Annotated in this window: 54 protein-coding genes and 5 pseudogenes (2 of these 59 cut by a window edge); 19 read left to right on the plus strand and 40 right to left on the minus strand. The window is 71.0% G+C overall.

The window, feature by feature from the left end:
- The 12 genes in view from nuoL to ACFZDC_RS25970 are tightly spaced (at most 15 nt apart) and all read right to left on the minus strand, a layout consistent with a single transcriptional unit that may run on beyond the window.
- Nucleotides 1–550 carry the beginning of an NADH-quinone oxidoreductase subunit L gene (gene nuoL / locus ACFZDC_RS25915; RefSeq protein WP_391327506.1) on the minus strand. The gene continues 1,397 nt to the left of window position 1, outside the view, so 550 of the gene's 1,947 nt are visible here — the first part of the coding sequence; its start codon is at nt 548–550; the stop codon falls past the left edge of the window.
- 15 nt (nt 551–565) lie between these two features.
- Nucleotides 566–865 (minus strand): NADH-quinone oxidoreductase subunit NuoK, encoded by a 300-nt coding sequence (gene nuoK, locus ACFZDC_RS25920; RefSeq protein WP_391327508.1) that lies wholly within the window; start codon nt 863–865, stop codon nt 566–568.
- Entirely contained in the window at nt 862–1,707 is an 846-nt protein-coding gene (locus ACFZDC_RS25925; RefSeq protein WP_391327510.1) for an NADH-quinone oxidoreductase subunit J, read from the minus strand. Before ACFZDC_RS25925 ends, nuoK begins: the two co-directional genes overlap by 4 nt.
- The gene (gene nuoI / locus ACFZDC_RS25930; RefSeq protein ID WP_391327512.1) at nt 1,704–2,345 is read right to left on the minus strand and encodes an NADH-quinone oxidoreductase subunit NuoI; all 642 of its coding nucleotides are present in this window, start codon (nt 2,343–2,345) and stop codon (nt 1,704–1,706) included. The genes ACFZDC_RS25925 and nuoI overlap by 4 nt, the downstream gene beginning before the upstream one ends.
- Nucleotides 2,338–3,702, minus strand: coding sequence for an NADH-quinone oxidoreductase subunit NuoH (gene nuoH / locus ACFZDC_RS25935; protein WP_391327514.1), 1,365 nt, complete (start codon nt 3,700–3,702; stop codon nt 2,338–2,340). Before nuoH ends, nuoI begins: the two co-directional genes overlap by 8 nt.
- A complete protein-coding gene (locus ACFZDC_RS25940; RefSeq protein WP_391327516.1) occupies nt 3,699–6,203 on the minus strand; it encodes an NADH-quinone oxidoreductase subunit G in 2,505 nt (834 codons plus the stop codon). The genes nuoH and ACFZDC_RS25940 overlap by 4 nt, the downstream gene beginning before the upstream one ends.
- On the minus strand, nt 6,200–7,549 hold the full coding sequence (nuoF, locus tag ACFZDC_RS25945) for an NADH-quinone oxidoreductase subunit NuoF (RefSeq protein ID WP_391327518.1): 1,350 nt from the start codon (nt 7,547–7,549) through the stop codon (nt 6,200–6,202). The genes ACFZDC_RS25940 and nuoF overlap by 4 nt, the downstream gene beginning before the upstream one ends.
- A complete protein-coding gene (gene nuoE / locus ACFZDC_RS25950) occupies nt 7,546–8,415 on the minus strand; it encodes an NADH-quinone oxidoreductase subunit NuoE (RefSeq protein ID WP_391327520.1) in 870 nt (289 codons plus the stop codon). The genes nuoF and nuoE overlap by 4 nt, the downstream gene beginning before the upstream one ends.
- Nucleotides 8,412–9,734 (minus strand): NADH-quinone oxidoreductase subunit D, encoded by a 1,323-nt coding sequence (locus tag ACFZDC_RS25955; RefSeq protein ID WP_391327522.1) that lies wholly within the window; start codon nt 9,732–9,734, stop codon nt 8,412–8,414. The genes nuoE and ACFZDC_RS25955 overlap by 4 nt, the downstream gene beginning before the upstream one ends.
- A complete protein-coding gene (locus tag ACFZDC_RS25960; protein ID WP_391327524.1) occupies nt 9,731–10,495 on the minus strand; it encodes an NADH-quinone oxidoreductase subunit C in 765 nt (254 codons plus the stop codon). Before ACFZDC_RS25960 ends, ACFZDC_RS25955 begins: the two co-directional genes overlap by 4 nt.
- Nucleotides 10,492–11,046 (minus strand): NADH-quinone oxidoreductase subunit B family protein, encoded by a 555-nt coding sequence (locus ACFZDC_RS25965; RefSeq protein WP_009190037.1) that lies wholly within the window; start codon nt 11,044–11,046, stop codon nt 10,492–10,494. Before ACFZDC_RS25965 ends, ACFZDC_RS25960 begins: the two co-directional genes overlap by 4 nt.
- A gap of 15 nt (nt 11,047–11,061) precedes the next feature.
- On the minus strand, nt 11,062–11,421 hold the full coding sequence (locus ACFZDC_RS25970; RefSeq protein ID WP_007383963.1) for an NADH-quinone oxidoreductase subunit A: 360 nt from the start codon (nt 11,419–11,421) through the stop codon (nt 11,062–11,064).
- 745 nt (nt 11,422–12,166) lie between these two features.
- On the opposite strand from ACFZDC_RS25970, the gene ACFZDC_RS25975 reads away from it, so the two are divergent.
- A complete protein-coding gene (locus ACFZDC_RS25975) occupies nt 12,167–12,988 on the plus strand; it encodes an NlpC/P60 family protein (RefSeq protein WP_391327526.1) in 822 nt (273 codons plus the stop codon).
- Between the two features lie 115 nt (nt 12,989–13,103).
- Here the strand turns inward: ACFZDC_RS25975 and ACFZDC_RS25980 are convergent, their stop codons facing one another.
- Nucleotides 13,104–14,948, minus strand: coding sequence for an FAD-dependent oxidoreductase (locus ACFZDC_RS25980; protein ID WP_391327528.1), 1,845 nt, complete (start codon nt 14,946–14,948; stop codon nt 13,104–13,106).
- Between the two features lie 90 nt (nt 14,949–15,038).
- Here ACFZDC_RS25980 and def point away from each other — a divergent pair, with 90 nt between their 5' ends.
- Nucleotides 15,039–15,665, plus strand: a complete 627-nt coding sequence (gene def / locus ACFZDC_RS25985; protein WP_391327530.1) for a peptide deformylase — start codon at nt 15,039–15,041, stop codon at nt 15,663–15,665.
- 13 nt (nt 15,666–15,678) lie between these two features.
- On the opposite strand, the gene ACFZDC_RS25990 is transcribed toward def, so the two are convergent.
- The gene (locus ACFZDC_RS25990; RefSeq protein ID WP_391327532.1) at nt 15,679–17,013 is read right to left on the minus strand and encodes a geranylgeranyl reductase family protein; all 1,335 of its coding nucleotides are present in this window, start codon (nt 17,011–17,013) and stop codon (nt 15,679–15,681) included.
- Between the two features lie 47 nt (nt 17,014–17,060).
- Between ACFZDC_RS25990 and ACFZDC_RS25995 the strand changes: the two genes are divergently transcribed.
- Together ACFZDC_RS25995 and ACFZDC_RS26000 are read left to right on the plus strand one after the other, a co-directional pair.
- Nucleotides 17,061–17,567: a GNAT family N-acetyltransferase gene (locus tag ACFZDC_RS25995; RefSeq protein WP_391327534.1), complete on the plus strand. Its 507-nt coding sequence runs from the start codon at nt 17,061–17,063 to the stop codon at nt 17,565–17,567.
- A gap of 92 nt (nt 17,568–17,659) precedes the next feature.
- On the plus strand, nt 17,660–17,995 hold the full coding sequence (locus ACFZDC_RS26000) for a PASTA domain-containing protein (protein WP_391327536.1): 336 nt from the start codon (nt 17,660–17,662) through the stop codon (nt 17,993–17,995).
- Between the two features lie 15 nt (nt 17,996–18,010).
- On the opposite strand, the gene ACFZDC_RS26005 is transcribed toward ACFZDC_RS26000, so the two are convergent.
- From ACFZDC_RS26005 to ACFZDC_RS26015, 3 genes and pseudogenes are all read right to left on the minus strand, one after another.
- Nucleotides 18,011–18,706 carry a demethylmenaquinone methyltransferase gene (locus ACFZDC_RS26005; RefSeq protein WP_391327538.1) on the minus strand — a complete coding sequence of 232 codons (696 nt, stop codon included), beginning with the start codon at nt 18,704–18,706 and terminating at the stop codon, nt 18,011–18,013.
- A pseudogene (locus ACFZDC_RS26010) lies at nt 18,703–18,885 on the minus strand (acyltransferase); the annotation flags it as partial. The pseudogene ACFZDC_RS26010 and the gene ACFZDC_RS26005, both read right to left, overlap by 4 nt.
- Before the next feature lie 210 nt (nt 18,886–19,095).
- On the minus strand, nt 19,096–19,509 hold the full coding sequence (locus tag ACFZDC_RS26015) for a hypothetical protein (protein WP_391327540.1): 414 nt from the start codon (nt 19,507–19,509) through the stop codon (nt 19,096–19,098).
- A 255-nt stretch (nt 19,510–19,764) separates the two neighbouring features.
- Here ACFZDC_RS26015 and ACFZDC_RS26020 point away from each other — a divergent pair.
- Nucleotides 19,765–19,893 (plus strand): annotated as a pseudogene (locus ACFZDC_RS26020) (hydrolase); the annotation flags it as partial.
- 3 nt (nt 19,894–19,896) lie between these two features.
- On the opposite strand, the gene ACFZDC_RS26025 reads toward ACFZDC_RS26020, so the two are convergent.
- The 6 genes from ACFZDC_RS26025 to ACFZDC_RS26050 all read right to left on the minus strand — a co-directional run bounded on the left by ACFZDC_RS26025 (nt 19,897) and on the right by ACFZDC_RS26050 (nt 28,293).
- On the minus strand, nt 19,897–20,544 hold the full coding sequence (locus ACFZDC_RS26025) for a hypothetical protein (protein WP_391327542.1): 648 nt from the start codon (nt 20,542–20,544) through the stop codon (nt 19,897–19,899).
- 7 nt (nt 20,545–20,551) lie between these two features.
- Entirely contained in the window at nt 20,552–21,766 is a 1,215-nt protein-coding gene (mqnC, locus tag ACFZDC_RS26030) for a cyclic dehypoxanthinyl futalosine synthase (protein ID WP_391327544.1), read from the minus strand.
- A 71-nt stretch (nt 21,767–21,837) separates the two neighbouring features.
- Entirely contained in the window at nt 21,838–22,710 is an 873-nt protein-coding gene (locus tag ACFZDC_RS26035) for a prepilin peptidase (protein ID WP_391327546.1), read from the minus strand.
- Between the two features lie 117 nt (nt 22,711–22,827).
- On the minus strand, nt 22,828–25,245 hold the full coding sequence (locus ACFZDC_RS26040) for a PQQ-binding-like beta-propeller repeat protein (RefSeq protein WP_391327548.1): 2,418 nt from the start codon (nt 25,243–25,245) through the stop codon (nt 22,828–22,830).
- A gap of 179 nt (nt 25,246–25,424) precedes the next feature.
- Nucleotides 25,425–27,389 (minus strand): protein kinase, encoded by a 1,965-nt coding sequence (locus ACFZDC_RS26045; RefSeq protein ID WP_391327550.1) that lies wholly within the window; start codon nt 27,387–27,389, stop codon nt 25,425–25,427.
- A gap of 55 nt (nt 27,390–27,444) precedes the next feature.
- Nucleotides 27,445–28,293 (minus strand): MqnA/MqnD/SBP family protein, encoded by an 849-nt coding sequence (locus ACFZDC_RS26050; RefSeq protein ID WP_391327552.1) that lies wholly within the window; start codon nt 28,291–28,293, stop codon nt 27,445–27,447.
- Nucleotides 28,294–28,579: 286 nt separating this feature from the next.
- Between ACFZDC_RS26050 and ACFZDC_RS26055 the strand changes: the two genes are divergently transcribed.
- Entirely contained in the window at nt 28,580–28,783 is a 204-nt protein-coding gene (locus ACFZDC_RS26055) for a cold-shock protein (RefSeq protein ID WP_003992177.1), read from the plus strand.
- Nucleotides 28,784–28,895: 112 nt separating this feature from the next.
- Here ACFZDC_RS26055 and ACFZDC_RS26060 read toward each other — a convergent pair whose 3' ends face one another.
- The gene (locus ACFZDC_RS26060; RefSeq protein ID WP_391327554.1) at nt 28,896–29,459 is read right to left on the minus strand and encodes a helix-turn-helix domain-containing protein; all 564 of its coding nucleotides are present in this window, start codon (nt 29,457–29,459) and stop codon (nt 28,896–28,898) included.
- A 67-nt stretch (nt 29,460–29,526) separates the two neighbouring features.
- On the opposite strand from ACFZDC_RS26060, the gene ACFZDC_RS26065 reads away from it, so the two are divergent.
- From ACFZDC_RS26065 to ACFZDC_RS26080, 4 genes are all read left to right on the plus strand, one after another.
- Nucleotides 29,527–30,213, plus strand: coding sequence for an AzlC family ABC transporter permease (locus tag ACFZDC_RS26065; protein ID WP_391327556.1), 687 nt, complete (start codon nt 29,527–29,529; stop codon nt 30,211–30,213).
- Complete coding sequence (locus tag ACFZDC_RS26070; protein ID WP_391327558.1) at nt 30,210–30,524, plus strand: AzlD domain-containing protein; 315 nt, start codon at nt 30,210–30,212, stop codon at nt 30,522–30,524. The genes ACFZDC_RS26065 and ACFZDC_RS26070 overlap by 4 nt, the downstream gene beginning before the upstream one ends.
- Nucleotides 30,525–30,627: 103 nt before the next feature.
- Nucleotides 30,628–31,278: a methyltransferase domain-containing protein gene (locus ACFZDC_RS26075; RefSeq protein ID WP_391327560.1), complete on the plus strand. Its 651-nt coding sequence runs from the start codon at nt 30,628–30,630 to the stop codon at nt 31,276–31,278.
- 166 nt (nt 31,279–31,444) lie between these two features.
- On the plus strand, nt 31,445–31,648 hold the full coding sequence (locus ACFZDC_RS26080) for a hypothetical protein (protein ID WP_391327562.1): 204 nt from the start codon (nt 31,445–31,447) through the stop codon (nt 31,646–31,648).
- Between the two features lie 203 nt (nt 31,649–31,851).
- Here ACFZDC_RS26080 and ACFZDC_RS26085 read toward each other — a convergent pair whose 3' ends face one another.
- The 4 genes from ACFZDC_RS26085 to ACFZDC_RS26100 form a co-directional block, all read right to left on the minus strand.
- On the minus strand, nt 31,852–34,899 hold the full coding sequence (locus ACFZDC_RS26085) for a BTAD domain-containing putative transcriptional regulator (RefSeq protein WP_391327563.1): 3,048 nt from the start codon (nt 34,897–34,899) through the stop codon (nt 31,852–31,854).
- A gap of 141 nt (nt 34,900–35,040) precedes the next feature.
- Entirely contained in the window at nt 35,041–35,835 is a 795-nt protein-coding gene (locus tag ACFZDC_RS26090) for a BTAD domain-containing putative transcriptional regulator (protein WP_391327565.1), read from the minus strand.
- 112 nt (nt 35,836–35,947) lie between these two features.
- Nucleotides 35,948–36,766, minus strand: coding sequence for a hypothetical protein (locus ACFZDC_RS26095; protein WP_391327567.1), 819 nt, complete (start codon nt 36,764–36,766; stop codon nt 35,948–35,950).
- A 429-nt stretch (nt 36,767–37,195) separates the two neighbouring features.
- On the minus strand, nt 37,196–39,139 hold the full coding sequence (locus ACFZDC_RS26100) for an AMP-binding protein (protein ID WP_391327568.1): 1,944 nt from the start codon (nt 39,137–39,139) through the stop codon (nt 37,196–37,198).
- A 647-nt stretch (nt 39,140–39,786) separates the two neighbouring features.
- On the opposite strand from ACFZDC_RS26100, the pseudogene ACFZDC_RS26105 reads away from it, so the two are divergent.
- A pseudogene (locus ACFZDC_RS26105) lies at nt 39,787–40,110 on the plus strand (SDR family oxidoreductase); the annotation flags it as partial.
- A complete protein-coding gene (locus ACFZDC_RS26110; protein WP_391327570.1) occupies nt 40,110–40,973 on the plus strand; it encodes a MaoC/PaaZ C-terminal domain-containing protein in 864 nt (287 codons plus the stop codon). The pseudogene ACFZDC_RS26105 and the gene ACFZDC_RS26110, both read left to right, overlap by 1 nt.
- A 24-nt stretch (nt 40,974–40,997) precedes the next feature.
- Here the strand turns inward: ACFZDC_RS26110 and ACFZDC_RS26115 are convergent, their stop codons facing one another.
- The 9 genes from ACFZDC_RS26115 to ACFZDC_RS26155 form a co-directional block, all read right to left on the minus strand.
- Entirely contained in the window at nt 40,998–41,642 is a 645-nt protein-coding gene (locus ACFZDC_RS26115) for a TetR family transcriptional regulator (RefSeq protein ID WP_391327572.1), read from the minus strand.
- A 26-nt stretch (nt 41,643–41,668) separates the two neighbouring features.
- Nucleotides 41,669–41,968 carry a DUF4229 domain-containing protein gene (locus ACFZDC_RS26120; protein ID WP_391327574.1) on the minus strand — a complete coding sequence of 100 codons (300 nt, stop codon included), beginning with the start codon at nt 41,966–41,968 and terminating at the stop codon, nt 41,669–41,671.
- Nucleotides 41,969–42,043: 75 nt separating this feature from the next.
- Nucleotides 42,044–42,568 (minus strand): GNAT family N-acetyltransferase, encoded by a 525-nt coding sequence (locus ACFZDC_RS26125; RefSeq protein ID WP_391327576.1) that lies wholly within the window; start codon nt 42,566–42,568, stop codon nt 42,044–42,046.
- A gap of 16 nt (nt 42,569–42,584) precedes the next feature.
- Nucleotides 42,585–43,244 carry a UdgX family uracil-DNA binding protein gene (locus ACFZDC_RS26130; RefSeq protein ID WP_391327578.1) on the minus strand — a complete coding sequence of 220 codons (660 nt, stop codon included), beginning with the start codon at nt 43,242–43,244 and terminating at the stop codon, nt 42,585–42,587.
- Nucleotides 43,245–43,279: 35 nt separating this feature from the next.
- The gene (mqnE, locus tag ACFZDC_RS26135; protein ID WP_391327580.1) at nt 43,280–44,443 is read right to left on the minus strand and encodes an aminofutalosine synthase MqnE; all 1,164 of its coding nucleotides are present in this window, start codon (nt 44,441–44,443) and stop codon (nt 43,280–43,282) included.
- A gap of 38 nt (nt 44,444–44,481) precedes the next feature.
- Nucleotides 44,482–44,937, minus strand: coding sequence for an Lrp/AsnC family transcriptional regulator (locus tag ACFZDC_RS26140; protein WP_055707813.1), 456 nt, complete (start codon nt 44,935–44,937; stop codon nt 44,482–44,484).
- Between the two features lie 94 nt (nt 44,938–45,031).
- Nucleotides 45,032–45,706 (minus strand): UbiX family flavin prenyltransferase, encoded by a 675-nt coding sequence (locus tag ACFZDC_RS26145; RefSeq protein ID WP_391327583.1) that lies wholly within the window; start codon nt 45,704–45,706, stop codon nt 45,032–45,034.
- Between the two features lie 49 nt (nt 45,707–45,755).
- Nucleotides 45,756–46,658, minus strand: coding sequence for a menaquinone biosynthesis prenyltransferase MqnP (mqnP, locus tag ACFZDC_RS26150; RefSeq protein ID WP_391327585.1), 903 nt, complete (start codon nt 46,656–46,658; stop codon nt 45,756–45,758).
- Nucleotides 46,655–48,106 (minus strand): menaquinone biosynthesis decarboxylase, encoded by a 1,452-nt coding sequence (locus ACFZDC_RS26155; RefSeq protein ID WP_391327587.1) that lies wholly within the window; start codon nt 48,104–48,106, stop codon nt 46,655–46,657. The genes mqnP and ACFZDC_RS26155 overlap by 4 nt, the downstream gene beginning before the upstream one ends.
- A 76-nt stretch (nt 48,107–48,182) precedes the next feature.
- Between ACFZDC_RS26155 and ACFZDC_RS26160 the strand changes: the two genes are divergently transcribed.
- Together ACFZDC_RS26160 and ACFZDC_RS26165 are read left to right on the plus strand one after the other, a co-directional pair.
- Complete coding sequence (locus tag ACFZDC_RS26160; RefSeq protein ID WP_391327589.1) at nt 48,183–48,509, plus strand: PLDc N-terminal domain-containing protein; 327 nt, start codon at nt 48,183–48,185, stop codon at nt 48,507–48,509.
- 3 nt (nt 48,510–48,512) lie between these two features.
- Nucleotides 48,513–49,394: a LysR substrate-binding domain-containing protein gene (locus ACFZDC_RS26165; RefSeq protein ID WP_391327591.1), complete on the plus strand. Its 882-nt coding sequence runs from the start codon at nt 48,513–48,515 to the stop codon at nt 49,392–49,394.
- Here ACFZDC_RS26165 and ACFZDC_RS26170 read toward each other — a convergent pair.
- Entirely contained in the window at nt 49,291–50,238 is a 948-nt protein-coding gene (locus ACFZDC_RS26170; RefSeq protein ID WP_391327593.1) for an EamA family transporter, read from the minus strand. The genes ACFZDC_RS26165 and ACFZDC_RS26170 overlap by 104 nt on opposite strands.
- Nucleotides 50,239–50,359: 121 nt before the next feature.
- A pseudogene (locus ACFZDC_RS26175) lies at nt 50,360–50,578 on the minus strand (transcriptional regulator); the annotation flags it as partial.
- A gap of 2 nt (nt 50,579–50,580) precedes the next feature.
- On the opposite strand from ACFZDC_RS26175, the pseudogene ACFZDC_RS26180 reads away from it, so the two are divergent.
- The 3 genes and pseudogenes from ACFZDC_RS26180 to ACFZDC_RS26190 all read left to right on the plus strand — a co-directional run.
- Nucleotides 50,581–50,774: pseudogene (locus ACFZDC_RS26180) on the plus strand (zinc-binding dehydrogenase); the annotation flags it as partial.
- A 174-nt stretch (nt 50,775–50,948) separates the two neighbouring features.
- Nucleotides 50,949–51,512 (plus strand): DUF6232 family protein, encoded by a 564-nt coding sequence (locus tag ACFZDC_RS26185; protein WP_391327595.1) that lies wholly within the window; start codon nt 50,949–50,951, stop codon nt 51,510–51,512.
- Nucleotides 51,509–51,865, plus strand: a complete 357-nt coding sequence (locus ACFZDC_RS26190; protein WP_391327596.1) for a hypothetical protein — start codon at nt 51,509–51,511, stop codon at nt 51,863–51,865. The genes ACFZDC_RS26185 and ACFZDC_RS26190 overlap by 4 nt, the downstream gene beginning before the upstream one ends.
- Nucleotides 51,866–51,991: 126 nt before the next feature.
- Here ACFZDC_RS26190 and ACFZDC_RS26195 read toward each other — a convergent pair whose 3' ends face one another.
- The gene (locus ACFZDC_RS26195) at nt 51,992–52,759 is read right to left on the minus strand and encodes a CDP-alcohol phosphatidyltransferase family protein (protein WP_391327598.1); all 768 of its coding nucleotides are present in this window, start codon (nt 52,757–52,759) and stop codon (nt 51,992–51,994) included.
- Between the two features lie 218 nt (nt 52,760–52,977).
- Here ACFZDC_RS26195 and ACFZDC_RS26200 point away from each other — a divergent pair, with 218 nt between their 5' ends.
- A complete protein-coding gene (locus ACFZDC_RS26200; protein ID WP_391327599.1) occupies nt 52,978–53,427 on the plus strand; it encodes a deaminase in 450 nt (149 codons plus the stop codon).
- Nucleotides 53,420–54,227 carry the 5' portion of a 2-oxoglutarate and iron-dependent oxygenase domain-containing protein gene (locus ACFZDC_RS26205; RefSeq protein WP_391327601.1) on the plus strand. The gene runs 170 nt beyond the window's last position, so 808 of the gene's 978 nt are visible here — the first part of the coding sequence; its start codon is at nt 53,420–53,422; the stop codon falls past the right edge of the window. The genes ACFZDC_RS26200 and ACFZDC_RS26205 overlap by 8 nt, the downstream gene beginning before the upstream one ends.

The raw sequence follows: 54,227 nt of genomic DNA on the forward strand, positions 1-54,227 counted from the left end.
ACAGGCCCATGTCGCCGACGCGGTTGACCAGGAAGGCCTTCTTCGCCGCCGTGGCCGCGCTGGGCTTGTGCTGCCAGAAGCCGATCAGCAGGTAGGAGGCGAGGCCGACGCCCTCCCAGCCGACGTACAGCAGCAGGTAGTTGTCGGCGAGGACGAGCAGCAGCATCGCCGCGAGGAACAGGTTCAGGTAGCCGAAGAAGCGGCGGCGCCGCTCGTCGTGCTCCATGTACCCGACCGAGTACAGGTGGATGAGCGAACCGACGCCGGTGATCAGCAGTACGAACGTCATCGACAGCTGGTCGAGGCGGAAGGTGACGTCCGCCTGGAAACTGCCGACCGAGATCCACGTCCACAGGTGCTGGGTCAGCGTGCGGTGTTCGGCGTTCTTGCCGAGCAGGTCGGCGAAGAGGATCAGGCCGAACACGAAGGAGGCGGCCGACAGGAGCGTGCCGATCCAGTGGCCGACGGCGTCCAGCCGCCGGCCGCCGACCAGGAGGACGGCCGCTCCGAGCAGGGGCGCCGCGATGAGCAGCGCGATCAGGTTCTCCACGATTCTTCCGACCCCTTACAGCTTCATCAGGCTGGTGTCGTCGACCGAGGCCGAGTGGCGGGTGCGGAACAGCGACACGATGATCGCGAGGCCCACCACGACCTCCGCGGCGGCGACGACCATCGTGAAGAAGGCGATGATCTGGCCGTCGAGGTTGCCGTGCATCCGGGAGAAGACGACGAACGCGAGGTTGCAGGCGTTGAGCATCAGCTCGATGCACATGAACACGACGATCGCGTTGCGCCGGATCAGCACCCCGGTCGCGCCGATGGTGAACAGCAGGGCGGCGAGATAGAGGTAGTTGACGGGGTTCACTTCGACGCCTCCTCGGGCCGCTTGAACGTCGTCGGCTCGATCGCGGTCCGCTCCAGGCGCTCCTCGGCGCGCTGTTCCAGGGCCCGCAGGTCGTTGAGCGCCTCTGCGGACACGTCACGGATCTGACCGCGCTCGCGCAGCGTCTTGTTCACGGTCAGCTCCGACGGTGTGCCGTCGGGCAGCAGGCCCGCGATGTCCACGGCGTTGTGCCGGGCGTAGACGCCCGGGGCGGGCAGCGGGGGAATGTGCTTGCCCTCGCGGATGCGCTGCTCGGACAGTTCCCGCTGTGTCTTGGCACGTTCGGTGCGCTCGCGGTGGGTGAGCACCATGGCGCCGACGGTGGCCGTGATCAGCAGGGCGCCGGTGATTTCGAAGGCGAAGACGTACTTCGTGAAGATGAGGGTAGCGAGGCCCTCCACGTTGCCGTTCGCGTTCGCCTGACCGGTGCCGTTGAACTCCTTCAGGGAGGCGTTCCCGATGCCCGCGAGCAGCAGGACGCCGAAGCCGGCTCCGCACAGGAGGGCCAGCCACCGCTGACCCCTGATGGTCTCCTTCAGCGAGTCCGCGGCCGTGACGCCGACGAGCATCACCACGAACAGGAACAGCATCATGATCGCGCCGGTGTAGACGACGATCTGCACGATCCCGAGGAAGTAGGCACCGTTGGCGAGGTAGAACACGGCCAGAACGATCATGGTTCCGGCGAGACTGAGCGCGCTGTGCACGGCCTTCTTCATGAAGACGGTGCCCAGGGCGCCGAGCACCGCGACGGTGCCGAGGACCCAGAACTGGAAGGCCTCACCGGTGGAGGTGGTGTAGGCGGCGAGTTGCTGCGCGCTCATCGACCGATCACCTCCTCCGACGCCGGTTCCTGCTCGCCGAAGGTGGACGCGGCCTCCTGCGGCACCTCGCCCTTGGTCACGGCGACCTGCCGTACGGTCCCCGGCGCCGCCTCCGTCACCAGGCCGCGGTAGTAGTCCTGTTCGTCGGTCCCGGGGAAGATCGCGTGGGGCGTGTCGACCATGCCCTCTTCTAGGCCGGCGAGCAGCTGCTCCTTGGTGTAGATGAGGTTGGCGCGGCTCGAGTCGGCCAGTTCGAACTCGTTGGTCATCGTCAGCGCGCGCGTGGGGCACGCCTCGATGCACAGCCCGCACAGGATGCAGCGGGCGTAGTTGATCTGGTACACGCGGCCGTACCGCTCGCCCGGGGAGTAGCGCTCTTCGTCGGTGTTGTCGGCGCCCTCCACGTAGATGGCGTCGGCGGGGCAGGCCCAGGCGCACAGCTCGCAGCCGATGCACTTCTCCAGGCCGTCCGGATGGCGGTTGAGCTGGTGCCGTCCGTGGAACCGCGGGGCCGTGGTCTTCTGCTGCTCCGGGTACTGCTCGGTCAGCCGCTTCTTGAACATGGCCTTGAAGGTCACGCCGAAGCCGGCCACCGGGTTCTGGAAACCGGGCTTGGTCTCCTTGGGCTCCTCAGCCATCGGACGCCTCCTTTCCATCCGTAGATCCGTCACTGACAGTGTCCGGCCCACCACTGACAATCAGCTCCCCCGCGCGGCGCGAGCGGCGCCTCGGTACCGGCGGCAGCTCCTGTCCGGGCAGTGGCGGCACGGGGAACCCGCCCGCCATCGGGTCGAATCCGGCCGGCTGGGCGGCCGGCTGCTCGACCGTCTTCGCCTTCTCGCGGAACATGTCGGCGACGAAGGAGATCAGCAGCAGGGCGAGCACGCCGCCGCCGACGTAGAGGGCGATGTCGGCGAAGTCGTAGTGCTCGTTGCGCAGGACCCGCACGGTCGCGACGAGCATCAGCCAGGTCACCGAGACCGGGATGAGGACCTTCCAGCCGAGCTTCATCAGCTGGTCGTAGCGGACGCGCGGGAGCGTGCCGCGCAGCCAGATGAAGAAGAACAGCAGCAGCTGGACCTTGATGACGAACCAGAGCAGCGGCCACCAGCCGTGGTTCGCACCCTCCCAGAAGGTGCTGATCGGCCACGGGGCTCGCCAGCCGCCGAGGAACAGGGTGGCCGACACGGCCGAGACCGTCACCATGTTCACGTACTCGGCGAGCATGAACATCGCGAACTTGATGGACGAGTACTCGGTGTTGAAGCCGCCGACCAGGTCGCCCTCGGACTCCGGCATGTCGAAGGGGGCGCGGTTGGTCTCGCCGACCATCGTGACGATGTAGAGGATGAACGAGACCGGCAGCAGCAGGATGTACCAGCGGTCGTGCTGCTGCTCGACGATGGTCGACGTCGACATCGACCCGGAGTAGAGGAACACGGAGGCGAACGCGGCACCCATGGCGATCTCGTAGGAGATCATCTGGGCGCAGGAGCGCAGGCCGCCGAGCAGCGGGTAGGTGGATCCGGAACTCCAACCCGCGAGGACGATGCCGTAGATGCCGACGGAGGCGACCGCGAGGATGTAGAGCATCGCGATCGGCAGGTCGGTGAGCTGCATCGTGGTCCGTGTGCCGAAGATCGAGATCTCGTCGTCGGCCGGCCCGAAGGGGATCACCGCGATCGCCATGAAGGCCGGGATGGCCGCGACGATCGGCGCGAGGACGTAGACCACCTTGTCCGCGCGCTTGACGATGAGGTCTTCTTTGAGCATCAGCTTCACGCCGTCGGCGAGCGACTGGAGCATGCCCCAGGGGCCGTGCCGGTTGGGGCCGATACGCAGCTGCATCCAGGCGACGACCTTGCGCTCCCAGACGATGGAGAAGAGCACGGTCACCATCAGGAAGGCGAAGCAGAAGACGGCCTTGATGACGACCAGCCACCAGGGGTCGCGGCCGAACATCGAGAGGTCTTCAGCGGCGAGGTACGGGCTCATGCCTCCACCTCCTTGGGGGTCTCTTCGGCAAGTGCCGCCGGGCCGATGCGGACGAGGGAGCCGGGCGTGGCCCCGGTGTCGGAGGCGACGCCGCCGCCGACGGAGTTCAGCGGGAGCCAGACCACACGGTCGGGCATCTCGGTGATCTGGAGGGGGAGTTCGACGGTGCCCCTGGGGCCGGTGACGGTGAGGCCGTCGCCGTCCTCGACGCCCGCCTCGGCGGCCGTCGCCGGCGACAGGCGCGCGCGTGCGGCGTGCCGGGTTCCGGCGAGCGCCTCGTCGCCCTCCTGCAGGACGCCTTGGTCGAGCAGCAGCCGATGGCCGGCGAGTACGGCCTCTCCGGGGGCCGGACGCGGCAGCACTCCGGCGGACTCCAGGGGCTCGGAGGCCCGCGGGCCGTCCCAGGAACCGAGCCGGTCGATCTCGGCGCGCGTGGTGCGCAGATCGGGCAGGCCCAGGTGGACGTCCATGGCGTCGGCCAGCATCTGCAGCACGCGCCCGTCGGTCGGAGCGAGGCGGCGGGTCATCTGGTCGGGCTTGAGCGCGGCTTCGAAGAAGCGCACCCTGCCCTCCCAGTTGAGGAAGGTGCCGGCCTTCTCGGCGACCGCGGCGACCGGGAGGACGACGTCGGCGTGCTCGGTGACCTCGCTGGGCCGCAGCTCCAGCGAGACCAGGAAGCCGACGCTTCCGAACGCCTCGCGCGCGCGTGCCGGGTCGGGCAGGTCGGCGGCCTCCACGCCCGCGACCACGAGGGCCGACAGTTCGCCGGTGGCGGCGGCCTCGATGATGTGGTGGGTGTCGCGTCCGTAGCGCAGGGGCAGTTCGGCGAGGCCCCAGGCCGCGGCGACCTCCTCCCGCGCGCGCGGGTCGGTCGCCGGGCGGCCGCCCGGCAGCAGCGACGGCAGCGCCCCCATCTCTACGGCGCCGCGCTCGCCGGCACGCCGCGGGATCCACACCAGCTGGGCGCCGGTCGCGTTGGCGGCCCGTACGGCGGCGGTGAGTCCCCCGGCGACTGCGGCGAGCCGCTCTCCTACGACGATCACCGCGCCCTCACTGCGCAGCGCCTCGGCGGCCCGCGTGCCGGGGTCCTCCAGGCCGACGCCGCTCGCGAGGGCGTCCAGCCACTCGGTCTCGGTGCCGGGAGCGGCCGGCAGCAGTGTGCCGCCCGCCTTCTCCAGGCCTCGGGTGGGGTGGGTGGCCAGCGCGAACACCTGCTGCTTGCGGCTGCGCCAGGCCTTGCGCAGCCGCAGGAAGACGCCGGGCGCCTCCTCCTCCGACTCGAACCCGACGAGCAGGACGGCGGGTGCCTTCTCCAGGGAGGTGTACGTGACGCCCGTCCCGTCGAGGTCACGGCCGCGACCGGCCACCCACGCCGCCAGGAAGTCGGTCTCCTCGCCGCTGTGCACGCGCGCGCGGAAGTCGATGTCGTTCGTGTCGAGCGCCACGCGGGCGAACTTGCTGTACGCGTAGGCGTCCTCGACGGTCAGGCGGCCGCCGATGAGGACACCGGCCCGGGACCGGGCGCCGGTCAGCCCGCGCGCGGCCGCTTCCAGCGCTTCCGGCCAGGAGGCGGGCTCCAGGACGCCGTCGGCGTTGCGCACGAGCGGGGTGTCGAGGCGATCCCTGAGCTGCGCGTACCGGAACGCGAAGCGTCCCTTGTCGCAGATCCACTCCTCGTTGACCTCGGGGTCGTTGGCGGCGAGCCGTCGCATGACCTTGCCGCGCCGGTGGTCGGTGCGGGTGGCGCAGCCGCCGGAGCAGTGCTCGCACACCGACGGCGAGGAGACCAGGTCGAAGGGGCGGGAGCGGAAGCGATAGGCCGCCGAGGTGAGGGCGCCGACCGGGCAGATCTGGATGGTGTTCCCGGAGAAGTACGACTCGAACGGGTCACCTTCGCCGGTGCCGACCTGCTGGAGTGCGCCCCGCTCGAGCAGTTCGATCATCGGGTCGCCCGCGATCTGGTTGGAGAACCGGGTGCAGCGGGCGCACAGCACGCACCGCTCGCGGTCGAGGAGCACCTGCGTGGAGATGGGGACGGGCTTCTCGTAGGTCCGCTTGCGGCCCTCGAAGCGGGACTCCGCGTTGCCGTGCGACATGGCCTGGTTCTGCAGCGGACACTCGCCGCCCTTGTCGCAGACGGGGCAGTCCAGCGGATGGTTGATGAGCAGCAGCTCCATCACGCCGTGCTGGGCCTTCTCGGCCACGGGGGACGTGAGGTGGGTCTTCACCACCATTCCGTCCGTGCACGTGATCGTGCAGGACGCCATCGGCTTGCGCTGGCCCTCGACCTCGACGATGCACTGGCGGCAGGCGCCGGCCGGGTCCAGGAGGGGGTGGTCACAGAAGCGGGGGATCTCGATGCCGAGCTGCTCGGCGGCCCGGATGACCAGGGTGCCCTTGGGCACGCTGATCTCGATGCCGTCGATCGTCAGCGTGACGAGGTCCTCCGGCGGGACCGCCGCCTCTCCCCCTCCTGTGGGGGCGCTGGTGGTCACGGTCATGCGTTCACCTCCGGGCGGTCCGCCCAGGCCGTCGACTTGGCCGGGTCGAAGGGGCAGCCCCGGCCCGTGATGTGCTGCTCGTACTCCTCGCGGAAGTACTTCAACGAGGAGAAGATCGGGGATGCGGCGCCGTCACCGAGGGCGCAGAAGGACTTGCCGTTGATGTTGTCGGCGATGTCGTTCAGCTTGTCGAGGTCGGACATGACGCCCTTGCCGGCCTCGATGTCCCGCAGCAACTGCACCAGCCAGTACGTCCCCTCGCGGCACGGCGTGCACTTGCCGCAGGACTCGTGGGCGTAGAACTCGGTCCAGCGGGTCACCGCCCGCACCACGCAGGTCGTCTCGTCGAAGCACTGCAGGGCCTTCGTGCCGAGCATGGAACCCGCGGCGCCCACTCCTTCGTAGTCAAGAGGGACGTCGAGGTGCTCGTCGGTGAACATCGGCGTCGAGGAGCCGCCCGGCGTCCAGAACTTGAGGCGGTGCCCGGGGCGCATCCCGCCGCTCATGTCGAGCAGCTGGCGGAGGGTGACGCCGAGCGGCGCCTCGTACTGGCCGGGGCTCGCGACGTGACCGCTGAGCGAGTAGAGCGTGAAGCCGGGCGACTTCTCGCTTCCCATCGACCTGAACCAGTCCTTGCCGTTTTTCAGGATGGCGGGAACTGACGCGATCGATTCGACGTTATTCACCACAGTCGGACAGGCGTAGAGGCCTTCCACCGCAGGGAAGGGGGGACGAAGCCGCGGTTGACCACGGCGGCCTTCGAGCGAGTCCAGCAGTGCGGTCTCCTCACCGCAGATGTACGCGCCGGCGCCGGCGTGCACGGTGAGTTCGAGGTCGAGTCCGCTGCCCATGATGTTCTCGCCGAGATAGCCCGCCGCGTAGGCCTCGCGCACGGCCTCGTGCAACCGCCGCAGAACGGGGACGACTTCACCCCGCAGGTAGATGAATGCATGCGACGACCTGATGGCGTAACACGCGATCACAATGCCCTCGATGAGGCTGTGCGGGTTCGCGAAGAGGAGCGGGATGTCCTTGCACGTCCCGGGCTCCGACTCGTCGGCGTTGACAACTAGATAGTGCGGTTTTCCATCACCCTGGGGAATGAACTGCCACTTCATTCCCGTCGGGAATCCCGCGCCGCCGCGCCCGCGCAGACCGGAGTCCTTGACGTACGCGATCAGGTCGTCCGGCGACATGGCGAGCGCCTTGCGGAGCCCCTCGTACCCTTCGTGCCTCCGGTAGACGTCCAGAGTCCAGGACCGGTCCTCGTCCCAGAAGGCCGACAGCACGGGTGCGAGCAGCTTCTCGGGGCTCGAGTCCTTGAGTTCGGGTGCCACGGTCATCACTCCCCCTCCTCGGCGGTAGGCCCGGCCGGGTGGTCGGGGTCGGAGACCGATGTGTCCTGCGGCGCGTCATGAGAACTGAGGTGCTCGGCCGGCGACGGCTCGTGCACCCGGTCCTGCGGTCCGTCGTGCGGACCGCCGTCGCGCGGATGGACCACGCGTGCGGGTGCGGCCTCTCCCCTTGCCAGGCGAAGGCCCACCAGCGAAGCGGGTCCCGCACTGCCGCTCTCCTCGACGGCCCCTGGCCGCTCGTCGGGGAAGCCGGCCAGGATCCGCGCGGTCTCCTTGAACGTGCACAGCCGCGCCCCGCGGGTGGGCTGCACGGGCCGTCCCGCGCGCAGGTCGTCGACCAGGCCCTTGGCGCTGCCCGGGGTCTGGTTGTCGAAGAACTCCCAGTTGACCATCACGACCGGCGCGAAGTCGCAGGCCGCGTTGCACTCGATGTGCTCCAGGGTGACCTTGCCGTCGTCGGTGGTCTCTCCGTTGCCGACGCCCAGGTGCTCCTGGAGGGTCTCGAAGATCGCGTCGCCGCCCATCACCGCGCACAGCGTGTTGGTGCACACGCCCACCTGGTAGTCACCGGAGGGCTTGCGGCGGTACATGGTGTAGAAGGTGGCGACGGCCGTGACCTCAGCCGTTGTCAGGCCCAGCATGTCCGCGCAGAAGTGCATTCCGGTGCGCGTGACATGGCCCTCCTCCGACTGCACGAGGTGGAGCAGCGGCAGCAGGGCGGACCGGGAGTCGGGGTAGCGCGCGATCACCTCGCGCGCGTCCGCCTCCAGCCGGGCCCGGACGTCGTCCGGGTACGCGGGTGCGGGCAGTTCGGGCATGCCCAGGCTGACGCCCCGCTCCGAAGAACTGGTGGTCACCGGTCGACACCTCCCATCACGGGGTCGATGGACGCGACGGCGACGATGACGTCGGCGACCTGGCCGCCCTCGCACATCGCCGCCATGGCCTGCAGGTTGGTGAAGGACGGGTCGCGGAAGTGGACCCGGTAGGGGCGGGTGCCTCCGTCGGAGACGGCGTGCACCCCGAGTTCGCCCTTGGGTGACTCGACGGCCGCGTACGCCTGTCCCGGCGGTACGCGGAAGCCCTCGGTGACCAGCTTGAAGTGGTGGATCAGGGCCTCCATGGAGGTGCCCATGATCTTCTTGATGTGGTCGAGGGAGTTGCCGAGTCCGTCGGGTCCCAGGGCGAGCTGGGCGGGCCAGGCGATCTTCTTGTCGGCGACCATGACCGGGCCGGGCTGGAGCCGGTCCAGGCACTGCTCGACGATCCCGAGCGACTGGCGCATCTCCTCCAGGCGGATCAGGAAGCGGCCGTAGGCGTCGCAGGAGTCGGCGGTCGGGACGTCGAAGTCGTACGTCTCGTAGTCGCAGTACGGCTGTGTCTTGCGCAGGTCGTGCGGCAGGCCGGTGGAGCGCAGGATCGGGCCCGTCGCGCCGAGGGCCATGCAGCCGGCCAGGTCGAGGTAGCCGATGTCCTGCATGCGCGCCTTGAAGATGGGGTTCCCGGTGGCGAGCTTGTCGTACTCCGGGAGGTTCTTCTTCATCTTCTTCACGAATTCGCGGATCTGGTCCACCGCGCCGGGCGGCAGGTCCTGGGCGAGTCCGCCGGGCCGGATGTACGCGTGGTTCATCCTGAGGCCCGTGATGAGCTCGTAGATGTCGAGAATCATTTCACGATCACGGAATCCGTAGATCATGATCGTGGTGGCGCCGAGCTCCATGCCGCCGGTGGCGATGCACACCAGGTGGGAGGAGAGCCGGTTGAGCTCCATCAGGAGTACCCGGATGATCTTGGCGCGCTCGGTGATCCGGTCCTCGATGCCGAGCAGCTTCTCGACGGCGAGACAGTAGGCGGTCTCGTTGAAGAAGGACGTGAGGTAGTCCATGCGCGTCACGAACGTGGTGCCCTGCGTCCATGTGCGGAACTCGAGGTTCTTCTCGATGCCGGTGTGGAGATAGCCGATGCCGCACCGGGCCTCGGTGACCGTCTCGCCCTCGATCTCCAGGATCAGGCGGAGCACTCCATGGGTGGACGGGTGCTGGGGACCCATGTTGACGACGATGCGCTCGTCGTCGGCGCGGGCCGCGGACTGGACGATCTCGTCCCAGTCGCCACCGGTGACCGTATATACGGTGCCCTCGGTGGTCTCGCGGGCGGATGCTGACTGCGTGCTCACGAGTACGACCTCCGCTGGTCCGGAGCCGGGATCTGGGCGCCCTTGTACTCGACGGGGATGCCGCCGAGGGGGTAGTCCTTGCGCTGCGGGTGGCCCTGCCAGTCGTCCGGCATCATGATCCGCGTCAGGGCCGGGTGACCGTCGAAGACGATTCCGAAGAAGTCGTAGGTCTCGCGCTCGTGCCAGTCGTTGGTCGGATAGACGCCGACCAGGGACGGGATGCGCGGCTCGCTGTCGGGGGCGCTGACCTCGAGCCGGATGAGCCGGTTGTGGGTGATCGAGCGCAGGTGGTAGACGGCGTGCAGCTCGCGGCCCTTGTCGTGCGGGTAGTGCACACCGCTGACGCCCGTACACAGCTCGAAGCGCAGGGCCGGGTCGTCGCGCAGGGTGCGGGCGACGCGGACCAGGTGCTCGCGTTCGATGTGGAAGGTGAGCTCGCCCCGGTCGACGACCGTCTTCTCGATGGCGTTGTCGGGGAGGAGTCCCTGTTCCTCCAGGGCGCCCTCCAGCTCGTCGGCGACCTCGTCGAACCAGCCGCCGTAGGGCCGGGCCGCCGGTCCCGGGAGTCGGACCGAGCGGACCAGGCCGCCGTAGCCGGAGGTGTCGCCGCCGTTGTCGGCGCCGAACATGCCGCGCTGGACGCGGATCTCCTCGCCGCCCTGGCCGCGCTGGCCGGGGAGGTTGGAGGCGGCGAGATCCTTCTCGGGGTTCACCCCGTTCGCGGACCCGTTCGCGCCGTTGGTGCCGTTCGCGTCGCTCACCGCAGCAGCCCCTTCATCTCGATCGTGGGCAGGGCCTTGAGCGCCGCCTCCTCCGCCTCACGGGCCGCTTCCTCGGCGTTCACGCCGAGCTTGGTGGACTGGATCTTCTGGTGGAGCTTGAGGATCGCGTCCATCAGCATCTCGGGCCGGGGCGGGCAGCCGGGGAGATAGATGTCGACCGGGACGATGTGGTCGACGCCCTGGACGATCGCGTAGTTGTTGAACATGCCGCCCGAGGAGGCACAGACGCCCATGGAGATCACCCACTTCGGGTTGGGCATCTGGTCGTAGACCTGCCTGAGCACCGGCGCCATCTTCTGGCTGACCCGGCCGGCGACGATCATCAGGTCCGCCTGGCGCGGCGAGCCGCGGAAGACCTCCATGCCGAAGCGCGCGAGGTCGTAGCGGCCGGCGCCGGTGGTCATCATCTCGATGGCGCAGCAGGCCAGGCCGAAGGTGGCCGGGAAGACGGACGCCTTGCGCACCCAGCCCGCGGCCTGCTCGACGGTGGTCAGCAGGAAGCCGCTCGGCAGCTTTTCTTCGAGTCCCATGTCTCTAAAAGCCCCTCAGTCCCATTCCAGGCCGCCGCGCCGCCATACGTACGCGTACGCGACGAAGACGGTGAGCACGAAGAGCAGCATCTCCACGAGCCCGAATACACCCAGGGCGTCGAAGGTGACGGCCCAGGGGTAGAGGAAGACGATCTCGATGTCGAAGACGATGAAGAGCATCGCCGTCAGGTAGTACTTGATGGGGAAGCGCCCGCCGCCGGCCGGCGTGGGGGTCGGCTCGATACCGCACTCGTAGGCCTCGAGCTTGGCCCGGTTGTACCGCTTCGGACCGATCAGCGTGGCCATGACCACGGAGAAGATCGCAAAGCCTGCCCCGAGGGCTCCCAGTACGAGGATGGGCGCATAGGCGTTCACCGCTCCTCGCTCCTCTCAGTCGGCACTGACTGCTGGCGGTTGCACTGGGCTCACATCCGCCTCACCGGTCCCTCGAGCCCCGCTCGTCCCGGGCGAAGATCGAGAATATGTGAAGCAGGTCACAAGCCCAACTGACTCGCATCTTATGCCTGCCGCTCTGTGATCTGCGACACGGGGTATTGCACAAGCTTTGTGATCTCCACCACCTGACGAAGGATCATGAAGTCGGATGATGAGTGATCTTCGTACGCGAAGCGTTCAGCTGATCACCAGAAGTGACATTTTCGCTCGTCATCGCAGGCCACAGAAGGCGTCTCCATATCAAGAGAGTTCCGTTGCATGCAAATTGGTGCTGGGCGCTGCGCACTGCTAGAGGGACGCGTTCACACATCAGAGGGAGGTCCGGGACGGGATGTGGACGCGGTGCGAATGCGTGCACGCGTTCACGAGCGGCCGACCGCGCGAGACGCCACCCTCCGGGTAGCCATTCCGTGACCTCCGCCACATCCATGAGAGGCGCCTGAGAACGGGGCTTGGCCATCGACCCCAACCGATGGTAGGTGCGGGGCAATTCGGACTTAATGATCAAAGGCCGTGATCAAGGGCTTGATCGCGAGGGTCCGCAATGTCCGTTACGGCGTCAATAAAGAGCGCCACACCCAGGATTTGTGGTCTCGATTGAGCAACTGTGGCGCAGCACACGTTTCTTGAAGATATGAAGGAGCCCCTGATACCGGTTGTTCCCATGCCCCACACCGCTCACATACGTAGCCACCGGAAGCCCCGCCGCAGCGCGTCCACGATCGCGATGCGGGCCGGAGTCGCCGGTGGCGTCCTCAGCACCCTGGCAGTCGCCGGGGCGTCCGGTTCGGCGAACGCTGCCGAGCCGGTGACGCAGACCCTCGAACTGCCCACCCTGACGGCCGACCTGGCCGCTCAGGTCGCCCAGTCCGCGGACGCCACGCAGCAGGCCGCCGCGAACTACCAGCTGCAGGCCGAGCGTGACGCGGCCGCCGCAAACGCCGCCAAGCAGGCCAAGTCGGACCTCGCCGAGGCGAAGCAGAAGGCGGCGGAGGCGAAGAAGAAGGCCCAGGAGGCCGCCCGCAAGGCCGCCGCCGCGCGCGCCTCCCGCAACGCGGAGCGGACGACACTCTCCACCACGGCGGGCACCAGCACCTCCGCCAGCACCTCCACGAGCACGTCCACGGCCACCGGTTCGGCCGCGGCCGTCGTCTCCTTCGTGAAGGCGCAGATCGGCAAGGCGTACGTCTCCGGCGCCACCGGCCCCTCGGCCTACGACTGCTCCGGCCTGGTGCAGACCGCCTTCAAGCAGGTGGGCATCAGCCTGCCGCGCGTCTCCCAGGACCAGTCGACGGCCGGCACCCAGGTGTCGCTGAGCAACCTGCAGCCGGGCGACATCCTGTACTGGGGCAGCGCGGGCAGCGCGTACCACGTCGCGGTGTACGTGGGCGACGGCATGTTCGTCGGCGCGCAGAACCCGTCCAGCGGCGTCGGGGAGCACCCGCTGTCGTACGACCCGCCGACCGGCGCCGTGCGGGTGCTCTGAGCACTCGGCACGCCTCTCACGCGCGTAGGGCCGCAGCCGCTCGGGGGCAGCGGCCCTTCCGCGTATCCCTCGCCTTCATTTTCAGGTCGACACGGGCGGGTTCGCCCCATACGGTTCATCCCAGGTCGAAGGTGTTGGGCAGCCCCAGCCGGTAGCGCAGTTCGTCGACACGTTTGAGGGGCTCCATCTCGGGCGGGCGGTACAGCTCCCAGATCCGGCAGCGCGCCATGCCCGAATTGTCCGCGTCCAGGAGTGCGTTGACGGCCCGTCGCGCGGACTCGTTGGCGCCCTCCATCGTCGCGAGGTCCACATCCGTCCGGACGTAGTCCCCGGCGAGGAAGAAGTTGGGCACCGCCGTCTTCGCCGACGGGCGGTTGTACAGCGTGCCCGTGGGGTGGATGAGGAGCTGTTCGCGGTTCTGCGGGTCGGGGCCGCCCAGGGCGGTCACCGCGGGGTCCATGAACCAGCCGAGCCGGTCCTCGTCCCTGAGCGTCGTCTTGCCGGAGTCGTTCACCCCGTCCTTCAGCTGGGCCCAGAGCTCGGCGACGATCTCGTCCTTGGTGCACGCGCGGGCCGTTTTGCCATACAGGATGCCCGGCTTGTCCCACTCGGAGATGATCACGGAGAGGCAGTCGTGGGCCTGTCCGTCCCCGTAGTCACTCGAAAAGTCCCGTACGTCCCAGAACTGGGCCTGGCCGATGCCCGTCACCGCCCAGGGTGAGTCGAGGCAGTTGACGTGCCCGTGGACCACGGGTGTGGGTGTACGCAGATAGAACTGGACACCGGTCATCCAGTCGGTCTTCAGCGCGTCGCACCGGCCCAGCTGGGGATCGGCGGCGCGCAGGGCGGGCCCCCAGGTCGCACGGGCGTGTTCGACGGGCATCGCGGAGACGTAGTGGTCGGCGGTGATCGTGCGCTCCCGGCCTCCGTCACGGGCCGACACGCGCACGCCGGTCACCCGGCCGCCCTCGTGGATCACCTCCCGCACCTGTGTCCCGAGGACGAACTGGACGCCGAGCGAGCGCAGGTGCGCCTCCCAGGGGTCGATCCAGGCCTCGTTGGTCGGGGCGTTGAGGACGCGGTCGATGTCCGCGTCGCCGTCCATGCCCCGGCCGAGCAGGCCCCACAGGAGCAGGGCCTCGATGATGACGCGGCCGACCGTGCGGGTGGAGGCGATCTCGGCGCGGGTCGCCACCAGGTTGCGGGTCTGACCGATGCCGAGGAGGACCTGGTACTCGCCGCTCATCTCGCCGGCCCTGATGAAGTCCCACCACGCCGTCTTCTCCCACTGGTCCTCACGGCGCGCGTCGCAGCTGGTGAGGTGGACCAGCACACGGTCGGCGAAGTAGGCGGCCTCGTGGGCCGGGAGGCGGGTGCCGAGGTCCAGGACGGACAGGATCTGGTCGCGGAGCCAGGACGGGGTGATGTCGCCGGGCGCGGGCGGGGTGGTGACGCGCCGCAGGGGGAAGTGCAGGTCCGGCCGGCCGGAGCCGCGGGCGAACAGGGCCTCCGTGCCGCTGCGGAGGTTGCCGTGGACGCCGCCGGCGTTGCCGGGCACGGGGATGCGGCGCATGGTGTCCGGCAGGTTCCGGTAGAAGCCGGGGAAGAAGCGGAAACCGTGTTCGCCGGGGAGCGGTGTGCGGCCGCCGGCGCCCGTGCCGGGGACGTCCATCGAGCGGGCCTTGCCGCCGAGGTGGTCGTAGTACTCGTAGACGGTGACGGCGTAGCCGCGTTCGGCGAGTTCCTGGGCGGCGCTGAGCCCGGAGACTCCGCCGCCGAGCACGGCGACCCGCTTGCCGGCGGCCGGGGTCGCCGCGGCCGCCGGTGAGGCCGCCCCTGAGGCGGCGGCACCGGCCGCACCGGCGGCGAACGTTCCCGCGGCCGCCGTCAGGAAGCCTCTCCGGGAGGGCCCGACGTGTCCGACGTGTCCCTGTGGCTGCTCCGCGTGTTCTGTTGTCATGAGAACCGGAGGGTAGGGAGGGGCTCCGGTTGCCGGAAGCCCGCGCCCCTGTCACCCACAGCATCCTCACAAACACAGGGAGACACGGTCATGCCGAGTGTGTTCGTTCAAGGCGCCCCCGCCGACCACTACCCGCGCTACGCCCCCGAGGCCGGGCGCGGTGCGGTGCGCCGGATCACCGAGGTCGGCGAGGAGGTCCTGCACAGGCCCTGCCGGGACGTCACCGAGTTCGGGCCCGACCTCGCCGCGCTCATCGACGACATGTTCCTCACCATGTACGTCGCCGAGGGAGCGGGACTGGCGGCGAATCAGGTGGGGGTCGATCTGCGCCTGTTCGTGTACGACTGCCCCGATGACGACGGAATCCGGCATGTCGGGCACATTGTCAATCCGGTACTGGAATCTCCCCCCGCCGGGCGGCGGCTGATCGACGAGGACGAGGGGTGCCTGTCCGTGCCGGGTGCCGTGATGGCCGTACCGCGGCCCGAGCATGCCGTCGTGCGCGGGCAGGACAAGGACGACGGCCCCCTTCTCATCGAGGGCACGGGGTACTTCGCGCGCTGCCTCGCTCACGAGACCGACCACACCAACGGCCACATCTACCTGGACCGGCTCTCGAAGCGGGAGAAAAAGGACGCGCTGCGGCAGATGGCGGACCGGCGGGACGAGGTGTTCGCCCGCCGGGCCGCCAGGGTCGAGGAGCTGAGCCGGGCCTAGCCCCCGTCGGCGCTCACGCCTTCGGCGCCACCTTGCTCAGGCCGTTGATGATGCGGTCCATCGCGTCGCCGCCCGTCGGGTCGGTGAGGTTCGCGAGCAGCTTCAGGGTGAACTTCATCAGCAGCGGATGGGAGAGGCCGCGCTGGGTGGCGATCTGCATGACCTTCGGGTTGCCGATGAGCTTCACGAAGGCGCGGCCGAGGGTGTAGTAGCCGCCATAGGTGTCCTTGAGGACGCGCGGGTAGCGCTGCAGGGCGATCTCGCGCTGGGCGGGCGTGGCCCGCGCGTGGGCCTGGACGATGACGTCGGCGGCGAGCTGGCCGGACTCCATGGCGTAGGCGATGCCCTCGCCGTTGAAGGGGTTGACCAGGCCGCCGGCGTCGCCGACGAGCAGCAGGCCCTTGGTGTAGTGGGGCTGGCGGTTGAAGGCCATGGGCAGGGCGGCGCCGCGGATCGGGCCGGTCATGTTCTCCGGGGTGTAGCCCCAGTCCTCCGGCATGGACGCGCACCAGGCCTTGAGGATCTCGCGCCAGTCCAGCTCCTTGAAGGCGGCCGAGGTGTTGAGCACGCCGAGGCCCACGTTGGAGGTGCCGTCGCCCATGCCGAAGATCCAGCCGTAGCCGGGCAGCAGGCGGTCCTCGGCGCCGCGGCGGTCCCACAGCTCCAGCCAGGACTCCAGGTAGTCGTCCTCGTGGCGCGGGGAGGTGAAGTAGGTACGCACCGCAACGCCCATCGGGCGGTCCTCGCGGCGGTGCAGGCCCATCGCGAGGGACAGGCGCGTGGAGTTGCCGTCGGCGGCGACGACGAGCGGCGCGTGGAAGGTGACCTCGCGCTTCTCCTCGCCGAGTTTGGCGGTCACGCCGGTGATGCGGCCGGTGCGGTCGTCGACGACGGGTCCGGAGACGTTGCAGCGCTCGTAGAGGCGGGCGCCGGCCTTCTGGGCGTTGCGGGCGAGCTGCTCGTCGAAGTCGTCGCGCTTGCGGACGAGGCCGTAGTTCGGGAAGGACGCGAGATCGGGCCAGTCGAGCTGGAGGCGGACACCGCCACCGATGATCCGCAGGCCCTTGTTGCGCAGCCAGCCGGCTTCCTCGGAGATGTCGATGCCCATCGCCACGAGCTGCTTGACGGCGCGCGGGGTCAGGCCGTCGCCGCAGACCTTCTCCCGCGGAAACTCGGTCTTCTCCAGCAGGAGGACGTCGAGTCCGGCCTTGGCGAGGTGGTAAGCGGTGGTGGAGCCGGCTGGCCCCGCGCCCACGACGATCACATCGGCGGTGTTGTCGGAGAGGGGCTCGGTCACGGCGGGATCTCCCCAAGGTTCAAAATCTGCGTGCCGACCGGCACTGGACATGGGCAGTCTATTCAGCAGAATTGATCACCCGGCTGAAGGGCTGCCCCGTGAACCGAGCTCTCCCCGCAGTACGGCTGCGTGTGCCCATCGACGAGGACGCGTTCACCTGGCATCAGGTCTTCGCCGACCCCGAGGTCATGGAGTTCCACGGCGGCAAGGCCGCCGAACTCTCGGTCTACGAGGAGCTGACCGCGCGCCAGCGCCGGCACGACGCGGAGCGGGGGTTCTGCCTGTGGTCGGTGCTGGGAGACTCCGGGGACGTGGTCGGCTTCACCGGTGCCCAGCCCTGGCCGTACGCGTGGGGGCCGACGGGCGAGATCGAGATCGGCTGGCGGCTCGGGCGGGCGCACTGGGGCCGGGGATATGCCACGGCGGCGGCCGAGGAGACACTCCACCGGCTGCGGGCGGCGGGTGTGCCGCACGTGGTGGCGATGGTCGACGCGCGCAACGCACGTTCCATCGCGGTCACCCGGCGGCTCGGCATGCGCCTCGCGGAGACGTTCGCGACCCCGTCCTCGGAACGGCAGGGGCACTGCTACCGACTTGATCTGTGACGTAGAGTAATCAACTGTTACAGAAAGCCACATGGCGCTTCCGGGTGGCATGCGCCCGAGTTACCCTGCCAGTACCGCTGGGGGTGACATCTGTGCGCATAACACCCAAAACACCCGAACTGCGCGTTCCTCGTCTGGTCGGTCTGATGGCCATGGACGCGCGCGAAACGGCCCGGGCGCGGGGCCTGCTCCTCAACGCGCCGGACCGCCCGGACTTCCACCACACGGTCGTCGACTACGTCGTGCGCCAGTATCCGCCGCCCGGCGCCGAGGTGCCGCCGGACTCGATGGTGTACGTGTGGTTCGACTTCGGTGAGGGCGAGGGCGGCGGGGGCGTGCGCGAACCACGCATCCCACGGCCGCCCGCAGGCGGACTGCAGCGCGAACTGGGGGAGCCCGGGGACGCCTTCGAGATGATCAACCGCTGAACCGCCCGAAGGGGTTCAGCTCTCCTTGAAGCCCCGGTGCAGCACGACCACACCGCCGGTGAGGTTGCGCCAGGCCACCTTCGACCAGCCCGCCTTGCACAGCCGTTCGGCGAGGGCGGGCTGGTCGGGCCAGGCACGGATGGACTCGGCGAGGTAGACGTAGGCGTCCGGGTTCGAGGACACCGCGCGCGCGACCGACGGCAGGGCGCGCATCAGGTACTCGGTGTAGACGGTCCGGAAGGGCGCCCACGTCGGGTGCGAGAACTCGCAGATCACCACTCGTCCGCCGGGCCGGGTCACCCGGTGCATCTCGCGCAGCGCCGCGTCCGTGTCCTGCACGTTGCGCAGCCCGAAGGAGATGGTGACGGCGTCGAAGGTGTCGTCCTTGAACGGCAGCCTCGTCGCGTCACCCGCCGTGAACGGCAGCCAGGTGTGCTTCCTCTTGCCGACCTGGAGCATCCCAAGGGAGAAGTCGCACGGGACCACGTACGCGCCCGTCTGCGCGAAGGGCAGCGAGGAGGTCGCCGTACCGGCCGCGAGGTCGAGGACCTTCTGCGCGGGGCGCGCGTCGACCGCCTTCGCCACCTCTCTGCGCCAGCGCCGGTCCTGGCCGAGCGACAGCACGTCGTTCGTCAGGTCGTACCGTTCCGCCACGTCGTCGAACATCGAGGCGACTTCGTGCGGCTGCTTGTTCAGGGAGGCGCGGGTCACCCGCCCATTCTTGCAGCACCGCATCCCGGGATCAGTCGCGGCTTCTTCCTTGCGGCCACGTCCTCCACCCAGCCGCACGCCAGGACGAAGACGGCGATCAGCATCCAGCCGATGCCGAACATGAACCACTGGCTGTCCGGCGGCAGGCACTTCTCGAAGGCCGGCACCTCCCAGAAGCGGAGGGTCATGCCGGTGGCCCTGCGGTGGGCGGCCTGGAGGCGGGCGGTGGTGGCAGCGGCGCCCGGCTGGTTCGGCGCGGTTCCGGTTCGGGTGCCGGGCTCGGTGCCGGTCACCCCGCCCGTGCCGGCCGCTCCGGCCTCCGCGGCGCCGGCCGTCCCGGTACCCGTACCGGATCCGGCCGTACCGGATCCCGTACCCGCCTGCCCCTGTCAGCCGGCGGCCACGGTCGCGCACACCGACACGGACGGGGTGGCGATGATCGAGGACACGGCCACAGGCGCGGACACGGACGGGGTGACGGTGACCGAGGAAGCGGACACCGATGCGGACGGGGTGGCGGTGACCAAGGGCGGCCCCGACGGGGTGCCGCTCGGGAGGGCCGCCCGGCGGCCGATCCCGCCCTGCGGGCGGATGTCGCCGGGGGCCTGGCCGCCCTGGGCGTTGCCGAAGGGGAACAGCGAGGACGGGGTGAGCGAGGTGCCCCAGCCCATGAAGGCGGCGCCGAGTACACCCGCGTACGGGAGGCAGACGACACCGACGAGCAGGCCGCTACGGCGCAGTACCTTCGATCGGCGTCCGGTGGAGTCAACGACACACGAGCCCCTCGGTGGACCCGTTGCCATGTTTGCGGCGGCGACCACGCCTGGCGGCGCGATTTTCGATGGCGGGTTCGGACTCCATTCCTCGAATATCAGGCAGCTTTTATGTTGCTCTTTCTCGGGAATTCTCGCGAGCCACCGATGAGGATGCCTCCTACCTGTCGCTTTCCTGAGAGACTCGATGAGGAGGTTACCGCAAAAAAGGACGTACAGTGCGAAAAAAGGGCGATTGATACTTATCGGCGCCGACCGTTCCGTCCCCGCATGTGAGAGATTCCCGTGTCGGTGTGGTCCTCCTTCCGCGACCGGCCGTGCGAGGACGGGGAGAGCGCGCAGGACGACGCGGCGACCGACTGCAGCGGTGTGCGCCAGAGTTCGGGGGCGTTCGGGGAGGCGTTCGCGGGCTGATTCCTACCGACGGCGGTACAGCAGCCGCCCGTCGACGACCGTCGCCACACAACTCGCCGCCCCGCGCTCGGCGAGGGCGGCCGCGTCCGGGGCATCGAACACGGCGAAGGTAGCGGCCGTCCCGGCGTACGGCAGCAGAGGCATGAGGGTCGCCTCCGCGAGGCTCCGCCCCGCCAGCGGATCGAGGGTCGCCGGCCCCACAGGAGCCTCGAACCGCTCCTCCAGCGTCAGCCCCGCCCGCCGCACGGCGTCCACCACGGCAGTCCGCCGCAGGCACCCGGCCACCGCGACCGTCCCGTGCGCCAGCATCCGCTGCACCCCGCGCCGCGCGCTCGCGCTCCAGCGGGTGTCGGTCATGGCGAGCGTGGCGAGGGCCTCGCCCGTCAGCGGCTCGGTGCCCAGCGCGTCGGCCTCACGCGGGTCGGGATGGTAGGCCTGCTCAAGGAGTTCGGGCCCGTAGGGATTCAGCAGCCCCGGCGTGAGCAGCCCCGGCCAGCGCCGTACGCGAGCCGTCGGATGCGCGGCCACGAGTTCGTCGTACGAGCCGACCGACGCGATCGCCCGCCCCTCGACGAGGATCGCGCCGCCGGGCATCGGAGCCTGCCGCGGATCGCCGCTGACGAGCAGGTCCGCGGCGTGGATCGTCAGCACGGCATGCTCAGTTGGACGCCAGCAGCTTCAGCTCGGGGTGGGCCGTGCCGCCCTCGATGGCCGTGGAGGAGATGTGGGAGACCACGCGGTCGTCGACGGGGTCGTTCGCCGGGTCGTCGTGCACGACGAGGTGCTCGTAGGTCGTGGAGCGCTGCGCCGGGACGCGGCCCGCCTTGCGGATGAGGTCGATGATCTCGAGCCGGTTGGAGCGGTGCTTGGCGCCGGCCGAGGAGACCACGTTCTCCTCCAGCATGATCGAGCCGAGGTCGTCCGCGCCGTAGTGCAGGGAGAGCTGGCCGACCTCCTTGCCGGTGGTCAGCCAAGAGCCCTGGATGTGCTGGACGTTGTCGAGGAAGAGGCGGGCGATCGCGATCATCCGCAGGTACTCGAAGAGGGTCGCCTGGGTGCGGCCCTTCAGGTGGTTGTTCTCGGGCTGGTATGTGTACGGGATGAACGCGCGGAAGCCGCCCGTGCGGTCCTGCACGTCCCGGATCATCCGCAGGTGCTCGATGCGTTCGGCGTTGGTCTCGCCCGTGCCCATGAGCATGGTGGACGTCGACTCCACGCCCAGCTTGTGCGCGGCCTCCATGATCTCCAGCCAGCGCTCGCCGCTCTCCTTCAGCGGGGCGATGGCCTTGCGCGGCCGCTCGGGCAGGAGTTCGGCGCCGGCGCCGGCGAAGGAGTCGAGACCCGCCTCGTGGATGCGGGTGATGGCCTCCTCCACCGAAACACCGCTGATCCGGGCCATGTGCTCGACCTCGGACGCGCCCAGCGAGTGGATCACCAGCTGCGGGAACGCGTCCTTGATGGCCTTGAAGTGCTTCTCGTAGTACTCGACGCCGAAGTCCGGGTGGTGGCCGCCCTGGAACATGATCTGGGTGCCGCCCAGCTCGACGGTCTCGGCGCAGCGGCGCAGGATGTCGTCGAGGTCGCGGGTCCAGCCCTTGGCGGTGTCCTTGGGGGCGGCGTAGAAGGCGCAGAACTTGCACGCCGTGACGCACACGTTCGTGTAGTTGATGTTGCGCTCGATGATGTACGTCGCGATGTGCTCGATGCCCGCGTACTTGCGGCGGCGTACGGCGTCGGCGGCGGCACCCAGCGCGTGCAGGGGCGCGTCGCGGTAGAGGACGAGCGCCTCATCGGGCGTGATGCGTCCGCCCGCTGCTGCTCGGTCGAGCACGGCTGTGACATCGAAAGAAGCGAGGTCGGCCTTCTCGGTCACCGGGCGTCCCTTTCGTCAAGGGTTGTGGACGGACCGAACCAGCCTACGCCAGCGGTGTCGGCCGCCTGCCGTCAGGCCGCGTACGCGCCGATCAGCAGTCCCGCGAAGGCTCCCGCGATGAGGAAGGGCCCGAAGGGGATCGCCGTCTTGCGTCCCGCTCGCCGGGCGAGGACGAGTGCGCCGCCGTACAGCGCGCCGAGCAGGAAGCCGGCGAAGGTGCCGAGCAGGACGGTCGGCCAGCCGTACCAGCCCAGGACGGCGCCCATGCCCAGCGCCAGCTTCACATCGCCGAAGCCCATGCCGGCCGAATTGATGAGGAACAGCACGAAGTAGCCGCCGCCGAGCGCGAGGGCACCGTACAGCGCGGTGAGCCAGTCACCGGCGTGCTCGGGCAACAGCGCGGCCAGGCCGAGCAGGCCGGGCGCGGCGGCCGCGAGCGGCAGGGTCAGCGGGTCGGGAAGCCGCCGCACGCGCAGGTCCACGGCGGCCAGCAGCACCCACACCGGCGCGAGCAGCAGCCAGACGGCCAGTTCGGGCCGGGTACCGGTGGCGGCGGCGAGGGCGGCACAGGTGAGGGCGGTGGCGGCGGTGAGGAGGAGGGCGGAGGGGGCGTACGGCGCCTCCACCGGCACCTCCCCCACCTCCACCGGCACCTCCCCCACCTCCACCGGCACCTTCTCCGGCCCCTCGACCGGCGCCTTCACCGGATCCTCGCCGGTGTCCGCCGCCGCCATCCGCGTCTCCGCGGCCCGCGCGCACTGCCCGCACCGCACCCGGCCGAGCCACCCGGAGATCGGATGACCGTCCGGACACCGCTCCCGCCACGGCTCCTCCTCCGGGACGGCGAAGCGGTACGCGGCCCGGGGCAGCAGCGCGCCTGCCGCCGAGCCCCACAGCGCGGCGACGAGGACCAGGACCCCCGTGCTCACCCCGCCGGTGCTCATCGCGACGACTCGCCGGGGAGCACGTCTGTCGAACTCGTGGTGCCGCGTCGCGCCATGGCGGGTGCCGTCCGTCCCTGAATCGTGTCGGGGGGGGAATCCAATGGAGTGCCGCCGGTCTCAGACGGCCGGCATCGCGTAGACCTCCTGACCGCCGGTCACCAGCAACCGGTTGCCCGCCAGGGCGATCTGCCAGTAATCGGTGGCGTCCGTGCTGTCGACCCAGGTCCAGCGGACCTTGCCGGTCCTGGCATCCAGCGCGATGATGCCGCCGCCCAGCGCGCCGGCGGCCGCGTACAGCGTCGTCCCGGCCTTCAGGAACGTCTCCCGCACCGCGCGGTTGCCCTCCTCGCAGAGCCAGATCCGCCCGGCGTTCTTGAGGTCGACGGCCCAGATGCCTCGGTCGTAGTCACTGACGTAGACCACGCCGTCGACGACGGTGGGGTTCTTGAAGCCGCGGCGGCCGTTCGGCGACAGCGTCCAACGCGTCCTGCCGGTCTCGAGTTCCACGGCCGTCAGCTTCTCGCCCGGCAGGAACACCACCCCGTCCGCGGCCGTGGGCTGCCAGGTCCAGTCGTCGCCGATCTTCCTGGTCCACAACTGCTCGCCCGTGGCGGTCTCGCGCACGGTGAGGTTGTACTTGGAGTCGGCGTAGACGAGGTACTTGCCGGAGACGGTGCCCTGGACGTCGTAGTCCTTGGTGCCCCAGTCACGTCGCTGCAGCCAGGCGGTCCTGCCGGTGGTGTGGCTGACCGCCGCCACGGCCGTACGGTAGTTGGTGGCGCTCTTGGCCTGGCCGTAGTCGGTCAGGGTGACATAGACGTTCTTGTCGTCGATGGCGATGGTCCGCTCGATGCTCAGCTGCTTGCCGAGCCGGCTGCGCCAGGCCTCGTCCCCGGTCGTGACGTCGTAGGCGACCAGGACGCCGTCGTAGTCGCCGTCGCCGAGGAACACCTTGCCGCCGTGGAAGAGAAGCTGGGCTCCCGAGCGGCAGATCCCCTTCCTGGACCAGCGGGGGCTGCCCGTCTTCACGTCGTACGCCACCAACGGGTCGCCGCTGACCAGCAGCAGCCCGTCGTGGGTGAGGAGCGGTACGTCGGTCGCCGTGCTGTCCTCGTCGGCGGTCCTGTGCCACAGCGGCTGGGGTGACACCCCGGCGGGCGGGGTGGTGAAGGTCTCGTCGGCCGGCCGGGCCGAACCGCCGTGGCCGCCCGCGTCGGTGGAGGCGCCGGTGCTGCCGTCCTTCCGGCCGAGCCACCACGCCGTGCCCCCGCCGGCCACGGCGACGGCGGCGGCACCGCCGAGGGCGTAGGAGAGGGCGCGGCGGCGGGAGGGGACCGGGGAAGAGGCGTCCGCGGCGCCCAGCCGGACGGTGCCGGGTTGCGGGGTGTCATACCCGGGGGCGGCCGTCCCGTGGCCGGCCGACCGCGCCGCCGGATAGCCGTACCCGGCCCCGGGCGTGGCCGCCGGTGGCGTCCCGTATCCCGCCCCGGGCGCACCTGCCGGCGGCGTCCCGTAGCCGGCCGGTGGCGCCGGCGGATATCCGTAGCCCGCCGCGGGGGCGCCCGCCGGTGGCTGTGCGCCGGACGGCATGGCCGGGGCCGGGCCGAAGAACGCGGCGGCCGGTGCGCCCGGCTGCTGGGGCGCCTCCAGGTCCAGGATCCCGGCCGCGTGGGTGGCGATGGTGGAGGCCACCGCCGAGGGCAGCCAGTCGCTGAGTACGCCTTCGACGCCCTGCGGGGCCAGCGCCGCCACGATCTCGGCGGGGCCGGGCCGGGCGGCCGGGTCCTTCAGCAGACAGGCCCGCAGCAGCCCGAGCAGGGTCTGCGGTGTGCCGGTCAGCTCGGGTTCGCCATGGACGACCTGGTAGAGCATCGCCGCGTGCGAGGCGGCACCGTCGCCGAAGACGGTGCGGCCGGTGGCCGCGAAGGCGAGTACGGCGCCCAGGGAGAAGACGTCGCCCGCCGGTCCGACGTCCTGGCCCAGCGCCTGCTCCGGGGGCAGGTAACCGGGCGAGCCGACCACGACTCCCGTCTGGGTCATACGGTTTCCGTCCACCGCCCGCGCGATGCCGAAGTCGATGACGCGGGGGCCGTCGGCGGCCAGGAGGACGTTCGACGGCTTGAGGTCCCGGTGGATGAGTCCCGCCGCGTGGATCTCCTGGAGGGCGGCCGCGAGTCCGGCGCCCAGCGCGCGGACGGTGTGCTCGGGCAGCGCGCCGTGCGCGGCCACGACGTCCGTCAGGTCCGGGCCGAGCACGTACGAGGTCGCCAGCCACGGCAACGGCGCGTCCGGGTCGGCGTCCACCACCGAGGCGGTGTACTGGCCGGAGACCGCCTGGGCGATCTCCACCTCGTGCCGGAAACGGCGGCGGAAGTCGGCGTCGGCTGCGAGATCGGGGTGTACGACCTTCACGGCGACGGTGCGGCCGCCGGGCGAGCGGGCCAGGTAGACCCGGCCCATGCCGCCGGCTCCGAGCCTGCGCAGCATGCGGTAGCTGCCCAACTCCCGCGGATCGTCCGGCCGCAGTGTCTCCATGGCGGGCGTTCCCCGTCCTTCCCCGTTGCGATGCTTTGCGCTGCTTCGCTCTGCGTGCTGATGCCTTGCCGGGCCGACGGCCGGTGCGAAGCGGCGCGGTTGGCGTGCGCCGACGCGGACACAGTAGTGACCGCCAGGAGGGCGGGGTGACGGGGCGTTGCCGAAACCGTGGTCGGGTACTAGCCGACCTTGGACATCCGCGAGACCGGATTGCCCTCGGCCGAACTGTCCGAGGAGTACCGGAGGTCGTCGCCCACCGGCGTCAACTCCACCGGATGAGGTGCGGGATCGCAACCGGCGTGGTTGTCCTCGGCGCCCACCGAGCTCGCCACGATGGCCGTCTTCGTCACCTTCTCCAGGGTGAGGATGTCGGTGCAGACGGCTCCGAGCTGGTCGGTCTGCTTGAGCCGCCCCAACTCCTGGCCGCGGCCCGCCTGATGGACGGTGAGCCGGAAGGTGCCCATGGGCAGGCTGCCGCCGAGTCCGGTGGCCTGGCCCTCCCAGGTGCCGAGGTAGCGGGCGGGGATCGCGCCCGCCTGGCCTTCGCTCCGGCTGGGTGCCGGGGAGTCCGCGCCCGGCGTGGGGCTCGGCCCCTGGGTCTGACCGTCGGCCGGCTGCGAGGCCGACGCCGAGCGGGAGGCGGCCGGTGCGCTGCCCGCCGTGTCGTTGTCACCACCGGCCCATGGCCGCAGCAGAGCCCCGAGACCCACGACCGCCCCGGCCAGCGCTCCCGCCACGGCCAGCACGACCGTGCAGCTCACCCGCCGCCCGCGCCCGCTCTCCCCCGGCACGGAGGTGGCCGCCGCACTGACGCTGACCTTGCCGGGAACAGGCACCGCACCCCGCGGTCCGGGCACTCCGGTCGGCTCCACGCCCGAGGTGCCGGACCCCGCGGCCGGAGTACCCGAAGAAGCGGCCGGTGGACCCGAGGAAGCGGCCGGTGGACCCGACGGCACGGCGGGAGCCCCGGAGGGCACGGCGGGAACCCCGGACGGAGTCATCAGCGGAGCCGGCCCGAACACCCCTGCTGCCGACCCGGAACCGCCCGAACCCCCTCCGAACTGCCCTGCCGGAACGACGAAACCGCCCGAACCCGCTCCGAACTCCCCTGCGGGAACGGCGAACCCGCCCGAACCGTTTCCGTGCCCACTGGAGGCCGCATCCGACTCCCCGCCGCCCGGTGCCACGCCCGAATTCCCGCCCACCGAAGGACCGCTGAACTCCACCAGGCCCGAGGGAGCCGTCTCCGTGGTGTCCAGGTTGAGCAGGTGTACGGCGCTTCGGCTGACCTGCTCCACCAGCGCCCCCGGCAGCCAGCCACCCGCGACCAGCCGGGCGGCGCCCTCGGGGGCGAGCCGGCGGGCCAGCTCGGCGGGGGTCGGGCGGGCTGCCGGGTCCTTGGCCAGGCAGGCGGCCGCCGATTCCCGCAACGCGCCGGTCAGCGCGCCCAGTTCCGGCTCCTCGTGGACGACCTTGTAGAGCAGCGCGGCCGAGGAGTCGCCGGGGAACGGTGGCTCACCGGTCGCCGCGTAGGCCAGCACCGCGCCGAGGGAGAAGATGTCGGCCGCCCCGGTGACACCCTTGCCGAGGATCTGCTCGGGGGACATGTAGCCGGGCGAGCCGACGGAGACGCCGGTCGACGTCAGGGACGCCCTACCGTCCGTGGCCCGGGCGATGCCGAAGTCGATGAGGAGCGGGCCGTCCAGGGTCAGCAGGACGTTGGAGGGCTTCACGTCCCGGTGGACGAGACCCAGTTCGTGCACCGCGGTCAGGGCCTCGGCCAGGCCCGCGCCCAGGGCCCGTACGGTGTGCGCGGGCAGCGGGCCGCCATCGGTGACGGCGGCGGCGAGGGACGGCCCGGCCGCGTAGGCGGTGGCGACCCAGGGCACGGCGGCCTCCGGGTCCGCGTCGAGGACGGGCGCGGTCCAGGCACCGCCGACCCGGCGGGCGGCCTCGACCTCGCGCCGGAAGCGGGCCCTGAACTCCTCGTCGAGCGCGAAGTGCGGGTGCACGATCTTCACGGCGACCGTGCGGCCGCCCGCGCTGCGGCCCAGGTAGACCCGGCCCATGCCGCCGGAGCCGAGCCGGCCGAGCAGCCGGTAGGGCCCGACGGCGGCCGGTTCGTCGGCTCCGAGCGGCTGCATGGCGTCCACCTCTCCCCCGCAACGCCTCACTGCCCGCAGCCTAGTGCCGTGGCGGTTACGGCTGAAGCAGCTCCACCTTCACGTCCGCCGGGAAGCCGGTCGTCGGGCCGACCCGGCGGGCGAACTCGGCGACCGCGTCCAGCTGCGGCCCGCCGAAGCGGAAGTCGAGGGTGGTGAAGTACTGCTCCAGCGTGGCCTCGTCGAAGGACTCCCAGCGGGCGGCCTGCTCGGCGACCTTGCCGACCTCCTCCAGGGAGAGGTTGCGGGAGGCGAGGAAGGCCTCGTGGACCTTGCGGGTGATGAACGGCTCGCGCTCCGCGTAGTCGCGCCGGGCCGCCCAGACCGCGAAGACGAACGGCAGGCCCGTCCACTCCTTCCACAGCGCGCCGAGGTCGTGCACCTCGAGGCCGTAGCGGGGTCCGTCGAGGAGGTTGGCGCGCAGGGCGGCGTCGCCGATGAGGACGGCGGCCTCCGCCTCCTGCATCATCAGGCTGAGGTCGGGAGGGCAGGTGTAGTAGTCGGGCCGCACGCCGTACCGCTCGGCCAGCAGGAGCTGTGCGAGGCGGACGGAGGTGCGCGAGGTGGAGCCGAGGGCGACCCGGGCGCCGTCCAGCCGGTCGAGCGGGACCTGCGAGACGATCACGCAGGACATCACGGGGCCGTCGCAGCCGACGGCGATGTCCGGGAAGGCGACCAGATCGTCCGCGTTGCGCAGGAACTCCACGAGGGTGACGGGCCCGATGTCGAGGTCGCCGCGCACGAGCTGCTCGCTGAGCTTCTCCGGGGTGTCCTTGGTCAGCTCGAAGTCGAGGAGAGTGCCGGTTCTCGCGAGCCCCCAGTAGAGGGGCAGGCAGTTCAGGAACTGGATGTGGCCGACGCGCGGCCGGGTGCGAGAATTGTCCACATCGCGAGACTAGACCCCGTGCTGTACCGTGCCGGGACCGGCCCCACCGTCAACCCACCCGTCCGGCGTTCAAACATTCGGGTGAAGTGATCTTGCCCTCTATTGCTTTCGGCTGCCCGCGTGCTAGGCTCGCCGCAAGTTGCAGTTTGGTTTCCCTTGCAGTACAGAGCCTGCGGAGCATGTAACCGCAGGCTCTCGTCGTTTTCAGACGAATGCAGTTGTGCAGCACCGTTTCGCACGTGCAGGTTCTGGAGCAGGGCAACCCTTTTGGGCCCAAGGAGGGCTTATGGCTACCGGAACCGTTAAGTGGTTCAACGCCGAAAAGGGCTTTGGCTTCATCGCCCAGGAGGGCGGCGGCCCCGACGTCTTCGTTCACTACTCCGCGATCAACGCCTCCGGCTTCCGCTCCCTCGAGGAGAACCAGCAGGTGAGCTTCGACGTGACGCAGGGCCCGAAGGGTCCTCAGGCGGAGAACGTCACCCCCGTCTGATCACTGCCTGATCGCAGAACCTGAGTGCAGTACCCAAGGAGCCCCACGCCGTTCGGCGAAGGGGCTCCTGCCTTTTCCGGCCCGCTCCCTCGGTGCATTCTCGGCGAATTCGCTACGTGTGCTGCATGACCAGGACGAAGATCGTGCCCGGCGTCAGTGCCTCGTACGAGTGAGCCACGTCCCCCCGATGGGTCAGGTAATCGCCGGGTTCGAGTTCGACTTCCTCCCCGGCCGGTCCCGCCTTCACCCGGCCCGTACCGACGATCAGATGCTCGACCGTGCCCGGAATGTGCGGTTTCGCCACACGTGCCGCGCCCGGTTCCATCCGGATGCGATAGATGTCGCGCCGGGCACCGGGAGGACTCGCCGCCAGCAGGGTGCCGACGAAGGTGGCCTGCTCCGAGGCGAGGGCCGGACCCCGGCCGGCGCGGATCACCTGGACGCTCGGCGTCGGCGGCTCGACCAGCACGCTGAACGGGACCCCCAGCGCGACACCCAGCGCCCAGATCGTCTCCACGCTCGGGTTCCCGCTCGCCGCCTCCAGCTGGGACAGCGTGGACTTCGCGATCCCCGCACGCTTGGCCAGCTCGGACAGGGACAGCCCGGTGCGGGCGCGCTCGCGCTTGAGGGACGCGGCGATCCACTCCATCGGGAGCCGGTCGGGTGCCTCGGACATGTCGTTCGCTCCATCGGTACGATCGTTCGCCTTGACGAACAGGCATCTGCTGTCCATTGTAAAAAACATGCGTTCGCTAATCCGAACACCAGAGACCGGCTCGCTGGTCCGGGACAGCTCCCTGGTCTGGCTCGCCAGCGGCATCGTGGGCGTCTCCTTCGGTGCGGTCTCCGTCGCGGGCGGGCTGCCCGTATGGGTGCCGGTGGTGATGTCGCTGGTGGTGTACGCGGGATCGGCCCAGTTCAGCGCGGTCGGGGTGCTGCTTGCGGGAGGCGGGCCGCTGGCCGCGGCGGCCACCGGTCTGCTGCTCAACACCCGCACGGCGGCCTTCAGCCTGGCCGTGGCCGAGATCATCGGTACCGGTCGCACGACCCGTTTTCTCGGTGCGCACCTGGTCACCGACGAGACGGTCGCCTTCGCCCTCGCCCAGCCCGATCCGGTACGGCGGCGCAGGGCCTTCTGGATCTCCGGGCTCGGCCTGTTCGCCGTGTGGAACACGGGCGTGCTGGCGGGCGCGGTCGCCGGAAGCGCCCTGGGCGACACCGCCCGCTACGGCCTCGACGCGGCCTTCCCCGCCGTCCTGGTGGCCCTCGTCCTGCCGGCCCTCCGCGCCGACGCGACGGTACGGCGCTGCGCCCTGCTCGGCGCCGCCCTGGCCCTGGCGGTCACACCCGCGGTACCGGCCGGGGTGCCGGTGCTGCTCGCCCTCGCCGGCCTGTTCCTGCACCGCCGCCCGGTGGGGGCCGCCGTATGAACGCCACGGTGGCCGTGATCCTCGCCCTCGCGGTCGGCACCTACGCCTTGCGCCTCGTGGGCCCCCTGCTGCACGGCCGGGTGACGGTCCCGGCTCGGGTGCAGGAGCTGGCGTCGGCGGGGGCGGTCGTCCTGCTCGTCGCCCTGCTGACCACGGGCGCCCTGACCGAGGGCGGCGGCTTCGCGGGCTGGGCCCGCCCGGCGGGGGTGCTGGCCGGCGGGGTGCTGGCCTGGCGGAGGGCACCGTTCGCGGTGGTGGTCCTGGGCGCGGCGGCGACGACGGCGGCGCTCCGGCTGGCCGGGGTGGCCTAGGACCTGTTGCGAGAGTCCCGCCTGCCCCGCCCTCCGGGCGGACGACGGGACCTTCGCAACAGGCCCTGGGCAGTGTCGGTGCCGGCGGCTACGGTCCCTGCCCATGACCGGCACCCACGACTTCCTCGCCGCCACCCGCACCTTCTACGACGCCATCGCCGACGACTACGCCGACCGCTTCCGGGACGTACTCGCGGGCCGGCCGCTGGACCGGGCCCTGCTCGACGCGTACGCCGAACTCGTCGGCGGCGGTGGGCCGGTGGCCGACCTCGGCTGCGGCCCCGGGCGGGTCACCGCCCACCTCGCCTCCCTCGGCCTGGACGTCTTCGGGCTCGACCTGTCCGAGTCCATGCTCGCGATCGCCCGTCGCGAGAACCCGGAGCTGCGCTTCGAGCACGGCTCGATGCTGGACCTCGCCCTCGCGGACGGCGCGCTGGCCGGTGTCGTCTCCTGGTACTCCAGCATCCACGCCCCTGGGGAGCGACTGCCGGCGCTCTTCGCCGAGTTCCACCGGGTCCTGTCCCCCGGCGGCCATCTCCTGCTCGCCTTCCAGGCCGGGGACCACACCCGCCGCCACGACCGCCCCTGGGGCCACCCGGTGGCGCTGGACTTCCACCGACGCAGTCCCGAGCGCATGGCGGAGCTGCTCACGGACGCCGGTTTCGGCCTCGTCTCCCGGACGGTGCGCGAACCCGCCCAGCACCTCGGCGAACCGACCCCCCAGGCCTTCCTGCTCGCCCGGAAGCCGGTCTGAGGCCGGGGCCGTCCGCGACCGTTGAAAGCGGGAATACCGGGAGCCCGACCCGGGGCGGGAACCAGCGGGGACGGCATGGGGATCGCTCCCCAGGAGCATCGGTCACGGCGTCGGGGAGAGGCCCGGCGACCGGATCACGATCCGTCTCTTCCTGGGGGTTACAGCCATGCGCACCATCGCACTGCGTACGAACACGGTTCTGGCCGCGCTCACCGGCGCAGGTGTCCTGGCGCTCGGCACCGCAGCGGCCGTGCCGGCGACCGGTGTGCAGGATGCCCTGGTGCACGTCGCCTCCGGCCTGTCGGTCCCCCAGGCGCACTCCGGGCCGGCCCTGGCGGACGAGCGCGGCCCCCGCGTCGTCGCCCCCTGAGACGCCGCACCCCGCGGACGGCACACCCCGCGGACGGCACACCACACCATCGACGGCACCGGACAAGGGCCTACGCCCTGTCGGTGCCGTTCGTCGTGAGAACCGTGATCGCCGTGATCACCATGAGCGCCGTGAGCGCCGTGATCACCATGAGCGCCGTGATCACCGGCCCCGGCGGATGCCGCCGCCCGCGGAGCGGGTGCCTACAGGCGCCGCCCGGCCTCCGTGACGCCCATCGCGTCGTACAGCTCCTCCGCCGCCCGACGGTGCCGGCGTGCCGTCGGTTCGTCGCCCAGTGCCTGCGCCGCCTCCGCCATGCCGTGCAGAGCGCGGGCGGTCTCGAAGCGGTAACCGACGCGGGAGGCCAACTGGTGGGCCTGGCGGTGCAGTTCCATCGCCCGGTCGGCCGCGCCGCGGCGCAGATGGACCAGCCCCACCACGTTCACCACGGCCGCCTGCCGCAGGGCCGTGCCCTCGGCGAGGACGAGGTCAAGGGCACGCTCGGCGTGTTCGGCGGCCGAGCGCACTTCGCCGAGACGCTGGCAGACCCGCGCCCAGTGGGCGAGGGCGAAGGCGACGTTCCCGGGTTTGCGGGACTCGTCGCACAGTTCGAGGGCCTGGGCGAGGCAGGCCCGCGCCCGTTCGTCCTCGCCGGTGCCGAGGTGGGCCAGCGCCAGCCAGGTCAGCGAGGAGATCTCGTTGCTGCGTTCGCCCAGGCGCCGGTTGAGCTCGGTGGCCCGGGCCGCGTACCGGGCGGCCTCGGTGTAATGGCCCGCCCAGGTCTCCACGGTGCTGAGGTTGGCCAGCGCCACGGCCTCCGCCCGGGACGTGCCCAACTCCCGGTGCAGCGCAATGCCCTGCTTCAAGTAGCTGCGGGCAGCGTCGAAGTTGCCGAGCGCCCCGTGCAGCAGGCCGAGCACGTCGATGCACATCGCTTCACCCCGGCGATCACGCGCGGACGCCAGCTCCAGGGCCTCCTGGGCGGTGGTGATCCCGTCCTGGAAGTCGCCGAGCCACCAGTGGGCGACGGCCAGGTTGCCCATGCTGACGCCGAGCAGCGTCAGGTCGCCGAGCGGCCGGCAGGCGTCGACGCCGATGCGGCCGACCACCCGGAACTCCTCGTAGTGGCCCCGCAGGTCCAGGTAGAAGAGCAGGTCACGGGCGAGCAGCGCGGCGGAGCGGTGCAGGCCCTGGACGCCCGCCTGAGCGACGACCGCGAGCAGTGCCTCGTGTTCCCTGTCGAACCAGCGCAGCGCCTGCTCGTCGCCGTCCAGCCGGGGCAGTTCGTGCGCCACCGGCTCGGAGGTGTCACCGAAGCTCTCGCGACCGGGGAAGAGCAGCTCGCAGGCCTGGTTGGCGGCCAGGGAGTAGTACGAGACCAGCCGTTCGGCCGCGCCGGCCTCGTCGTCCTCCGCCTCCCGCACGCTCATCGCGTACGTCCGCACCAGATCGTGGAACCCGTACAGGCCCGCCTCGTGCTGTTCCAGCAGATGGGCGTCGAGCAGGTTCTCCAGGGTGTCCTCGGCGTCGTGGACGTCGGTGCCGAGCAGCGCGGCGGCCGAGTGGACGTCGATGGCGCTGCCCGGGTGCAGACCGAGCAACCGGAACGCGACGCGCCGGTCCTCCTCCATGGCCTGGTACGACAGCCTGAGCGTGGCCTCGACGCTGCGTTCACCGGCGCTCAGCTCACGCAGCCGCCGGGTCTCGTCGGCGAGCCGGTCGACCAGGTACTGGACGGTCCAGCGGGGCCGGTTGCGCAGCCGGGCGGTGGTGATGCGCAGCGCGAGGGGCAGGCCGCAGCACAGGCGGGTCAGGCGGGCGACGGCCTGGGGCTCGGCGGCGGTGCGCTCGGCGCCGAGCATGCGGGTGAGCAGGGTGGTGCTGTCGTCGGCCGAGAGCAGGCCGAGGGAGAGCCACTCGGCGCCGTCCAGTTCGAGCATGCGGACCCGGCTGGTGAGGATGGCCAGGCAGTCCTCGGAGGCGGGCAGCAGGGGCAGTACCTGGGCGGCGTCGGCGGCGTTGTCGAGGAGGAGCAGCAGCTTTCGCTGAGCGGAAACGGTTCGCCAGAGGATGGTGCGTCTCTCCAGGTCGTCCGGTATCCGATCGTCCGGAATGCCGACGGTGCGCAGCAGGGAGTGCAGCACCGCCCCCGGCTCCTGCGCCTTCTCACCGGGGCTGAACCCGCGCAGGTCGACGAATAGCTGGCCGTCGGGGTAGTCGGCGGCGAGCAGATGGGCGGCGTGCACGGCGAGGGCCGTCTTGCCGCTGCCGCCCATGCCGTCCACGCCGACGATCCGGGTGCTCTGGCCGGCCGGGTCCCGGCCCACCGCCAGCAGCCGCGCCAGCTCCTCGTCCCGGCCGGTGAAGTCCGGGAGGTCGTACGGCAGGGTGCAGGGCGCGGGCTCGGACCTGTCCGGCTGCGCGAGCGGGGCCGGGACCAGGAGGGCGGCGCGGTCGGACACCGACTGGGGTACACGGGGGGCCACCTCGGGGCTGTCGCGCAGGATGGCCTCGTACAGCCGGGTCAGCTCGGCGCCGGGGTCGATGCCCAATTCCTCCACGAGCAGTTCGCGCACCCGGCCGAACTCCTCCAGCGCCTCCGCCTGCCGGCCCGCCCGGTACAGGGCGAGCATCAGCCGTCCGCGCAGGGTCTCCCGCAACGGATGCGCGGTGACCAACTCGCGTAGAGGTCCGACGAGTTCGGTGGACTGACCGAGTTCCAGCTGCAGCTCGAAGTACTGCTCGGCGACCGCCATGTGCCGTTCCTCGAGCGCGGCGGAGGCCGCGGAGATCACCGCACCGCCGGTGCCGGCCATGACCGGGCCGCGCCACAGGTCCAGACAGGCGCGCAGATGCCCGACGGCCTCGGTGGGCCGCCCGGCGGCCACCGCCTGCCGGGCCTCGGCCGAGCGGCGGCTGAACTCGTGCAGGTCCAGCTGGTCCTCTTCCAGGACGGCCCGGTATCCGGCGCCGTCGGTGACGATCAGCGAGGCACCGGCCGGGATGCGGGTGCGCAGCGCGGCGATGGCCTTGCGGATCTGGTGACCGGCGGTCTGCGGCGGCTCGTCGTCCCAGGCGGCGGCCACCAGCCGGGACACCGGGACCATGCGTCCGCGCTCCAGTAAGAGCGTGACGAGCACGCGTTCCTGGGTGGGGCTGCCGAGCCTCAGCCGGCGCTCGCCGTGCCAGCCTTCCAACGAGCCGAGGATGTTGAAGCGCACGACAGGCCGACCGGATGCCGCAGACTCCACGAACCCGTCCCCCCGCCCCATCGCGTTGCCCGGCCCGACATGTTCGGGACAATCCTAGGTTGTACCCCGAACGAGCCACACTGGAAGGCAACTTCGCGTTACCCGCGGTGCTTCTCGGTCCGAGCCAAAGGCTAACCACCTTCAAGCGAGTTGGAGGAGGGTGGAGCGCACATCACCGGTCAGGGCCGGGTCGTGGCAGAGAATGGCGCTCTCGACCCGGCGCAGCGCGGGAGATGGCTGGATTCCGAGCTCGTCGTCGAGGTGGCGGCGCATCCGGCGGAAGACGTCGAGGGCGTCGGCCTGCCGCCCCGAGCCGTACAGGGCGATCATCAGCTGTTCGCAGAAGCGTTCCCGCAGGGGGTGGTTGGCGTGCGCCTCGGTCAGCTCCGCGAGGACCGCCGCGTGCCGGCCGAGCCGCAGTTCGGCGTCGAAGCGCAGCTCCATGGCCCGCATCCGGTACTCCTCGTAGCGGGCGCCGGCCAGTTGGCACAGCGTCCCGCCGGCGAACCCGCCGAAGACGGGTCCGCGCCAGAGCGCCAGGGCATCGCCGAGCAGCCGCGCGGTGCGCTCCGCGTCCTCCGGAGCGGCCGACTCCGCCTGGCGTACGGTCCTGACGAACTCGGCGGCGTCAAGCTCGCCGTCGGCCACGCTGAGCCGGTAGCCGGAGGGGTGGATGGTCACCCGGGGCCCGGCCCGGCCCGGCTCCAGGCTGCGCAGCTTGCGGCGCAGCCTGCTGACGTGCGCCTGCAGGGCGTTGGCCTGGTTGTCGGGCACGGTGTCGCCCCACATCTCCTCGACCAGGCTCTCCCCGGGCACCGGCTGGCCCTCGGTGACCAGCAGGGTCTGCACCAGGGTGCGCTGCAGGTCGCCGGAGATCTCCGCAGGACCGGACACGGTACGGATCTGCAGTGCCCCGAGGATCGAGAACTTCAGCATCCTGACTCCGCCTCCCGTTGACGTCGCTGGCGTCGTCGTCCTTCTTCCGGCGACGTATCAACAGTGCGGTCACCCCGTACCGGATCGTTCCCGATCCGTTCCCGGTCGCCGGTCAGCGTTCGTCGCCGACCACCAGCGCCCGCAGGGAGGCCACCCGCCGGGCCGCGCACTCGGGCGAGTCGGCGTGCACGACGAGGTGTCCGGGGCGCAGCGCCTCCGGCGGCGAGACATGCCGGACGTGCGGCAGTATCCCCACCTCGGCGGTCTCCAGCCGCCACGGCGGGCTGAGCAGGGCGGCGGCGGCGAACCGGTTCGGCCGCACCGCGTCGACCAGCCGCCCGGCGAGCACCTCGACGGCCGCGGCCGCCAGGTCGAACCCGCCGGCCACCTTGACCAGTTCCGGCACCGGGTCGTCTCCCAGTCCCGCCCGGCAGCCGGTGATCACCGGTCCGCGCGGAGTGACGGCGACGCTCGTGTGGGCCGGGCCGTACTGGTATCCGGTCAGATCCAGCAGCGCGGTCACCACGGCGCGCACCTCGGCGGCCGTGTCGTCCGTGAGCGGGGCCGGGTGGAGCAGGCCGTAGGGGGTCAGAGCGGTGATCCCGGCCGCCTGGTGCATCCCGTGCACGCTCAGCGTCTCCACGGTCAGCCGCAGGTCGCCGGGTGCCACCTGGGTGCCGCCGGGGGAGAGCCGGTTGTCCCGGACCAGACGCTGTACGGCCAAGGGGTCGGACAGCACCCGGAGGGCCCGGGCGGTGTTGACGCACAGTCCGGCCTCGGCGGCTTCCCGAAGCGGTGCGCGCAGCGCCGACTCGTCCGTTGCGTCGACCCGGACCGAGCGCACTTGGACACCAGCGTGCGCGGCCTCGCGGAGGAGGCGGTGGTCCGGGTTGAGCAGGAAGATCCGGCGGACGTCGTTGTCTTCTTTCATACCTCTGCTCGTGATGACGGAGTCGGCGAGGGTGGAAAGGCAGGCTACGAGCGGACGTTACCGATCCGGTCCCGGCCGGTTCCCGAGGTGGTGCGTTCGCCCAAGACGCTCACTTCTTCCGCGTGGGTGACAGGCCGGTGGTCACGAGTGCCATCCCTCCTAAGCTACCCGCTCCCCGGCACTTGCCGCGGGCGGATTCACGGCAAACGCAGAACAGCCGGTTCACCCCGTTGTCCGGCCGTTTCGCAGCACCGCGGGCGGTCCGCAGCGTTCGACGGCCGTGTCCGCGAGGGCCCGGACAGCCCCGGTGCGGCGGCGGGGACGTCGGCCCGTTCCCACGCCCGGCTCGGCCGGCAGCCGCGGTGTCCCGGTCGGCGAGGCCGGTGTCGTGGCCGACCCGGATGGCCGACTCGGCGCGGTCGGCCTCGCTCACCGTTCGTAGAGCCCCTCCACCTCCGGCGCGAAGTCCCGCATGATCTGCTCCCGCCGCAGCTTCATGGAGGGGGTCAGATGGCCCGCTTCCTCGGTGAAGTCCACCGGCAGTACGGCGAACCGGCGGATGGACTCGGGCCGGGACACCAGCTTGTTGGCCTCGTCCAGGGCGCGCTGCAGCACGGCCGTCAACTCGGCGTCTCCCTTGAGGAGTTCCGGCGGCACCGGGTGCTTGCCGTTCATCTGGCGCCAGTGGTTGATGCCGTCCGGGTCGAGGGTGATGAGGGCGGCGACGTAGGGGCGGCCGTCGCCGACGAGCATGCACTGGGAGATCAGCGGGTGCTGGCGCAGCCAGTTCTCCAGCGGCGCGGGCGCCACCGACTTGCCGCCCGCGGTGATCAGCAGCTCCTTCTTGCGGCCGGTGATGGTCAGATAGCCCTCGTCGTCCAGCTCGCCGAGGTCGCCGGTGGGCAGCCAGCCGTCCCGGGTCGCGGGGACGACTCCGCCCGCCTGCGGGTCCCAGTAGCCGCGCAGGACGTGGTCGCCTGCGATGAGGATCTCGCCGTCCGCCGCGATCCGCACCCGGGTGCCGGGCAGCGGCCAGCCGACGGTGCCCAGACGGGGCTTGAGGGGCGGGGTGACCGTCGAGGCACCGGTGGTCTCCGTCAGGCCGTACCCCTCGAAGATCTCGATGCCGGCACCGGCGTAGAAGGCGGCCAGGCGGCGGCCGAGCGGTGAGCCGCCGCAGATGGCGTACTTGACCTTGCCGCCCATGGCGGTGCGGATGCGCCGGTAGACGAGCGGGTCGTAGAAGGAACGGGCCGTCCTCAGCGCCCGGTTGGGGCCGCCACCGGTGCCGGTCTGCCGGGCCTCCAGCGCCTCCCCGTACCGTACGGCCACCGCGGTCGCCCGGTCGAAGACGGACACCCGCCCGCCCGTCTCCGCCTTCGCGCGCGCGGAGTTGTAGACCTTCTCCAGCATGTAGGGGATGGTCAGCAGGCAGGTCGGCCGGAAGGCGGCCAGGTCCGGCAGCAGGTCCTCCGCCTTCAGGCTGGGAACGTGGCCGAGGCGCACCCCCGCCCGTACGCAGGCGATGGCCACCATCCGGCCGAAGACGTGGGACATCGGCAGGAACAGCAGGACCGACGCCTTCTCGCCCGTCTTCGCCTTGAAGATCGGGTGGAGGAGTTCGATGGCGTTGTCGACCTCGGCGAAGAAGTTGCCGTGCGAGAGGGCGCAGCCCTTGGGCCGGCCGGTGGTGCCCGAGGTGTAGATGAGCGTGGCGAGGGTGTCGGGGCCCAGCATGCCCCGGCGTACTCCCACTTCGCCGTCCGGTACCTGGACGCCCAGCTCCGCCAGCCGCTCGACGTGGCCCTTCTCCATCACCCACAGGTGCCTGCGGTCCGGCATGCGCTCGAGTTCGGGGCCGATCGCGGCGGCCTGGCCGTCGGTCTCGGTGACCAGGGCGACCGCGCCGGAGTCGTGCAGGATCCAGCGGGTCTGGAAGACGGAGGAGGTGGGGTAGACGGGGACCGTCACCAGGCCGGCCGCCCAGGCGGCGAAGTCGAGCAGGGTCCACTCGTACGTCGTGCGGGCCATCACGGCGATACGGTCGCCGGGCACCAGCCCCTCCGCGATCAGCCCCTTCGCCACCGCGAGGACCTGCGCGGCGAAGTCCACCGCCGTCACGTCCGCCCAGCGGCCGTCCCCCAGCTTGCGGCTGAGCACCACCGCGCCGGGGTCCCTCTCGGCGTTGTCGAAGGGCAGGTCGGCGAGCGAGCCGTGCTTCACCGCGGGCGCGAACGGCGGTACGTACGCCTCCCGTACGGCGCCGTCCAGCCGGCGGGTCTCGGGCTCCACGAGGACCGGGCGGCCGTCGTAGTCGGTGGCCGAGACGATGGCGCCGGAGGGGACAGGGGCGTTCGGGTACGGGGTGGACACGGGCGGCTCCTCGGGCGTGCAGCGGTGCACTGCTTGCTGCATGACGTACGTGCCTCGGGCCCCGAGGCGTTCACCGACGGCGGGCCGGGGAAAGGGGTTACCGCTGGTTAGGCAGGTGATCGTACGAGGCCGCTGTGGGGGGCTTGTGCGGGTTCGGGAATGGTCCGGAGTCGGGGGTGTGCAGCCTCAGGGGTTATGTGAGGGGTGTTCAGGTTGGTTCCCAGCATCGCCGTCACCCCCTGACCGCCCGCCACGCCGATCGGGATCAGGCCTGGCCGCCGTGAGCATCTCCCGGTGGGAAGCGGTGGCGCACGGGCCGTCGGTGCGGGCGAAGGGGAGGCGCGTGCCGCCGGTCACCGCAACCCGCCGGACCCGGGCGGCCTCGGCGGCCCAAGGCCGCCCAAGAGGAGTTCATCTCGACCTGCTCCTCACCCGTGACATACCCTTACCTCCGGTAACCTTACTCCAGAGTAAGCAGTTCGTACCGAGTCGCGTGGGAGTTGGACATGGCCGACCGCTACCTGAGCTTCACCGGCACGGCACCCGGCCGTTTCCTCACCCGGCGCCCGGGACGGCGCCAGCCCGCCGAGCCGGGGCGCCACTCGGCGAAAGGCCCGGCACCCAAGGGCGAGTTGCTCCCTCTCACTGCGGGACTCGCGGGCAACGCGGACCGGACCCGCTACCGCGCGAGCAAGGCGGGGGGCGTGGGCCTCGTACGATCCCTCGCGCCACGCGCGCTCGCCGAGCACGGGGAGACCGTCAACGCGGTCGCGCCCGGCTTCATCGAGACCGGGATGACCGGCGCGGTGCCGCTCCTCGTCCGGGAGGCCGGCCGCCGGATGAACTCCCTCGCGCAGGGCGGGCTGCCGATCGACGTCGCCGAGACCGTCGCCCGGCTCGCCCACCCCGCCTCCGGCGCGGTGGGCGGCCGGGTCGTCCGCGTCTGCGGCCAGAGCCCGCTGGGGGCGTGATGACCGCCGTCACCCTGACCTCCGCCCCCGCGCTGACCCCACTGCTGGCCCGCGGCGCCCTGCGCTCCCCCTTCAAGCGCCCCACCCCGGACGCGGACTTTCCGCGCACCCGTCTGGTGCTGCCCGGCCTGCGCGTCGACCCGGCCCGGCTGGCCGCCTACGAGCGGGTGTGCGGCTTCGCCACCGGCGCGGCCGACGGCGAGGACACGCTGCCCGTCACCTATCCGCACGTCCTCGGCTTCCCGCTGGCCATGCGGCTGATGAGCGGCCGGGACTTCCCCCTGCCGCTGCTCGGCCTGGTCCACACCTCGATCGAGATCGTCCGCCGCACCACCGCGCCGGCTGCCGGGGAATACCAACTCGCCGTACACGTCGACGGGTTGGCCCCGCACCGGCGCGGGACCGAAGCCACCGTGGTCACGGAGCTGCGCGCCGGCGCGGACGTCGTATGGGAGTCCCGCAGCACCTACCTGGCCCGGCACCGGACCGCCGGCGCCCCCGGGCAAGCCCCGCAGGAGCGGCCACCGGCCCCGCTGCCCGTGGTGGCCGAGTGGCGGATCGCCGAGGACGTCGGCCGCCGGTACGGCGCCGCCTCCGGGGACCGCAACCCCATCCACCTGCACCCCGTCACCGCGCGCCTCTTCGGCTTCCCGCGCGCCATCGCGCACGGCATGTGGACCGTGGCCCGCTGCCTGGCCGCCCACGGCACGCCCGGCGCGGCCGAGGTCCGGGCCCGGTTCCGGTCGCCGGTGCTGCTGCCGGCGACGGTGGCGTACGGCGCGGACGGCACCGGACGCTTCGAACTGCGCGGCGAGGGAGACCGGCTCCACCTCACCGGAGAGGTACGGCCCCTGCCGGAGTGAACGGCGACCGGACAACCCTGCGGGTCACCTGTCGGCGGGCGGCGTCCAGGGGCGGCCCTCCATCAGATTGCCGAGGCCCGCCCAGGCGAAGTTCATCAGGGTCGCCGCCGCCTGCCGGGCCGTGACACCGGGGGTGGCGTTCGCCCAGGCGGCGAGGGACTCGGCGGCGCCCACCAGGGCCTCCGCGAGCCCGGCGACCTCGTGCTCGGGCACGGGGTCCCGGTGCGCCTCGTGCGCGGCGACCGCGATCAGCTGGGTCACGAACGCGACGATCTCCTCACGCATCGCCGTGACCTCGGCGGCGAAGCCCCCGCCGTGGGTGCGGGCCTGGAGGTGCAGCACCGACCAGCCGTCGGGATGCTCGGCGGTGTGCGCGAAGAAGGCCTGGAGCCCGTCCCACAACTGGCGGTCGGCGGGCAGGTCGCGGCGCACACCGGTGCGGACGGCCTCCGTGAGGGCGGTGGCCTCGCGGCGGATACAGGCCGTGAAGAGGTCTTCCTTGGAGTTGAGGTACAGATAGACCAACGGCTTGGAGACGCCCGCGAGTTCCGCTATCTCGTCCATCGAGGCAGCCATGTAGCCGCGTTGGCCGAAGATCTGTACGGCAGCGTCGAGCATCTGCTGCTCACGGACCGCCCTCGGCATCCGTTTGGTCTTCACGGCACCCATGGGGCCAAGCCTAGTTGGGCCCTCGGTCAGGAGGGCTGGCCCTGCGCCCGGACGGACTCGTCGGCCTCGTCCTCCTGGCTGCGGTTGGCGTCCAGGTTGGCCTTCATCCGGTCGACCTTGCCGACGATCCGCTCGGAGGCCCGGTCCCGCTCCTTGCGCAGCACCACCCAGCTGATCGGCGCCGACAGCACCATCGCGAGCAGCAGCACCCACAGGAAGTTGGAGTCGCCGAAGCCGCGCGGGAAGATGCCGGAGTAGACGGCTCCCCAGACGACGACGAGGCAGCCGGCGAAGACGCCGAGGCGCATCAGCGTGTAGCGGAGCATCTCAATCCACTCTTCCGATTCCACAAGGGGGCACCGTCCAGTGAAGCACGGCGCGGCCCCGATCTTGCAGCGGGGTCAGGTCAGTGGTAGCAGCATGAAGACGTCGTCACGGTCGTCACCGGGGGCGACCCGGATGGCGCCGGGCACCCGGCCGACCTCCTTGTAGCCGCAGGAGCCGTAGAACCGCTCCAGGCCGAGGCCGCCCCGACAGGTCAGTCGTATCGCGTCGACGCCCTCGAAGGTGCGGGCCGCGTCCGCCGCGGCCGCCAGCAGCTCGCGGCCGTAGCCCCTGCCCTGGTGCCCGGGGTGCACCATCACCGTGTACAGCCATACCCAGTGGGTCATCAGCCGGTGCGTGTTGAAGGCGAAAAAGGCCGTCGCGGCGACCTGCCCCGACTCGTCGTGGCCGACCAGCAGCCGGTGGCGCCCCTCGGCCATGGCGACGACGTGCCTGATCAGTTCCGGCCGTATCTCGTCCCTGGTCACCGGCGGGACGAAGCCGACTGCTCCGCCCGCGTTCGAGACGTCCGTCCACAGGTCGAGGATGCCGTCGCGCAGCGCGGGGGTGATCGCGGGGTCCAGCGTGAAGGTAAGGGGCATGCCTGGATAGTATCTATTACGAAAGCGCGCGTGCAGCCACTTTCAGATCCGCCACCAGCCCCTGGTAGGCGCCCTCCCGGTCCTCCGCGCGCAGCACGGAGGACGGATGCACCGTGGGCACCAGTCGTTCCGGCCGCCCGTGGATCTCCCGCTCCAGTACCGTGCCGCGCACCTCGCCCACCCGGAACGACGACCCCAGCAGCGCCTTCCCTGCGGTGGCGCCGAGCACCACGATCAGCTCGGGCTCGACGATCGCCAGCTCGGCCGCGAGCCAGGGCCCGCACGCGGTCGTCTCCCGCAGGCTCGGTGCCTTGTGGATCCGGCGTTTGCGCGGCTCGGCCCGCGTGAACTTGAAGTGCTTCACGGCGTTGGTGACGTACGCCTCGCCGGGGTCGATCCCGGCCTCCGCCAGCGCCCGGTCGAGGAGCCGCCCTGCCGGGCCGACGAACGGCCTCCCCTGCCGGTCCTCCTGGTCACCGGGCTGCTCCCCGACGAGCATCACCCGGGCGTCCTGCGAACCCTGACCGAACACGGTCTGGGTGGCGTCCCGGTGCAGGGGGCAGCCACGGCAGCCGGCCGCCGCCCTGCGCAGGGCGGTGAGGCCGCCGCGGTCGGGTACGAAGGGCTCGGCGGTGTAGGCGTCCTCGGGCGCCTTCGGTTCCTTCGTGGTGGGCATGCCGGACGGGTACCCGTCCGGCCACCGGCGTCACGTCACACGCGCATCGGCTGCGGCGACTCCCGGCGCAGCGGGTCCGGGCCGTCGTACTCGCGGATGATCTCGTAGCGGGTGTTGCGCTCCACCGGGCGGAAGCCGGCGTCGCGGATCAGGTCGAGCAGGTCCTCGCGGGTCAGCTTGTTCGGGGTGCCGTAGTTGTCCGCGTCGTGCGTGATCTTGTACTCGACCACCGAGCCGTCCATGTCGTCGGCGCCGTGCTGGAGGGCGAGTTGGGCCGTCTGCACGCCGTGCATCACCCAGAAGACCTTCACATGCGGAACGTTGTCGAACAGCAGCCGGGAGACCGCGAAGGTCTTCAGGGCCTCGGCGCCGGTCGCCATCTGCGTGCGCGCCTGCAGCCGGTTGCGGATCTTGCCGTCCTTCATGTCCACGAAGTCGTGCTGGTAGCGCAGCGGGATGAAGACCTGGAAACCGCCCGTCTCGTCCTGCAGTTCACGCAGCCGCAGCACGTGGTCCACGCGGTGGCGGGGCTCCTCGATGTGGCCGTAGAGCATGGTGCACGGGGTCTTCAGGCCCTTCTCGTGCGCCAGCCGGTGGATCCTGGACCAGTCCTCCCAGTGGGTCCTGTGGTCCACGATGTGCTGCCGGACCTCCCAGTCGAAGATCTCGGCGCCGCCGCCGGTGAGGGACTCCAGCCCGGCGTCGATCAGCTCGTCGAGGATCTCGGAGGCGGACAGCCCCGAGATGGTCTCGAAGTGGTGGATCTCGGTGGCCGTGAAGGCCTTCAGGGAGACGTTCGGCAGGGCGGCCTTCAACTCCCGCAGCGAGCGCGGGTAGTACCGCCACGGCAGGTTGGGGTGCAGGCCGTTGACGATGTGCAGCTCGGTGAGGTTCTCCGACTCCATCGCCTTGGCGAGCTTGACCGCCTCCTCGATGCGCATCGTGTACGCGTCCTTCTCGCCCGGCTTGCGCTGGAAGGAGCAGTAGGCGCAGGAGGCCGTGCACACGTTGGTCATGTTGAGGTGCCGGTTGACGTTGAAGTGCACGACGTCACCGTTCTTGCGGGTGCGCACCTCGTGCGCGAGGCCGCCCAGCCAGGCCAGGTCGTCCGACTCGTACAGCGCGATGCCGTCCTCGCGGGTCAGCCGCTCACCGGAGCGGACCTTCTCCTCCAGCTCGCGCTTGAGTCCGACGTCCATGCCAACACCTTTCCACGACAGCCCGACCAACGTTATCCCTAGACCTCTTCCGGCAGTTCCCCGACCCGGTTCTCCCACTTCGTGGAGAGCACGATCGTGGTACGGGTCCGGGACACGCCCTTGGTCCCGCTCAGCCGCCGGATGATCTTCTCCAGCCCGTCGACGTCCGTCGCCCGCACCTTGAGCATGAAGGAGTCGTCACCGGCGATGAACCAGCAGTCCTCGATCTCCGGCAGGTCCCTCAGCCGCTGGGCCACGTCCTCGTGGTCGGCGGCGTCGGACAGCGAGATGCCGATCAGGGCGGTCACACCGAGGCCGAGGGAGGCCGCGTTCACGGTGGCGCGGTAGCCGGTGATGACACCGGCCGCCTCCAGCCGGTTGATGCGGTCGGTGACGCTGGGCCCCGACAGGCCGACCAGACGCCCCAGCTCGGCGTAGGAGGCCCGCCCGTTCTCCCTCAGGGCCTGGATGAGCTGCCTGTCCACCGCGTCCATGCGATCGAAGCCTTCCCCTGGAAAGTATTGAAAGTTCCTGAAGTGATGCCTGAGGTGATGCCTGAAGTGATGAGAGGTACTGCGACTTGCCCGGCTACCGGCCCGCTGTACCGCCGCCCAGTTCGCCCTTCCAGCGCCGGTACAGGCCGTGCCCGACGCCCGCCGCGTCCAGCACCCGCCCGGCGACGAAGTCCACCAGGTCCTGGATGTGGGTCGCGCCCGCGTAGAAGGCGGGCGAGGCCGGCACCACGCTGGCCCCCGCGTCGTCGAGGGCGACGAGGTGCCGCAGGGTCTGCCCGTTCAGGGGGGTCTCCCGTACGGCCACGACCAGCGGCCGGCGCTCCTTCAGTGTGACGCTCGCCGAGCGCTGGAGCAGGTCCTTGGACAGCCCCAGGGCGACACCGGCGACACACGCCGTGGAGGCCGGCACGATCAGCATCCCCTTCGCCGGGTACGACCCCGAGGACGGCCCCGCGGCGAGGTCCCCCGCGCTCCAGTACCGCACCCCGCTGACGTCCACGTCGAAGGTCCCGGGCTTCCCGTCGGCCCCCCGGCCCAGCCATTCCCGCAGGTCGTCCTGCCAGTGCGCGTCCCGGAACGAGATCCCCGTCTCGTCCACCAACGTCAGCCGCGAGGCGCGGCTCACCACCAGATCGACCGCCTCGCCCGCGTCCAGCAACGCCCGCAGTACGGCAGCGGCGTACGGCGTTCCGGAGGCTCCGGAGACCCCCACGATCCAAGGCGTGCGCTGCGTTTCTCCTGCGTTCACACCTTGAGCGTACCGGTGGGACGGGGAGTGTTCAGGACCGGTCGGCCGCTCAGACGGTCAGACCCCGCACCAGGAGGTCCAGCAGCGCGCACACGAAGAGGGCAATGCCGATGAAGCCGTTGACGCTGAAGAAGGCCCTGTTCAGGCGGGACAGGTCGTGGGGGCGGACGATGCGGTGTTCGTACCCGAAGGCGCCCGCGACGATCACCAGGCCCAGCCAGAAGAAGGCGCCTGCATGGGTGGCCAGGGCGTACCAGACGAACAGGGCCGTCGTGACCGCGTGGCAGACGCGGGCGCCCCGGATCGCCGCCGGGATGCCGAAGCGGGCCGGGACCGACATGACACCGATCTCGCGGTCGGTCTCGACGTCCTGGCAGGCGTAGATCAGGTCGAAGCCGCCGATCCAGATGCCGACGGCGAGGCCGAGGATCACCGCGTCCCAGGACCACGAGCCCGAGATGGCGAGCCAGCCGCCCACCGGACCCATCGCCTGGGCCAGGCCCAGGATGGCCTGCGGGAAGTTCGTGAACCGCTTGCCGTACGGGTAGACCACCATCGGGATCACCGCGATGGGGGCCAGGGCCAGGCACAGGGGGTTCAGCAGGGCCGCCGCGCCCAGGAAGACCACCAGGGCGATCAGGGCGCCGGTCCAGGCGTGGCGGACCGACATCGCACCCGTCACCAGTTCCCGGTGCGCGGTGCGCGGGTTCCTGGCGTCGATCTCCCGGTCGATGATCCGGTTGACCGCCATGGCGAAGGTCCGCAGGCCGACCATGCAGATCGTGACCAGCAGCAGCCGGCCCCAGTGGATGTTCCTGTCCCACTGGTACATCGCGGTCAGCGAGGCGATGTAGGCGAAGGGGAGCGCGAAGACCGAGTGCTCGATCATCACCAGGCGGAGGAACGCCTTGGTGCGTCCCGGCTGCGGAAGTGCCGCGGAGGCGCTGCTCACAGGCCGTACTCCTTCCAACGGCGGTCCACCAGGGCCGCCGTATCGGGGTCGGAGAGGACCATGTCCGGCCAGCCCCCGTCCCGGGTGTAACCCTCCTCGGGCCACTTCTTCGTGGCGTCGATCCCCGCCTTGCCGCCCCAGAACTGCTGGTAGGAGGCGTGGTCGAGGTGGTCGACGGGGCCTTCCACGACCGTGAGGTCACGGGCGTAGTCCGTGTTGCCGAGGGCCCGCCAGGCGACCTCGTGCAGATCGTGGACGTCGCAGTCGGCGTCCACGACCACGATCAGTTTGGTCAGGGACATCATGTGTGCCCCCCAGATCGCGTGCATCACCTTCTGGGCGTGCTTCGGGTACTTCTTGTCGATCGAGACGATCGCGCAGTTGTGGAAGCCGCCGGCCTCGGGCAGGTGGTAGTCCACGATGTCGGGAACGATGATCTTCAGCAGGGGCAGGAAGAAGCGCTCCGTGGCCCGGCCGAGCGGGCCGTCCTCCGTGGGCGGCCTGCCCACGACGATCGACTGCAGCAACGGCCGCTTCCGCATCGTCACGCAGTCGATCTTCAGCGCCGGGAACGGCTCCTGCGGGGTGTAGAAGCCGGTGTGGTCGCCGAACGGGCCCTCCGGGAGCATCTCGCCCGGCTCCAGCCAGCCCTCCAGGACGACCTCGGCGTTCGCGGGGACCTGGAGCGGGACGGTCCTGCAGTCGACCATCTCGATCCGCTTGCCCGCGATGAACCCCGCGAAGAGGTACTCGTCGATGTCTCCGGGCAGCGGGGCGGTGGAGGCGTACGTCACGGCGGGCGGGCAGCCGAAGGCGATCGCCACGGGCAGACGCTCGCCCCGCCGGGCCGCCACCTGGTAGTGGTTCCGGCTGTCCTTGTGGATCTGCCAGTGCATGCCGATGGTGCGCCTGTCGTGCCGCTGCAGGCGGTACAGGCCGAGGTTGCGGATGCCGGTCTCGGGGTCCTTGGTGTGGGTGAGACCGAGGTTGAAGAAGGAGCCGCCGTCCTGGGGCCAGGTGAACAGGGCCGGGAGCCGGTCGAGGTCCACCTCGTCGCCGTGCAGGACGACCTCCTGCACGGGCGCCTCCTTCACCTTCTTCGGCGGCACGTGCGCCATCGCGCCCAGCTTCCCGAAGGCCTCGCGGACCCCCACGAACCCGTGCGGCAGCTCGGGCCGCAGCAGGCCGCCGATCTTCTCGGAGATCTCGCCGTACGACTTCAGGCCCAGCGCCTTCAGCAGCCGCCGGTCGGTCCCGAAGACGTTCATCGCGAGGGGCATCGCCGAGCCCTTCACGTTCTCGAAGAGCAGCGCCGGTCCCCCGGACTTCTGCACCCGGTCGACGATCTCCCCGACCTCCAGATACGGGTCGACCTCGGCCTTGATGCGCTTGAGGTCACCCTCGCGCTCCAGCGCCCGCAGCAGGGAGCGAAGATCGTCGTAAGCCATGTGTCCCAGTATCGACCACCCGATAACCTGGCCCGGTCACCGGGGGCGTCCCACACATCGGGGAGATCGCACGACCATGCTCAGGTATCTGCCGTTCCTGCTGGTCCTGGCGCTGTGGATCTACGCCTTCGTGGACTGCCTGAACACTCCGGAGGAAGAGGTGCGCCACCTGCCGAAGGTGGTGTGGGTGATCATCATCCTGCTGTTCGGGGAGGTACTGGTGGGTCCGGTCGCCTGGCTGGTCACCGGCAAGGTGCGGCACTCCCCCGCTGGGGGTACCCCCTCTGGGGGAGGCTCCACTCCCTCCGCGTGGCACCGCGACACCGCCGCCCGCTGGGTGGCCCCCGACGACAACCCCGAGTTCCTCAGGTCCCTCGACGAGGACGGCCCCAGGGACGGCTGACGCATGGAACTCCGGCTGCTCGTGGCCTTCGCAAAGGTCGCCACGGTCCTGAGCTTCACCCGGGCCGCGGCCGAACTGTCGTACGCGCAGTCCAGCGTGACCAGTCAGATCCGCGCGCTGGAGTCCTCCCTCGGCGTCGAGCTGTTCGACCGGCTCGGCAGCCGTATCCGGCTCACCGAGGCGGGCGAGCGGCTGCTGCCCTACGCCCGGCAGATCATCGAGCTGACCGAGGAGGCCCGGACGGCGGTCACCGGCGCCGAGGAGCCGTCCGGCACCCTGACCGTCGGCACCATGGAGTCCCTGACCTCCTACCGGCTGCCCCCGCTGCTGGAGTACTTCCACCACCGCCACCCCAGGGTGCGGCTCGCCCTGCGCACCACCATCGGCGACGAGACCCGGCAGGCCCTGCGGCAGGGAACCTACGACGTGGGCTTCCTGATGGAGGAGGAGACCGAGCACCCGGGTCTGGAGAGCGCGGTGCTGGCGGTGGAGCCGCTGGCGCTGGTCGCGGCGCCCGGACACGCGCTGGCCGGGAAGCCGGTCGCGACGGCCGACCTGACCGGGCAGCCCCTGCTGGCCACCGAGCCGGGCTGCGCCTACCGGGACCTGTTCGAGCGGGAGCTGACCGCGCTGGAGCCGGTGGAGTTCATGGAGTTCGGCACGATCGAGGCCACCAAGCGGGCGGCGGCGGCCGGACTCGGGATCGCGCTGCTGCCCGAAGTGACGGTCGCCGCCGCACTCGCGGAGGGCTCCCTCGTCCGGCTCTCCTGGGAGCCGCCGTTCACGCTTCGCACGCAGCTGGCGTGGCGGTCCGGGAAGCGGCTTGCGGCGCATGCCCGGCTGTTCGTGGAGCAGGCCCGGCGGCTGGTGTCCGAGCAAGGGTGACCTTGAGGCTCGCGGTGACGATGAGCGGCACGCCCAGCGCCTGGACCAGGCCGATGTGGTGGCCGTAGACCGCCCAGTCCATCACCATCGCCACGGCCGGGTAGACGAAGGCGACGACGGCGATCTTCGAGGTGGGCAGCTGGGCGTAGGCCGCGTACATGAGGACGTACATCACGCCGGTGTGCAGCAGACCGAGCCCGACCAGCCAGCCCCAGTCCGCGCCCGTGCCGCTCATCGCGCCGAAGTCCGCGAAGGGCAGCAGCAGCGGGATGCCGACCAGGACCTGGACGAGGGCGATCAGATGCGGGCGTACGCCGGTGATCCGCTTGGTGACCAGGGTGGACAGGCCGTAGAGGAGCGCGGCGAGCAGGGCCTGGCCGACGCCGGTGAGGTACGCGCCACCCCCGCTGAGGTCGGCGGGCGTCACACCGGAGACCAGGATCAGCCCGGCGAAGGCCACGGCGATCCACCCGACCTTGGCCGCGGTGAGCCGTTCACGGAACAGCAGGGCGCCGAGGAGGACCACGTAGAAGGGCTGCATGTGGTAGACCACGGTGGCCACCGAGATGGAGGTGTTCTCGTACGACTGGAACAGCAGCACCCAGTTGAAGACGATGAACACCCCGCCGAGGACGGCGAGTGCGAACGTGCGGCGGGTGAAGCCGTGGTCGCGCAGCCGGCCTCGGGCGGCGACGTAGCCGCCGAGGGCCAGGGCGCCGAACAGGACGCGGAAGAAGACGACGTCGAAGGGCGGGGCGCCGGACTCGACGACGAAGACGCCGAGGGTGCCGGACAGCATCATCGCGGTGGTCAGCTGGGCCGTGCCCTTGTGCTCTGGGGTCATGACGTCGAAGCTACGAAGCCGCGTCGGCGCTGGTCCACGGGCCGGTGGGGCGTCCTGCCGATGGGCCCATCGGCCCCGCCGATACGCGCAGGTCGCACCTCGCCGGCGCCGTGCGGGTCGGTCAGGGATGGGCGTCGGGGGTGCGCAGCACGAGGTCCAGCAGTCCTGGGAAGCGCGCGTCGAACTCCGTGCGCCGCAGCCGGCTGACCCGCCTGGCCCCCTCGTCGCGCTGCTCGCCGAGACCCGCCCCGCGCAGCACCGCGAAGTGGTGACTGAGGGCCGCCTTCCCGATCGGCACGTCGAAGCTGCCGCGGCTGCGGGTCCGGTCCGCGCAGGCGGCCGGCCGGCTTCTCCGTCCCGACCCTCGCGAAGACCGCCCCGGCCGAGCTGCGCCGCCCGACCGAGCGGGCCTTCGCGAAGGCGGTGGACGGCACGGTGTCCCTCCCGGTGACGACCGAGTTCCCGCTGGAGGAGGCGGCGCGGGCACACCGGCCGATGGGGCACGAACGAGCACGGGGAAGCTGCTGCTGCGCGTGGGAGCGGACGCGCCCTCCCGTATAGCACTTGCGTCGCCGGCCGTCCTTGGTGGTTCATGGTCTTCGTTCGATGTCGAGGGACACCTGATCCTTGGGGGACAGATGCAGACCGGCCAACCGCCCGAACGACCGGCCCACACACCACCGGCGCCGCCGACGCCCCCGCCTCCGCCGGTGCCGCCGCAGGCCTCGGGCGGCGGCGTGGAACTCCGGGTGACCAAGCGGCTGTTGTGGATCGGCGCGGCCGCCTATCCGCTGCACAACATCGCGCGGGTGTACACGACCACCCTGCGGCCCAGGCGCAGGGAAGCGGTCTTACGGTTCCTGAAGTACGCGGCCGTGACGCTGGCGGTGGCCGTCCTGCTCATGCTGCCGGGGCTGCTCGCGAAAGTCTCCTCGCAGGGCACGGGTTCCGGGGCCGACGGCTACCTCACCTTCGTCTGGCTCGCCGCCGGCCTCGCCGGCGTCTACTTCTTCGTGGAGATGCTCTCCGTCCTGACCGCCGCCCCCGTGTACGTCCTGGCGGTGGAGACCAACGGCGCTTCCACCGGGGTGGTCACCAGCCAGAACCAGGGGCAACTGGACCAACTGGTGGGGCAGATCACGTACGCCGTCGAGCATCCCGACATCGAGTTCCGGGTGGTGGTGGAACGCCTCACCGTCTCGCCGAACAACTACTACTTCGGCGACAACGTCAACATGTACGGCGGAAACGGAAACGTGGGGATCGCGGCATGAGCGGCAACAGCTACTACTACGGCGACAACGTGAACATGTACGGCGGCCAGGGCAACCAAGGCATCGTCAGGAACCAGTCCGGCGCCGGCGGGACCGAGCAGCTGAACCCGGCCGTGGTCGCGGCCCTCGCCGAACTGCACCGGATGATCGGCGAGTTGCGCACCCAGGTCCCCGCCCCCAGCGCGCAGCTCCTCGACGAGTCCCTGCCCGCCATCAGCGCCGACGCCGCCGTCCCGGCGCAGGAGCGGCACCGTGCGCTGATGGCCGTCGCCGGCATCGCCGCGACCGTGGGCGCGGTGGGCCAGCCGGTCGCCGAGGCCGTGCGGACGGTCCTCGGGATGATCAGCGGGTAGAGCAACCGCTCCAGCCCGACCCATTTCCGGGTCGGCTTTCCCGACTCGCTGGTGGCGGCGGTCGGCCATTGGCCGGCACCGGGTCACCCCGCTGGTCGGCACGGGTCATGCCGCGCCCGGACCACCTCACCGCAGTCGCGACGACGACAGGATCGACAGCAGGTGGGCCGGGACCATCACCCATGTGATCGCGGCCAGAGCGACCAGCGCCCACCGCGTCACGTCCACGCCGCCCGTGACCGTGTCGCCGATCGCCGCCGCCAGCAGGACCAGGGACGCCTCGATGCCGTTGGTCACGCGGTGGATCTTGAAGGCCGCCGCCATCCGCCGCACGGTGGCGACGCCCTGCGAGCGCGGGCGGGTCGACTCGTCGTCGGCCACCCCGAGCCCGCGCCGGGCCCGGGCCACGTCCACCAGGTCGGTGGAGGTCTTGAGCAGGACGACGCCGAGCGCGGTGGCGAGGCCGAGCGAGAGCCGGCCGCCGAGGCCGTTCTCCGCCGCACGGAACCCGAGGCCCACCATCAGCGCGGCGTCCGCCAGGTATGCCCCGAGCCGGTCGACGTAGATGCCCGACGCACTGTTCTGGCCCTTCCAGCGGGCGACCTCGCCGTCCACGCAGTCGAAGAGCAGGAAGAGCTGCATGAGCACGAGGGCGAGTACGGCGCCGGTGAGCCCGGGGATCAGCAGTGCCGCGCCCGAGGCCACCCCGCACACCACCATCGTCCAGGTCAGCTGGTCCGGGGTGACCGGAGTGCGCACCAGCTGCCGGGTGAACCGCAGCGACACCCTGCGCATGTACAGTCGGCCCGCCCAGTGCTCGCCATTGCGGCCGGCCAGCTTGGCGTGCGGCTGGCAGACCTCCCGCAGCTCCTCCAGAACCGGGGCAGCGGCCATGGGCGTTCCCTCCCGCGTGATGTGATCGGGCCAGGCTACCGAGGCGGTTCGGCCCACCGTCGGCAGCCCCGTCACCGGGCGCGGTCCGGGCTTCCCGTGCGCGCCCGGAGCGCGGGCTGCCCCGGGGGGCGAGCCGGCGCAGGCCGGGCTCCGGGGTGGAAAACACCCTCCGGGCAGCCCGCGTTGCCCTGGTGTGCCCGGTGCAGGAGAGTGAACGCATGGACCAGGAACAGGCCCGCGCCTGGCTCGCCACCGCCGTCGCCGAGGCCCGCGCCGGACTCGCGGAGGGCGGCATCCCGATCGGCGCCGCCCTCTACGGCTCCGACGGCGCCCTGCTGGGCCGCGGTCACAATCGGCGCGTCCAGGACGACGACCCCTCCATGCACGCGGAGACGGCTGCCTTCCGGGCGGCGGGGCGGCAGCGCACGTACCGCGGCACGACCATGGTGACGACCCTCTCCCCCTGCTGGTACTGCAGCGGCCTGGTCCGCCAGTTCGGCATCTCCCGCGTGGTGGTCGGCGAGGCCGACACCTTTCACGGCGGCCACGACTGGCTCGCCGGGCACGGCGTGGAGATCGTGCTCCTGGGCGATGCCGGGTGCGTCGGGCTGATGCGTGACTTCATCAAGGACAACCCGGCGCTGTGGAACGAGGACATCGGTGAGTGAACCGCGGATCCCGACCATCGACCTGCGGCCCTGGCTCGACGGCGGCACCGAGGCCCGTACGGCGCTCGCCCGCAGCGTCGACCAGGCCCTCAGGACCGCCGGTTTCCTGCTGGTCACCGGGCACGGAGTGGACCCCGGGCTGCGCGAGCGGGTCCGCGCGGCCGCGCGGCGGTTCTTCGGGCTGCCCGCCGAGGTCAAGCAGGCCTACGAGGCCCGGGTCGGCGGGCGCGGCTGGCTGGGCCCCGGCGCCGAGGCCAACGGGCACGCGGAGGGCACCGAGACCCCGCCCGACCTGAAGGAGTCGCTGACCTTCGCCACACACGAGCCCTTCGAGGACCCGGCCGTCAACGCCGAGTGGTACGCGCCCAACGTGTGGCCCGCCGAGATCCCCGAACTCCGGCCGCTGTGCGAGGAGTACCTCGCGAGAATGGCCGGCCTGGAGAAGGAGCTGCTGTCGCTGCTCGGGTACGCCCTCGGGCTCGAACCCGACTTCTTCTCCCGGCACATGGACCATCCGACGTACGGATTCAACATCAACTGGTATCCGGGGACGGAGATCATCGGCGAGCCCGAGCCCGGCCAGTTCCGGATCGGCCCGCACACCGACTTCGGCACCGTGACCATCCTCGACCGGCAGGCGGGGAAAGGGGGGCTGCAGGTCTACACGGACCCCGCGGAGGGAGGCGTCGGCTGGGCGGACGCGCCCTTCGACCCCGCTGCCCTCACCATCAACATCGGTGATCTGCTGGCGCGTTGGACCGGCGACCGGTGGCGGTCGGGGCGGCACCGGGTGCTGCCGC

Source organism: Streptomyces sp. NPDC007905 (genome assembly GCF_042959345.1).
Classification (GTDB): domain Bacteria; phylum Actinomycetota; class Actinomycetes; order Streptomycetales; family Streptomycetaceae; genus Streptomyces.

What these genes read in the sequence shown, in the direction of transcription:
- ACFZDC_RS25925 (WP_391327510.1), bottom strand. Translation starts at nt 1,707, where the DNA reads ATGAGCGCGCAGCAACTCGCCGCCTACACCACCTCCACCGGTGAGGCC.
- nuoI (WP_391327512.1), bottom strand. Translation starts at nt 2,345, where the DNA reads ATGGCTGAGGAGCCCAAGGAGACCAAGCCCGGTTTCCAGAACCCGGTG.
- nuoH (WP_391327514.1), bottom strand. Translation starts at nt 3,702, where the DNA reads ATGAGCCCGTACCTCGCCGCTGAAGACCTCTCGATGTTCGGCCGCGAC.
- ACFZDC_RS25940 (WP_391327516.1), bottom strand. Translation starts at nt 6,203, where the DNA reads ATGACCGTGACCACCAGCGCCCCCACAGGAGGGGGAGAGGCGGCGGTC.
- ACFZDC_RS25965 (WP_009190037.1), bottom strand. Translation starts at nt 11,046, where the DNA reads ATGGGACTCGAAGAAAAGCTGCCGAGCGGCTTCCTGCTGACCACCGTC.
- ACFZDC_RS25975 (WP_391327526.1), top strand. Translation starts at nt 12,167, where the DNA reads ATGCCCCACACCGCTCACATACGTAGCCACCGGAAGCCCCGCCGCAGC.
- ACFZDC_RS25980 (WP_391327528.1), bottom strand. Translation starts at nt 14,948, where the DNA reads ATGACAACAGAACACGCGGAGCAGCCACAGGGACACGTCGGACACGTC.
- def (WP_391327530.1), top strand. Translation starts at nt 15,039, where the DNA reads ATGCCGAGTGTGTTCGTTCAAGGCGCCCCCGCCGACCACTACCCGCGC.
- ACFZDC_RS25990 (WP_391327532.1), bottom strand. Translation starts at nt 17,013, where the DNA reads ATGTCCAGTGCCGGTCGGCACGCAGATTTTGAACCTTGGGGAGATCCC.
- ACFZDC_RS26015 (WP_391327540.1), bottom strand. Translation starts at nt 19,509, where the DNA reads ATGGCAACGGGTCCACCGAGGGGCTCGTGTGTCGTTGACTCCACCGGA.
- ACFZDC_RS26035 (WP_391327546.1), bottom strand. Translation starts at nt 22,710, where the DNA reads ATGAGCACCGGCGGGGTGAGCACGGGGGTCCTGGTCCTCGTCGCCGCG.
- ACFZDC_RS26040 (WP_391327548.1), bottom strand. Translation starts at nt 25,245, where the DNA reads ATGGAGACACTGCGGCCGGACGATCCGCGGGAGTTGGGCAGCTACCGC.
- ACFZDC_RS26045 (WP_391327550.1), bottom strand. Translation starts at nt 27,389, where the DNA reads ATGCAGCCGCTCGGAGCCGACGAACCGGCCGCCGTCGGGCCCTACCGG.
- ACFZDC_RS26055 (WP_003992177.1), top strand. Translation starts at nt 28,580, where the DNA reads ATGGCTACCGGAACCGTTAAGTGGTTCAACGCCGAAAAGGGCTTTGGC.
- ACFZDC_RS26060 (WP_391327554.1), bottom strand. Translation starts at nt 29,459, where the DNA reads ATGTCCGAGGCACCCGACCGGCTCCCGATGGAGTGGATCGCCGCGTCC.
- ACFZDC_RS26065 (WP_391327556.1), top strand. Translation starts at nt 29,527, where the DNA reads ATGCGTTCGCTAATCCGAACACCAGAGACCGGCTCGCTGGTCCGGGAC.
- ACFZDC_RS26070 (WP_391327558.1), top strand. Translation starts at nt 30,210, where the DNA reads ATGAACGCCACGGTGGCCGTGATCCTCGCCCTCGCGGTCGGCACCTAC.
- ACFZDC_RS26075 (WP_391327560.1), top strand. Translation starts at nt 30,628, where the DNA reads ATGACCGGCACCCACGACTTCCTCGCCGCCACCCGCACCTTCTACGAC.
- ACFZDC_RS26080 (WP_391327562.1), top strand. Translation starts at nt 31,445, where the DNA reads ATGCGCACCATCGCACTGCGTACGAACACGGTTCTGGCCGCGCTCACC.
- ACFZDC_RS26090 (WP_391327565.1), bottom strand. Translation starts at nt 35,835, where the DNA reads ATGCTGAAGTTCTCGATCCTCGGGGCACTGCAGATCCGTACCGTGTCC.
- ACFZDC_RS26095 (WP_391327567.1), bottom strand. Translation starts at nt 36,766, where the DNA reads ATGAAAGAAGACAACGACGTCCGCCGGATCTTCCTGCTCAACCCGGAC.
- ACFZDC_RS26110 (WP_391327570.1), top strand. Translation starts at nt 40,110, where the DNA reads ATGACCGCCGTCACCCTGACCTCCGCCCCCGCGCTGACCCCACTGCTG.
- ACFZDC_RS26115 (WP_391327572.1), bottom strand. Translation starts at nt 41,642, where the DNA reads ATGGGTGCCGTGAAGACCAAACGGATGCCGAGGGCGGTCCGTGAGCAG.
- ACFZDC_RS26120 (WP_391327574.1), bottom strand. Translation starts at nt 41,968, where the DNA reads ATGCTCCGCTACACGCTGATGCGCCTCGGCGTCTTCGCCGGCTGCCTC.
- ACFZDC_RS26125 (WP_391327576.1), bottom strand. Translation starts at nt 42,568, where the DNA reads ATGCCCCTTACCTTCACGCTGGACCCCGCGATCACCCCCGCGCTGCGC.
- ACFZDC_RS26130 (WP_391327578.1), bottom strand. Translation starts at nt 43,244, where the DNA reads ATGCCCACCACGAAGGAACCGAAGGCGCCCGAGGACGCCTACACCGCC.
- mqnE (WP_391327580.1), bottom strand. Translation starts at nt 44,443, where the DNA reads ATGGACGTCGGACTCAAGCGCGAGCTGGAGGAGAAGGTCCGCTCCGGT.
- ACFZDC_RS26140 (WP_055707813.1), bottom strand. Translation starts at nt 44,937, where the DNA reads ATGGACGCGGTGGACAGGCAGCTCATCCAGGCCCTGAGGGAGAACGGG.
- ACFZDC_RS26155 (WP_391327587.1), bottom strand. Translation starts at nt 48,106, where the DNA reads ATGGCTTACGACGATCTTCGCTCCCTGCTGCGGGCGCTGGAGCGCGAG.
- ACFZDC_RS26160 (WP_391327589.1), top strand. Translation starts at nt 48,183, where the DNA reads ATGCTCAGGTATCTGCCGTTCCTGCTGGTCCTGGCGCTGTGGATCTAC.
- ACFZDC_RS26165 (WP_391327591.1), top strand. Translation starts at nt 48,513, where the DNA reads ATGGAACTCCGGCTGCTCGTGGCCTTCGCAAAGGTCGCCACGGTCCTG.
- ACFZDC_RS26170 (WP_391327593.1), bottom strand. Translation starts at nt 50,238, where the DNA reads ATGACCCCAGAGCACAAGGGCACGGCCCAGCTGACCACCGCGATGATG.
- ACFZDC_RS26190 (WP_391327596.1), top strand. Translation starts at nt 51,509, where the DNA reads ATGAGCGGCAACAGCTACTACTACGGCGACAACGTGAACATGTACGGC.
- ACFZDC_RS26195 (WP_391327598.1), bottom strand. Translation starts at nt 52,759, where the DNA reads ATGGCCGCTGCCCCGGTTCTGGAGGAGCTGCGGGAGGTCTGCCAGCCG.
- ACFZDC_RS26200 (WP_391327599.1), top strand. Translation starts at nt 52,978, where the DNA reads ATGGACCAGGAACAGGCCCGCGCCTGGCTCGCCACCGCCGTCGCCGAG.